Source organism: Rhizobium sp. AN73 (genome assembly GCF_030757975.1).
Classification (GTDB): domain Bacteria; phylum Pseudomonadota; class Alphaproteobacteria; order Rhizobiales; family Rhizobiaceae; genus Agrobacterium; species Agrobacterium arsenijevicii.
The window spans coordinates 2,763,186-2,819,607 of sequence record NZ_JARWME010000002.1 but is presented as its reverse complement, the minus strand read 5'-3'; the positions used below and the strand labels follow the sequence as shown (position 1 = coordinate 2,819,607).

Annotated in this window: 55 protein-coding genes and 4 pseudogenes (2 of these 59 only partly in view); 20 read left to right on the top strand and 39 right to left on the bottom strand. The window is 59.1% G+C overall.

Annotated elements, in window-relative coordinates; all coding sequences use genetic code 11:
• Nucleotides 1-393, bottom strand: a pseudogene (locus RBH10_RS23685) (primosomal protein N') (it extends 1,823 nt beyond the left edge of the window).
• 132 nt (nt 394-525) lie between these two features.
• Between RBH10_RS23685 and RBH10_RS23680 the strand changes: the two are divergent.
• Together RBH10_RS23680 and RBH10_RS23675 are read left to right on the top strand one after the other, a co-directional pair.
• Entirely contained in the window at nt 526-1,473 is a 948-nt protein-coding gene (locus RBH10_RS23680) for a tyrosine recombinase XerC (RefSeq protein ID WP_281038216.1), read from the top strand.
• An 80-nt stretch (nt 1,474-1,553) separates the two neighbouring features.
• The gene (locus tag RBH10_RS23675; protein ID WP_281038217.1) at nt 1,554-2,648 is read left to right on the top strand and encodes a TraB/GumN family protein; all 1,095 of its coding nucleotides are present in this window, start codon (nt 1,554-1,556) and stop codon (nt 2,646-2,648) included.
• Here the strand turns inward: RBH10_RS23675 and RBH10_RS23670 are convergent.
• The 16 genes and pseudogenes from RBH10_RS23670 to sdhC all read right to left on the bottom strand — a co-directional run bounded on the left by RBH10_RS23670 (nt 2,626) and on the right by sdhC (nt 19,675).
• The gene (locus RBH10_RS23670) at nt 2,626-3,120 is read right to left on the bottom strand and encodes a DUF2867 domain-containing protein (RefSeq protein ID WP_281038218.1); all 495 of its coding nucleotides are present in this window, start codon (nt 3,118-3,120) and stop codon (nt 2,626-2,628) included. The two genes, RBH10_RS23675 and RBH10_RS23670, sit on opposite strands and share 23 nt — an antisense overlap.
• A 110-nt stretch (nt 3,121-3,230) precedes the next feature.
• Entirely contained in the window at nt 3,231-3,731 is a 501-nt protein-coding gene (locus RBH10_RS23665) for a cytochrome b (RefSeq protein ID WP_281038219.1), read from the bottom strand.
• A 111-nt stretch (nt 3,732-3,842) separates the two neighbouring features.
• Nucleotides 3,843-5,249 carry a dihydrolipoyl dehydrogenase gene (gene lpdA, locus RBH10_RS23660; protein ID WP_281038220.1) on the bottom strand — a complete coding sequence of 469 codons (1,407 nt, stop codon included), beginning with the start codon at nt 5,247-5,249 and terminating at the stop codon, nt 3,843-3,845.
• A 64-nt stretch (nt 5,250-5,313) separates the two neighbouring features.
• Nucleotides 5,314-5,958 (bottom strand): LysE family translocator, encoded by a 645-nt coding sequence (locus tag RBH10_RS23655; RefSeq protein WP_281038221.1) that lies wholly within the window; start codon nt 5,956-5,958, stop codon nt 5,314-5,316.
• Between the two features lie 10 nt (nt 5,959-5,968).
• The gene (locus RBH10_RS23650; RefSeq protein ID WP_281038222.1) at nt 5,969-6,379 is read right to left on the bottom strand and encodes an MAPEG family protein; all 411 of its coding nucleotides are present in this window, start codon (nt 6,377-6,379) and stop codon (nt 5,969-5,971) included.
• 22 nt (nt 6,380-6,401) lie between these two features.
• Entirely contained in the window at nt 6,402-7,628 is a 1,227-nt protein-coding gene (gene odhB, locus RBH10_RS23645; protein WP_281038223.1) for a 2-oxoglutarate dehydrogenase complex dihydrolipoyllysine-residue succinyltransferase, read from the bottom strand.
• A gap of 53 nt (nt 7,629-7,681) precedes the next feature.
• Nucleotides 7,682-10,678 carry a 2-oxoglutarate dehydrogenase E1 component gene (locus RBH10_RS23640; RefSeq protein ID WP_281038224.1) on the bottom strand — a complete coding sequence of 999 codons (2,997 nt, stop codon included), beginning with the start codon at nt 10,676-10,678 and terminating at the stop codon, nt 7,682-7,684.
• A 176-nt stretch (nt 10,679-10,854) separates the two neighbouring features.
• Nucleotides 10,855-11,757 (bottom strand): succinate--CoA ligase subunit alpha, encoded by a 903-nt coding sequence (gene sucD / locus RBH10_RS23635; RefSeq protein ID WP_281038225.1) that lies wholly within the window; start codon nt 11,755-11,757, stop codon nt 10,855-10,857.
• Between the two features lie 17 nt (nt 11,758-11,774).
• Nucleotides 11,775-12,968, bottom strand: a complete 1,194-nt coding sequence (sucC, locus tag RBH10_RS23630; RefSeq protein ID WP_045021210.1) for an ADP-forming succinate--CoA ligase subunit beta — start codon at nt 12,966-12,968, stop codon at nt 11,775-11,777.
• Between the two features lie 132 nt (nt 12,969-13,100).
• Complete coding sequence (mdh, locus tag RBH10_RS23625; RefSeq protein ID WP_045021211.1) at nt 13,101-14,063, bottom strand: malate dehydrogenase; 963 nt, start codon at nt 14,061-14,063, stop codon at nt 13,101-13,103.
• A gap of 176 nt (nt 14,064-14,239) precedes the next feature.
• Nucleotides 14,240-15,402: pseudogene (zapE, locus tag RBH10_RS23620) on the bottom strand (cell division protein ZapE).
• Between the two features lie 93 nt (nt 15,403-15,495).
• Nucleotides 15,496-16,038, bottom strand: a complete 543-nt coding sequence (locus RBH10_RS23615) for a protease inhibitor Inh/omp19 family protein (RefSeq protein ID WP_045021215.1) — start codon at nt 16,036-16,038, stop codon at nt 15,496-15,498.
• A gap of 205 nt (nt 16,039-16,243) precedes the next feature.
• Nucleotides 16,244-17,023, bottom strand: coding sequence for a succinate dehydrogenase iron-sulfur subunit (locus tag RBH10_RS23610; RefSeq protein WP_281038227.1), 780 nt, complete (start codon nt 17,021-17,023; stop codon nt 16,244-16,246).
• A gap of 15 nt (nt 17,024-17,038) precedes the next feature.
• Nucleotides 17,039-18,880, bottom strand: coding sequence for a succinate dehydrogenase flavoprotein subunit (gene sdhA, locus RBH10_RS23605; RefSeq protein WP_281038228.1), 1,842 nt, complete (start codon nt 18,878-18,880; stop codon nt 17,039-17,041).
• A gap of 7 nt (nt 18,881-18,887) precedes the next feature.
• Entirely contained in the window at nt 18,888-19,268 is a 381-nt protein-coding gene (gene sdhD, locus RBH10_RS23600) for a succinate dehydrogenase, hydrophobic membrane anchor protein (RefSeq protein WP_281038229.1), read from the bottom strand.
• Between the two features lie 14 nt (nt 19,269-19,282).
• A complete protein-coding gene (gene sdhC, locus RBH10_RS23595) occupies nt 19,283-19,675 on the bottom strand; it encodes a succinate dehydrogenase, cytochrome b556 subunit (protein ID WP_045021222.1) in 393 nt (130 codons plus the stop codon).
• A gap of 305 nt (nt 19,676-19,980) precedes the next feature.
• Between sdhC and RBH10_RS23590 the strand changes: the two genes are divergently transcribed.
• The gene (locus RBH10_RS23590) at nt 19,981-20,349 is read left to right on the top strand and encodes a hypothetical protein (RefSeq protein WP_281038230.1); all 369 of its coding nucleotides are present in this window, start codon (nt 19,981-19,983) and stop codon (nt 20,347-20,349) included.
• Between the two features lie 11 nt (nt 20,350-20,360).
• On the opposite strand, the gene RBH10_RS23585 is transcribed toward RBH10_RS23590, so the two are convergent.
• The 5 genes from RBH10_RS23585 to tsaD all read right to left on the bottom strand — a co-directional run bounded on the left by RBH10_RS23585 (nt 20,361) and on the right by tsaD (nt 23,925).
• The gene (locus tag RBH10_RS23585; RefSeq protein WP_281038231.1) at nt 20,361-21,005 is read right to left on the bottom strand and encodes a methyltransferase; all 645 of its coding nucleotides are present in this window, start codon (nt 21,003-21,005) and stop codon (nt 20,361-20,363) included.
• A 7-nt stretch (nt 21,006-21,012) separates the two neighbouring features.
• Entirely contained in the window at nt 21,013-21,456 is a 444-nt protein-coding gene (locus RBH10_RS23580; protein ID WP_003492407.1) for an EVE domain-containing protein, read from the bottom strand.
• 6 nt (nt 21,457-21,462) lie between these two features.
• Nucleotides 21,463-21,756 carry a YciI-like protein gene (locus RBH10_RS23575; RefSeq protein ID WP_281038232.1) on the bottom strand — a complete coding sequence of 98 codons (294 nt, stop codon included), beginning with the start codon at nt 21,754-21,756 and terminating at the stop codon, nt 21,463-21,465.
• Nucleotides 21,757-21,844: 88 nt separating this feature from the next.
• On the bottom strand, nt 21,845-22,828 hold the full coding sequence (locus RBH10_RS23570) for an NAD(P)H-dependent glycerol-3-phosphate dehydrogenase (RefSeq protein ID WP_281038233.1): 984 nt from the start codon (nt 22,826-22,828) through the stop codon (nt 21,845-21,847).
• The gene (tsaD, locus tag RBH10_RS23565) at nt 22,828-23,925 is read right to left on the bottom strand and encodes a tRNA (adenosine(37)-N6)-threonylcarbamoyltransferase complex transferase subunit TsaD (RefSeq protein WP_281038234.1); all 1,098 of its coding nucleotides are present in this window, start codon (nt 23,923-23,925) and stop codon (nt 22,828-22,830) included. Before tsaD ends, RBH10_RS23570 begins: the two co-directional genes overlap by 1 nt.
• Before the next feature lie 73 nt (nt 23,926-23,998).
• Between tsaD and hemC the strand changes: the two genes are divergently transcribed.
• The 6 genes from hemC to RBH10_RS23535 all read left to right on the top strand — a co-directional run bounded on the left by hemC (nt 23,999) and on the right by RBH10_RS23535 (nt 30,057).
• Nucleotides 23,999-24,928 carry a hydroxymethylbilane synthase gene (gene hemC / locus RBH10_RS23560; protein ID WP_281038235.1) on the top strand — a complete coding sequence of 310 codons (930 nt, stop codon included), beginning with the start codon at nt 23,999-24,001 and terminating at the stop codon, nt 24,926-24,928.
• A gap of 4 nt (nt 24,929-24,932) precedes the next feature.
• Nucleotides 24,933-25,673: a uroporphyrinogen-III synthase gene (locus RBH10_RS23555; protein WP_281038236.1), complete on the top strand. Its 741-nt coding sequence runs from the start codon at nt 24,933-24,935 to the stop codon at nt 25,671-25,673.
• Nucleotides 25,674-25,746: 73 nt separating this feature from the next.
• Complete coding sequence (locus tag RBH10_RS23550; protein WP_281038237.1) at nt 25,747-27,216, top strand: COG4223 family protein; 1,470 nt, start codon at nt 25,747-25,749, stop codon at nt 27,214-27,216.
• 4 nt (nt 27,217-27,220) lie between these two features.
• A complete protein-coding gene (locus RBH10_RS23545; RefSeq protein WP_281038238.1) occupies nt 27,221-28,837 on the top strand; it encodes a heme biosynthesis protein HemY in 1,617 nt (538 codons plus the stop codon).
• A gap of 10 nt (nt 28,838-28,847) precedes the next feature.
• Nucleotides 28,848-29,336 (top strand): TerB family tellurite resistance protein, encoded by a 489-nt coding sequence (locus tag RBH10_RS23540; protein WP_281038239.1) that lies wholly within the window; start codon nt 28,848-28,850, stop codon nt 29,334-29,336.
• Entirely contained in the window at nt 29,326-30,057 is a 732-nt protein-coding gene (locus RBH10_RS23535; RefSeq protein ID WP_281038240.1) for a glutamine amidotransferase, read from the top strand. The genes RBH10_RS23540 and RBH10_RS23535 overlap by 11 nt, the downstream gene beginning before the upstream one ends.
• Nucleotides 30,058-30,069: 12 nt before the next feature.
• Here RBH10_RS23535 and RBH10_RS23530 read toward each other — a convergent pair whose 3' ends face one another.
• A complete protein-coding gene (locus tag RBH10_RS23530; RefSeq protein WP_281038241.1) occupies nt 30,070-31,302 on the bottom strand; it encodes an MFS transporter in 1,233 nt (410 codons plus the stop codon).
• A 244-nt stretch (nt 31,303-31,546) separates the two neighbouring features.
• Between RBH10_RS23530 and RBH10_RS23525 the strand changes: the two genes are divergently transcribed.
• Nucleotides 31,547-31,837 (top strand): YggT family protein, encoded by a 291-nt coding sequence (locus tag RBH10_RS23525; protein WP_045021246.1) that lies wholly within the window; start codon nt 31,547-31,549, stop codon nt 31,835-31,837.
• Nucleotides 31,834-32,145, top strand: coding sequence for a DUF167 domain-containing protein (locus tag RBH10_RS23520; RefSeq protein ID WP_045021249.1), 312 nt, complete (start codon nt 31,834-31,836; stop codon nt 32,143-32,145). Before RBH10_RS23525 ends, RBH10_RS23520 begins: the two co-directional genes overlap by 4 nt.
• Nucleotides 32,146-32,160: 15 nt before the next feature.
• On the opposite strand, the gene ppa is transcribed toward RBH10_RS23520, so the two are convergent.
• The 4 genes and pseudogenes from ppa to RBH10_RS23500 all read right to left on the bottom strand — a co-directional run bounded on the left by ppa (nt 32,161) and on the right by RBH10_RS23500 (nt 37,615).
• Nucleotides 32,161-32,694 carry an inorganic diphosphatase gene (ppa, locus tag RBH10_RS23515; protein WP_045019588.1) on the bottom strand — a complete coding sequence of 178 codons (534 nt, stop codon included), beginning with the start codon at nt 32,692-32,694 and terminating at the stop codon, nt 32,161-32,163.
• Between the two features lie 167 nt (nt 32,695-32,861).
• The gene (locus RBH10_RS23510) at nt 32,862-33,368 is read right to left on the bottom strand and encodes a GNAT family N-acetyltransferase (protein WP_045021252.1); all 507 of its coding nucleotides are present in this window, start codon (nt 33,366-33,368) and stop codon (nt 32,862-32,864) included.
• A gap of 215 nt (nt 33,369-33,583) precedes the next feature.
• A pseudogene (gene typA / locus RBH10_RS23505) lies at nt 33,584-35,405 on the bottom strand (translational GTPase TypA).
• 149 nt (nt 35,406-35,554) lie between these two features.
• The gene (locus tag RBH10_RS23500) at nt 35,555-37,615 is read right to left on the bottom strand and encodes a M3 family metallopeptidase (protein WP_281038242.1); all 2,061 of its coding nucleotides are present in this window, start codon (nt 37,613-37,615) and stop codon (nt 35,555-35,557) included.
• Nucleotides 37,616-37,860: 245 nt separating this feature from the next.
• On the opposite strand from RBH10_RS23500, the gene RBH10_RS23495 reads away from it, so the two are divergent.
• The 3 genes from RBH10_RS23495 (at nt 37,861) to RBH10_RS23485 (ending at nt 40,009) form a co-directional block, all read left to right on the top strand.
• Nucleotides 37,861-38,217, top strand: a complete 357-nt coding sequence (locus RBH10_RS23495) for a hypothetical protein (protein ID WP_281038243.1) — start codon at nt 37,861-37,863, stop codon at nt 38,215-38,217.
• 133 nt (nt 38,218-38,350) lie between these two features.
• Entirely contained in the window at nt 38,351-38,809 is a 459-nt protein-coding gene (locus RBH10_RS23490; protein ID WP_045021261.1) for a MarR family winged helix-turn-helix transcriptional regulator, read from the top strand.
• Nucleotides 38,810-38,830: 21 nt separating this feature from the next.
• Complete coding sequence (locus RBH10_RS23485) at nt 38,831-40,009, top strand: multidrug effflux MFS transporter (RefSeq protein WP_281038244.1); 1,179 nt, start codon at nt 38,831-38,833, stop codon at nt 40,007-40,009.
• 55 nt (nt 40,010-40,064) lie between these two features.
• Here RBH10_RS23485 and RBH10_RS23480 read toward each other — a convergent pair whose 3' ends face one another.
• Nucleotides 40,065-41,288 (bottom strand): argininosuccinate synthase, encoded by a 1,224-nt coding sequence (locus tag RBH10_RS23480; protein ID WP_045021318.1) that lies wholly within the window; start codon nt 41,286-41,288, stop codon nt 40,065-40,067.
• 339 nt (nt 41,289-41,627) lie between these two features.
• Here RBH10_RS23480 and RBH10_RS23475 point away from each other — a divergent pair, with 339 nt between their 5' ends.
• The gene (locus RBH10_RS23475; protein ID WP_281038245.1) at nt 41,628-42,482 is read left to right on the top strand and encodes an SDR family NAD(P)-dependent oxidoreductase; all 855 of its coding nucleotides are present in this window, start codon (nt 41,628-41,630) and stop codon (nt 42,480-42,482) included.
• A gap of 155 nt (nt 42,483-42,637) precedes the next feature.
• Nucleotides 42,638-43,285 (top strand): LysE family translocator, encoded by a 648-nt coding sequence (locus RBH10_RS23470; protein WP_045021267.1) that lies wholly within the window; start codon nt 42,638-42,640, stop codon nt 43,283-43,285.
• Between the two features lie 42 nt (nt 43,286-43,327).
• Here the strand turns inward: RBH10_RS23470 and RBH10_RS23465 are convergent, their stop codons facing one another.
• The 7 genes from RBH10_RS23465 to RBH10_RS23435 form a co-directional block, all read right to left on the bottom strand.
• Nucleotides 43,328-44,122 (bottom strand): ABC transporter ATP-binding protein, encoded by a 795-nt coding sequence (locus RBH10_RS23465; protein ID WP_281038246.1) that lies wholly within the window; start codon nt 44,120-44,122, stop codon nt 43,328-43,330.
• Complete coding sequence (locus RBH10_RS23460; RefSeq protein WP_281038247.1) at nt 44,119-45,000, bottom strand: ABC transporter permease; 882 nt, start codon at nt 44,998-45,000, stop codon at nt 44,119-44,121. The genes RBH10_RS23465 and RBH10_RS23460 overlap by 4 nt, the downstream gene beginning before the upstream one ends.
• A 101-nt stretch (nt 45,001-45,101) precedes the next feature.
• Nucleotides 45,102-46,055, bottom strand: coding sequence for an ABC transporter substrate-binding protein (locus RBH10_RS23455; RefSeq protein WP_045021272.1), 954 nt, complete (start codon nt 46,053-46,055; stop codon nt 45,102-45,104).
• Between the two features lie 108 nt (nt 46,056-46,163).
• Nucleotides 46,164-47,336: a 23S rRNA (adenine(2503)-C(2))-methyltransferase RlmN gene (rlmN, locus tag RBH10_RS23450; protein WP_139020871.1), complete on the bottom strand. Its 1,173-nt coding sequence runs from the start codon at nt 47,334-47,336 to the stop codon at nt 46,164-46,166.
• A gap of 265 nt (nt 47,337-47,601) precedes the next feature.
• Nucleotides 47,602-48,105: an invasion associated locus B family protein gene (locus RBH10_RS23445; RefSeq protein WP_045021276.1), complete on the bottom strand. Its 504-nt coding sequence runs from the start codon at nt 48,103-48,105 to the stop codon at nt 47,602-47,604.
• A 297-nt stretch (nt 48,106-48,402) separates the two neighbouring features.
• Nucleotides 48,403-48,783 (bottom strand): YkvA family protein, encoded by a 381-nt coding sequence (locus tag RBH10_RS23440; RefSeq protein WP_045021278.1) that lies wholly within the window; start codon nt 48,781-48,783, stop codon nt 48,403-48,405.
• Between the two features lie 51 nt (nt 48,784-48,834).
• Nucleotides 48,835-49,140 (bottom strand): 4a-hydroxytetrahydrobiopterin dehydratase, encoded by a 306-nt coding sequence (locus tag RBH10_RS23435; RefSeq protein ID WP_045021280.1) that lies wholly within the window; start codon nt 49,138-49,140, stop codon nt 48,835-48,837.
• Nucleotides 49,141-49,220: 80 nt separating this feature from the next.
• Here RBH10_RS23435 and RBH10_RS23430 point away from each other — a divergent pair, with 80 nt between their 5' ends.
• The gene (locus RBH10_RS23430) at nt 49,221-49,700 is read left to right on the top strand and encodes a low molecular weight protein-tyrosine-phosphatase (RefSeq protein WP_281038248.1); all 480 of its coding nucleotides are present in this window, start codon (nt 49,221-49,223) and stop codon (nt 49,698-49,700) included.
• Here the strand turns inward: RBH10_RS23430 and thpR are convergent.
• Nucleotides 49,634-50,227, bottom strand: a complete 594-nt coding sequence (gene thpR, locus RBH10_RS23425; protein ID WP_281038249.1) for an RNA 2',3'-cyclic phosphodiesterase — start codon at nt 50,225-50,227, stop codon at nt 49,634-49,636. The two genes, RBH10_RS23430 and thpR, sit on opposite strands and share 67 nt — an antisense overlap.
• 73 nt (nt 50,228-50,300) lie before the next feature.
• Nucleotides 50,301-50,945 (bottom strand): annotated as a pseudogene (locus RBH10_RS23420) (arylesterase); the annotation flags it as partial.
• Nucleotides 50,946-51,035: 90 nt separating this feature from the next.
• Between RBH10_RS23420 and RBH10_RS23415 the strand changes: the two are divergent.
• From RBH10_RS23415 to RBH10_RS23405, 3 genes are all read left to right on the top strand, one after another.
• A complete protein-coding gene (locus RBH10_RS23415) occupies nt 51,036-51,746 on the top strand; it encodes an ABC transporter ATP-binding protein (protein WP_281038251.1) in 711 nt (236 codons plus the stop codon).
• Nucleotides 51,743-54,304, top strand: a complete 2,562-nt coding sequence (locus RBH10_RS23410) for an ABC transporter permease (RefSeq protein ID WP_281038252.1) — start codon at nt 51,743-51,745, stop codon at nt 54,302-54,304. Before RBH10_RS23415 ends, RBH10_RS23410 begins: the two co-directional genes overlap by 4 nt.
• Before the next feature lie 218 nt (nt 54,305-54,522).
• Complete coding sequence (locus tag RBH10_RS23405; RefSeq protein WP_045021292.1) at nt 54,523-55,260, top strand: Bax inhibitor-1/YccA family protein; 738 nt, start codon at nt 54,523-54,525, stop codon at nt 55,258-55,260.
• Nucleotides 55,261-55,397: 137 nt separating this feature from the next.
• Here RBH10_RS23405 and RBH10_RS23400 read toward each other — a convergent pair whose 3' ends face one another.
• Both RBH10_RS23400 and RBH10_RS23395 read right to left on the bottom strand, forming a co-directional pair.
• Nucleotides 55,398-55,790, bottom strand: a complete 393-nt coding sequence (locus tag RBH10_RS23400; protein WP_045021293.1) for a DUF2794 domain-containing protein — start codon at nt 55,788-55,790, stop codon at nt 55,398-55,400.
• 387 nt (nt 55,791-56,177) lie between these two features.
• On the bottom strand, nt 56,178-56,422 hold the end of the coding sequence (locus RBH10_RS23395) for a thioredoxin family protein (RefSeq protein ID WP_281038253.1). The gene runs 496 nt beyond the window's last position; only the last 245 of its 741 coding nucleotides appear in the window; the start codon falls outside the window, past its right edge; the stop codon is at nt 56,178-56,180.

The following is a 56,422-nucleotide window of genomic DNA, read 5'->3' as shown; positions in this document are numbered from 1 at the left end:
GCAGCCCCTCGATCATCGGCTCAGGATCAAAGGCGGCGGGCGCGCGCAGCGCCATGCGTGCCACAAGGCCGGGGGAGAAAGCGTATAGGCGGCGACCCAGTCGATGAAGCGCCGCATTTCCACTTTCATCGGCGGGCATTCGAAACTTTTGGTAATGGGCCGCAACTTCTTCGGATCGACGCTCTTTTCTCCGGCATCGTCCCACACCACGCCGAAGACCTGCCGCGGGCCGAGCGGCACCTGAACGACGGAGCCGGTCTCCACGACCATATCTTCAGGCACGGCATAGCTGTAGGGTCCCGGCGCCGGCATGGGCACGAGAACGGGCACCGTGCGCGTGAGCGACGGTGGGTCGAACAGAGCCCCAAACAGATCGGACGAATCTTTTGCCATGATGTGGCGAACATGCCCCGATAGAGTGAAAAAGGAAACCGCCCGGATGTAATGGCCCGTCCTTGCAAAGTCCACGCCCGGGGATCAGCCTTAACCAAATGCTGACCATGGCGGGATAGCCTAGGTACAGGAATGGAGCGCCCCGTGACCGAAATCCTGACTTTTGCCACACCCGATCTCTTGAACGAGCGCCTGTCCTGGCTCGCCGCGATTGCCGGCGAGCGCCGCCTTGCGGACAACACCGTCGAGGCCTATGAGCGCGACACTCGCCAGTTCCTGACGTTCCTGACCGGTTACATCGGCAAGCCAGCTTCCATCACCGACATTGCCGATCTGCGTCCGGTCGATCTTCGCGCTTTTCTGGCCAGCCGGCGCAGGGAAGGCGCCGGTGCGCGCTCGCTGGGACGGCATCTGGCGGGGCTGCGCTCCTTTCTTCATTATCTGCAAAAAAAAGGCCTGGTGAATGCGGCCGGCGCCACCGCCATGCGCTCACCAAAACAGCCAAAGTCTCTGCCGAAGCCGCTGACCGACCGGCAAGCGCTGAAAATCACCACCGCCGAGGCACAATTGAACGAAGAGCCATGGATTGCTGCCCGCAACGCCGCGGTCCTCTCACTTCTGTACGGCTGCGGTCTTCGCATTTCCGAGGCGCTCGGGCTGGCTCCGGCCGATTTCACGCCCGGCGCCCGCAGCCTGCGCATCACCGGCAAAGGCAACAAGACCCGGATCGTGCCCCTGTTGGCAGTTGTGACGGAAGCGGTCGATGCCTACAAAAAGCTCTGCCCCTATCATCTGGCAGCGGACCAGCCGCTATTTCTCGGCGCGCGCGGCGGCAAGCTGCAACCCGCCATCATCCAGCGCGAGATGCAGAAATTGCGCGGCGCTTTCGGCCTCCCGGAAAACGCGACGCCGCATGCGCTCCGCCACTCCTTCGCCACCCATCTTCTGGCCGGCGGCGGTGACCTGCGCACCATTCAGGAACTGCTCGGCCACGCCAGCCTTTCCACCACGCAGATCTATACCGGCGTCGATACCGCAAGATTGCTGGAAATCTACGACAACGCCCACCCGCGCGCCTGAAGCAGGAATTGCTTAACCATAGTCGTTAACCAGACGTCCAAGCCGCCGTTCTATAAACGAGCAAGAACCGGATGGTACCTATGCACAGCCTGATAAAGCCACAAAATCTCACCGCCACCCTGATGGGCAAGACCGGCGACGCCCTGCTCTGGCTGCTCGCCGCGATGCATATCGTCGCAATCGCAATACTGTTCGCGACTTTGCTGTCGCTGGGTGAGGCGCAAGCCGCCGAACAGGAGATAAGCTGCACGGGCAGCGACATTCTCGTGGAGATGCGCAAGAGCGACCCGCAGGGCCTAGCGAAGATCGAACAGGAAGCTGCCGCGATCCCGAATGGCAAGGGTAATTTCTGGCGTATCGAAAAAGCCGGAACGCCCTCCTCCTTTCTTCTCGGCACCATGCATGTCACCGATCCGCGTGTTCTCGGCATGCCCGCCGCCGCCACACCCGCCTTCGAAAAAGCCGCGACGGTCATCGTGGAATCGGACGAAATCGTCGACGACAAGAAGATTGCCGCATCGCTGCTGACGAGACCGGACCTCACCATGTTTCTGGACGGCAAGTCGATCACCGACATCCTGTCGCCCGAAAATGTCGCACGCCTTGAAAAAGGTCTTAAAGAGCGCGGCATTCCGCTGAGTGCCGTTTCACGCATGAAGCCGTGGATGCTGTCGAGCTTTGTCGCCCTTCCCGCGTGCGAATTTGCCCGCAAGGCCACCGGCCTGTCTTTTCTGGATAAGAAGCTGGCCGAAGACGCCGTCGCGGACGGAAAGCATCTTGTCGGGCTGGAGACCATGGTCGAGCAGCTGACGGCCATGTCCGAACTGCCGATGGAGTTTCATCTGCAGGCGCTGATCGAAACGCTCGAACTGGGTGACCGCATGGATGACGTCATGACGACCATGACCGATCTCTATGTCAGCGGCGATATCGGCATGACCATGCCCATGCTGAAAAGCCTCGACCCCAAGAAGGCGGCTGAGAGCGACCAAGGTTATGCCTCCTTCGAGCAACGCATCATCACCGACCGCAATCACGTCATGGCGGAGCGGGCTGCCCCCGAACTTGGTAAGGGCAATGTCTTCATGGCCGTCGGCGCGCTACACCTGCCGGGCGAGGAAGGCGTTGTCGAACTGCTGCGTGCACAGGGCTTCACGCTGACACGGGTCGATTGATCCGCTCGTCTGCGATCCCGACAGAACGGATATTGGTGCAAAACGGCCGCATCGTCGCCGGCACGATGCGGCGGTGAAACGGACCGACGACGAAAAGATAAAGGCGTCCGAACAGATTCTTGCGCCTGACGATGGTGGTGACCTTTACGACCTGCCGGTCCACTCCCTGTTCCAGATCGACGACGATGCGGAAATCGAGATGGTTGTCGTCGAAGCCGAGCACGGTTCGCGCCGGGGTGGATGACAGTACGGGAAATCCGCCCGCCGATGCTCCCGCCACCAACTCTACCGTTCTGAGACCAAAAAGCGATACGACGCGGTTTCGAAGCGCCATCAGGCTGCGGATCCATTCGGGAGGGTGATCGAGAAGAAGCCTGCTGACATCGAGCGAACTCGATCCGTCTGCCACCATCTCTCCCTCGAAACAATCCCGCCAGTCGGCGCCCGGCAATATGTCTTCGCTATCCCGCATTCCAGAACCCCCTGCCGCCTTTGCGACAAGACCTACCATCCTCGATTTTCGACAGGCCGGGAACGTGACAAACCGCCGCTTGGAGCATTTCCAGTAAAAGTGCGAATGCTCTAGCCGTGTGTCATGCGCTTCAGAACATTGGTGCGCCAATAAAACTGGTGGACCAGAACAGCAATGAGATGGCCGGCAATCAGCGCCCACATCAACACCTTGAACGGCCCGGAATGCAATTGCCCGGCAGCCCGGACGCCGAAGTAATAGGCGGCGATACCGGACAAGGGCAGGATGAAGAACAGCGCATAGAAGGTGAAATGCGCCACCTTCGCGGCGATTTGGAACGCACGCGGTTCCTTTTCTGGGTGCGGCGGCACGCCCTGGACGAAGCGCAGACAGAGGCGCAGAACCGCAAGCAACAGAATGGCGAAGCCGACATAGGCGTGGATATTGGCCGAAGAAACCTGGTCCGGCGTCAGCGTTTCGCCCCGCCGTATCAACCGGTAGGCATGGGCCATGCCGTCGGGAAACAGCAGATTGAAGAAGATCAGAAGCGCCATCGCCCAGTGAACGACACGCTGCAAAACGGAAAATGAAACTTGAGTGGAAGACGCCATTTTATTGCCTTTTATCAAAAGGTTAGACAGGCCATGGCGCAAGTATGAAAAACCCCGGCCTGCATGGCAAGCCGGGGTTCAGCAGATGACTGAAATTTAATATTGAAGCGATCACATGTGGATCGGCTTGAAGAAGGTCGCGAGCGCCGCTTCCTTCACCGCTTCCGACATGGTCGGGTGCGCATGGCAGGTGCGGCCGAGATCTTCCGAGGAGCCACCGAATTCCATCAGCACGGTGATCTCATGGATCATTTCGCCAGCGCCAAAGCCGACGATATGGCCGCCGAGAACCCGGTCGGTTTCCTTGTCCGCAAGGATCTTCACGAAACCGTCCGTCACCTGCATGGCGCGGGCGCGGCCATTGGCCGTGAACGGGAACTTGCCAACCTTGTAGGCGACGCCAGCAGCCTTCAGTTCTTCCTCGGTCTTGCCGACGGAAGCGATTTCCGGCTGCGTGTAGACGACCGCCGGAATGACGTCGTAATTCACATGACCGCGCTGACCGGCGAGGATTTCCGCGAGAGCAACGCCCTCGTCTTCCGCCTTGTGCGCCAGCATCGGACCCTTCACCACGTCGCCAATCGCATAGATGCCATCGACATTGGTCTTGTAGTGGCCGTCGATTTCGACGCGACCACGGCTGTCGAGCACGACGCCCGCTTCCGCAAGGCCGAGACCTTCGGTGTAGGGTTTGCGGCCGGTGGAGATCAGCACGACGTTCGCTTCCAGTGTTTCGGCAGCACCGCCCTTGACCGGCTCGAACACAACCTTTGCACCGGCAGCAGTCTTTTCAACAGCCGTCACCTTGGCGCCTAGTTTGAAATCAAGACCCTGCTTGGCCAGCAGACGCTGCGACTGCTTGGAAACCTCGCCGTCCATGCCACCGAGAATATTGTCGAGATATTCGACGACGGTCACCTTCGCGCCGAGACGCGACCAGACCGAACCGAGCTCGAGGCCGATCACGCCGCCGCCGACAACGATGAGCTTTTCCGGAACCTTGGAAAGAGCGATCGCGCCAGTGGAAGAAACGATGACGGTTTCATCGATATCGACCTGAACACCGGGGATGCCCGCAACGTCCGAACCGGTAGCGATGACGATGTTCTTCGCTTCGATTTCCTGTGTCTCGCCCTTGTCGTTGGTGACGGCAACCTTGCCGGCTGCAACCACCTTGCCGGTGCCCTGGAAGGCATCGATCTTGTTCTTCTTGAACAGGAAGGAAACGCCGTCGACATTGGCTTTCACCACGCCATCCTTGTGCGCCATCATCTTGCCGAGGTTCAGCTTAGGGGCGGCAACTTCGATACCGAGCGTATCGACGCCATGGGCAACATGCGCGAAGGTTTCGGAGGCGTGCAGCAGGGCCTTGGAAGGGATGCAGCCGACATTGAGGCAGGTGCCGCCATAGGTCGCGCGCTTTTCGATGACAGCGACCTTCAGGCCAAGCTGTGCCGCCTTGACCGCGCAAACATAACCGCCGGGACCCGTTCCGATTACAACTACATCATATGCCATGTTTCTGTTCCTGATTGATTGCGGGCAGGATTTTGAACCGCCCTGCTTCCGTTTGACCTGAAACTCAGGCCGCTTTTTCCGTTGCGAGTTTTATACCGAGAGCAATGAACACCACACCGCTGGTGCGGTCGATCCATTGGCTGGCGCGCTGAAATGCGGCGCGCATGCGTGGCGTCGTCATGAACAGGCTGACGCCGACGAACCATAGGATAAGGCAGCTTGCCATGACGAGCCCGTATCCGAACTTGATGGTAACCGGCGTATGCGCGTGAACCACCGTCGAAAAGATCGACAGGAAGAAAAACACCGGTTTTGGATTGAGCGCATTGGCAGCAAAACCGAGCGTGAAGGCCTTGAGCGCAGTCTGGGCGCTCTTGGCCCGAACGCCGTCCTCACCTTCCGCGGCCGGCAATTCGGTCTTGCCGGCGCGCAGCGCCTTGATGCCGATATAGATCAGATAGGCGACGCCGAGCCATTTGACGATGTTGAAGAGATAGATCGACTGGGAAATGATGAGGCCAAGTCCGAGGATCGTATAGGTGACATGGAACATCAGCGACGTTCCGACACCGAAACTGGTGATGATGGCCTGCTTGCGCCCGTGCACCATGGCCTGACGCATGACCATCGCCAGATCGGCACCGGGGGAAACGATCGCGAAAAAGAAGATCGCCATCAGGGATGCAAGTTCGATGAGATATTGATGCATAGGCTCGACCTCAGATCAGCGCGACAAGCATGAGGACCAGACCGGCGAGGGAAACGACCCACGCGATCGACCGCACATAGGGAACGCCTGCAAGATAAAGCGGGATGTAGACGACGCGCGCAACGGTCCATATCCAGCCGCCCGCCAGCCCCCAGCCGGAGGCGTCACCGACGATCGCAAGAGCGAGAACCAGACCGACGAAAGCGGGATAGGTCTCGCGAAAATTATCCGAGGCGCGCTGCGCGCGTCCCGCAAAGACCCCTTTGAGGTCCGGGCGCGCATCACGCGCGCCCGCATTCCAGGCAAGACCAACTTCCCGCGTAACGGACATGGCCTGAAGGCAGATATGCAGGAGAAGAAGAATAACGCTGAGCGCCAGCAGGAACACAAAAGGTCCATTCCCGTCGGCCAGGTTTTCCATCCCTCTTCTCCCCTATCTGGTCTTAAAGATCGAGAACCAGACGTTCCGGATCTTCCAGGCTTTCCTTGACGCGAACGAGGAAGGTCACTGCTTCCTTGCCGTCAACGATACGGTGATCGTAGGAGAGCGCAAGATACATCATCGGACGGATGACGACCTGACCGCCGATGGCGACCGGACGCTCCTGGATTTTGTGCATGCCGAGGATACCCGACTGTGGTGCATTGAGGATCGGCGAGGACATCAGCGAGCCGTAGACGCCACCATTGGTGATGGTGAAGGTGCCGCCCTGCATGTCGGCCATGCCGAGCGAACCGTCGCGTGCTGCCTTGGCAAGACGACCGAGTTCCTTTTCAACGCCCGCGATGGAGAGCTGGTCGGCATCGCGGATGACCGGAACGACAAGACCCTTGTCGGTGCCGACAGCCATGCCGACGTGACAATAGTTCTTGTAGATGATGTCCGTGCCGTCGATTTCAGCGTTGACGGCCGGCAGTTCCTTCAGCGCGTGGGTCACGGCCTTGGTGAAGAAGCCCATGAAGCCGAGCTTGACGCCATGCTTCTTCTCGAACACGTCTTTGTAGCGGTTACGCAGGTCCATAACCGCGCTCATGTCCACCTCGTTATAGGTGGTCAGCATGGCGGCCGTGTTCTGCGCATCCTTCAGACGACGTGCGATCGTCTGGCGCAGGCGGGTCATCTTCACGCGCTCTTCGCGAACCTGATCCTGCTCGGCCGAAACCGGACGGGGAGCAGCAACGGGAGCCGGAGCGGCGGCAGGTGCCGAAACGCCCTTGGCAACAGCGGCGAGAACGTCGCCCTTCAGAACCTGGCCACGCTTGCCCGAACCGTCGACCTGATCGGCGGAAAGGTTGTTTTCAGCAAGCAGCTTGCCGGCAGCAGGTGCCGGCGGCATGGCGCTGCCAGCCGGAGCGGCTACTGCGGCAGGTGCCGGTGCGGCTGCGGCCGCAGCAGGCTTTGCCGCGGGTGCGGAAGTCGCAGCGCCGGCGGCACCTTCGGCGATCTGGCCGAGAAGGGCGTCGAGACCGACGGTTTCGCCGTTCTGCGCAACGATTTCGGTCAGCACGCCAGAGGCGGGCGCCGGGACTTCGACGGTAACCTTGTCGGTTTCCAGTTCAACGAGAGGTTCGTCGGCCTTGACGATATCGCCGACCTTCTTGAACCAGGTGCCGACGGTCGCTTCGCTGACGGATTCGCCGAGGGTTGGTACGCGGATTTCAGTGGCCATGATCTAGTTCCGTTATTCGGGTGTCTTTTTTGCGGGGCGATGCGGGAGAGTTGTCACTCTCCCAGCGCGTCTTCCAGGAACGCAGCAAGCTGCGCCAGGTGCTTGGACATCAGGCCGGTCGCCGGAGAGGCGGCAGCCGGACGGCCCGTGTAACGGACCTTCTGGTACTTGGCGTCGATATGCGCCAGAACCCATTCGAGGTACGGATCGATAAACGACCAGCCGCCCATGTTCTTCGGCTCTTCCTGGCACCAGACCATTTCCGCATGGCGGAAGCGCGACAATTCGTTGATCAGCGCCTTGGCAGGGAACGGATAGAGCTGTTCGATGCGCAGCAGATAGACGTCGTCGATACCACGCTTTTCACGCTCTTCGAGCAGATCGTAATAAACCTTGCCGGAACACATTACCACGCGACGGATCTTGGCATCCTTCTGCAGCTTGATCGGGCCGTCCTTGATGACCTCCGCATCGTCCCACAGGAGACGGTGGAAGGAGGATTCACCGGCAAGCTCTGCCAGCGACGAGGTGGCGCGCTTGTGACGCAGCAGCGACTTCGGCGTCATCAGGATCAGCGGCTTGCGGAAATCGCGGCGCATCTGACGGCGCAGGATGTGGAAGTAGTTAGCCGGCGTCGTGACGTTGGCGACCTGCATGTTGTCTTCGGCGCACATCTGCAGCCAGCGCTCCAGACGGGCGGACGAATGTTCCGGACCCTGACCTTCATAACCGTGCGGCAGAAGGCAGACGAGACCGGACATGCGCAGCCACTTGCGTTCACCCGAAGAGATGAACTGGTCAAACACCACCTGCGCGCCGTTGGCGAAGTCGCCGAACTGGGCTTCCCAGAGCGTCAGTGCGTTCGGGCGGGCAAGCGAATAGCCGTATTCGAAACCGAGAACGGCTTCTTCCGAAAGCATCGAGTTGATGACTTCGTAACGGGCCTGCGTCGGCGAAAGATTGGCAAGTGGGATGTAACGCTCTTCGGTTTCCTGATCGTAGAGAACCGAGTGACGCTGCGAGAAGGTGCCGCGTTCGCAATCCTGACCGGACAGACGGATCTTGTGGCCGTCGACGACCAACGAACCGAAGGCCAGAGCCTCGGCCATCGCCCAATCCAGCCCCTCACCGGTCTCGACCATCTGGGCGCGGTTTTCCATGAAGCGCTGGATCGTGCGGTGTGCGCTGAAACCTTCCGGAATGGTCGACAGCTTCTTGCCGATTTCCTTCAGCTGCTTCATCGGCACGCCGGTCTTGCCGCGACGCTGCTCATCGGCATTGTCGGCGGCGCGCAGGCCGGACCATTGGCCATCCAGCCAGTCGGCCTTGTTAGGCTTGTAGGACTGGCCTGCTTCGAACTCCTGCTCGAGATGAGCGCGCCAGTCGGCCTTGATCTTTTCGAAATCGCCTTCGGTGATCAGACCTTCCGCGATCAGACGGTCGGCATAGATGCGCGCGACAGTCTTGTGGCCACGGATGACCTTGTACATCTTCGGCTGCGTGAACGCGGGCTCATCGCCTTCGTTATGTCCGAAGCGGCGGTAACAGAACATGTCGATGACGACAGGCTTGTGGAACTTCATGCGGTATTCGGTTGCAACCTTGGCCGCATAGGTCACCGCTTCCGGATCATCCCCGTTGACGTGGAAGATCGGCGCTTCGATCATCTTGGCGACGTCGGACGGATAGGGCGACGAGCGCGAGAAGGCCGGGTTCGTCGTGAAGCCGATCTGGTTGTTGATGATGAAGTGCATGGTGCCGGCAACGCGGTGACCGCGCAGGCCGGAAAGGCCGAGAATTTCAGCAACCACGCCCTGACCCGCAAAAGCGGCGTCGCCGTGCAACAGCAGCGGCAGCACCTTGGCGCGTTCCGACAGCGGAATGATATCGCCGTCCCATGTCTTGGCGAGCTGGTCCTGCTTGGCGCGGGCCTTGCCCATGACGACAGGGTTGACGATTTCAAGATGCGACGGGTTTGCTGTCAGCGACAGGTGAACCTTGTTGCCGTCGAATTCGCGGTCGGAGGAGGCACCGAGATGGTACTTCACGTCGCCGGAACCTTCGACGTCGTCAGGCTTGAACGAACCGCCCTTGAACTCGTGGAACACGGCGCGGTGCGGCTTGCCCATGACGTTGGTCAGAACGTTCAGACGGCCGCGGTGGGCCATGCCGAGCACGACTTCTTCCAGACCGTCCTGGCCGCCGCGCTTGATGATCTGTTCGAGCGCCGGGATCAGCGATTCACCACCGTCGAGGCCGAAACGCTTGGTGCCCTTGAAACGCACGTCGAGGAACTGCTCGTAACCTTCGGCTTCGACCAGCTTGGAAAGAATGGCCTTCTTGCCTTCCGGCGTGAAGTCCACGCCCTTGTCCGGGCCTTCGATGCGCTCCTGGATCCAGCCCTTTTCTTCCGGGTTGGACATATGCATGAATTCAACGCCGAGCGTCGAGCAATAGGTGCGCTCGAGAATATCGACCATCTCGCGCACGGACGCGTATTCGAGACCGAGAACGTTATCGATGAAAATCTTGCGATCGTAATCGCTTTCCTCGAAGCCATAGGACTTCGGCGAAAGCTCGTTGTAATCTTCGACGGCGCTGGCGATGCCGAGCGGATCGAGCTTGGCGTGCAGGTGGCCGCGCATGCGGTAGGCGCGGATCATCATGATGGCGCGAACGCTGTCACGGGTCGCCTGAAGCACTTCCGCCTCGCTGACGGCCTTGCCGGTATCGGCGCTCTTCGCCTCGGCTTTCGCCTGAACCTTCTTCTCGATGGCCTTCTCGACCGTGGCCCAGTTGCCGTCCAGAGCGGATACCAGGTCGCCATTCGCCGGGATCGGCCAGTTGGCACGCTTCCAGGAGGCGCCCTTGGCTGCCTTCTTCACGTCTTCCGGATTATCGGACAACGCCTTGAAGAAGCTCTGCCACTCCGGCGACACGGAAGAGGGATCCTCTTCGTACCGGGCATAGAGCTGCTCGATATAGGCTGCATTCGCGCCGTCCAGAAACGACGTGATCTGAAACTGCTCGTTCGCTTCTTGCCTTGCCATTGTGTTCTTGCGGACTTGTCCGTCCGCCTCCTCGATGCCGTTAGGGCCGTTTATCGGCCTGCCGCTTGATTATTGCTATCTGCCGCCGGGGCGGTATGCCGTCTGTCTGTCGTTCTTTGCGGCATCGGGCAGCGCGGGTTTAAAGCCGCGCCGCCCGTTACCGGTCTCATGTGGTCTCAGCCCTTGAGGACTTCAACCAGGGTCTTGCCGAGGCGCGCCGGGGAGGGCGAAACCTTGATGCCCGCTGCTTCCATGGCTGCGATCTTGGACTCTGCATCGCCCTTGCCGCCGGAAACGACAGCGCCGGCGTGGCCCATGGTGCGGCCCTTCGGTGCGGTACGGCCCGCGATGAAGCCGGCCATCGGCTTCTTGCGGCCCTTCTTGGCTTCGTCGATGAGGAACTGCGCCGCTTCTTCTTCAGCCGCGCCACCGATTTCGCCGATCATAATGATCGACTGCGTGGCTTCGTCGGCCAGGAACATTTCGAGCACGTCGATGAACTCGGTGCCCTTGACCGGGTCGCCGCCGATGCCGACAGCCGTGGTCTGGCCGAGGCCTTCGTTGGAGGTCTGGAACACAGCTTCATAGGTCAGCGTGCCGGAGCGCGAGACGATACCGACCGAACCCTTGCGGAAGATGGAGCCCGGCATGATGCCGATCTTGCATTCCTCAGGCGTCATGATGCCCGGGCAGTTAGGCCCAAGCAGACGCGACTTCGAGCGGTCGAGGCGAGCCTTGACGCGCACCATGTCCATGACCGGAATACCTTCGGTGATGCAGGTGATGAAGGGGATTTCCGCATCGATGGCTTCGATGATGGCGTCTGCGGCGCCTGCCGGCGGAACGTAGATCACGGATGCGTCTGCACCGGTCTTTTCCTTGGCTTCGGCAACCGTTGCGAAGATAGGCAGGCTTTCACCCTTGGAGCCAGTCCAGGTTTCGCCACCCTTCTTCGGGTGAATACCGCCGACCATCTGCGTGCCGTAATAAGCAAGCGCCTGTTCGGTGTGGAAGGTGCCGGTCTTGCCGGTCAGACCCTGAACAAGGATCTTCGTGTCTTTATTAACAAGAATAGACATTATTTCCGGTCCCTCAATTAGCCGTTGATCGCCGCAACGATCTTCTTGGCCGCGTCGTCCAGGTCGTCAGCAGCGGTAATCGCAAGGCCCGATTCGTTCAGGAGCTTCTTGCCAAGTTCGACGTTGGTGCCTTCGAGGCGAACAACGAGCGGAACCTGCAAACCGACTTCCTTCACCGCAGCGATCACGCCTTCGGCGATGACGTCGCACTTCATGATGCCACCGAAGATGTTGACGAGGATGCCCTCGACCTTCGGGTCGGCAGTGATGATCTTGAAGGCTGCAGCAACCTTCTCCTTGCCAGCGCCACCGCCGACGTCACAGAAGTTTGCCGGCTCTTTGCCGTAAAGCTTGATGATGTCCATCGTCGCCATGGCGAGACCGGCACCGTTGACCATGCAGCCGATGTTGCCGTCGAGAGCCACGTAAGCGAGGTCCCACTTGGAGGCTTCGATTTCCTTGGCGTCTTCTTCGGTCTCGTCGCGCAGCGCCTTGACGTCGTCATGGCGGAACAGCGCGTTGCCATCGAAGGACATCTTGGCGTCGAGAACGCGCAGATGGCCATTTTCCATGACGATCAGCGGGTTAACCTCGAGGAGAGCCATGTCCTTCTCGTTGAAGGCCTTGTAGAGGATCGGGAACAGCGCCTTGGCGTCTTCCGCTGCAACACCCTCAAGCTCGAGAGCCTTGGAGATCGCGGCAACGTCGGCGTCGCTCACACCCTTTTCCGGATTGATGGCGATGGTGTGGATCTTCTCGGGCGTGTCGTGGGCGACAGCCTCGATATCCATGCCGCCTTCGGTGGAAACCACGAAAGCAACCTGACCGACCGAGCGGTCAACCAGCAGCGAGCAATAAAGCTCGCGGGAGATGTCTGCGCCGTCTTCGATGTAGAGACGGTTGACCTGCTTGCCGGCATCGCCCGTCTGCGCCGTTACCAGCGTGTTGCCGAGCATGTCCTTGGAATGGGAAACGACTTCTTCGATCGTCTTTGCGAGACGAACGCCGCCCTTGGCATCGGGGCCGAGTTCCTTGAACTTGCCCTTGCCGCGGCCGCCAGCATGGATCTGGCTCTTGACGACGTAGAGCGGGCCCGGAAGCTGCTTTGCAGCCGCTTCGGCTTCTTCGACCTTGAGGATGGCGACGCCTTCAGCAACCGGCGCACCGTAGCCCTTCAGAAGAGCCTTGGCCTGATATTCGTGAATATTCATGGAATAATCCCTGTTTGGAGCCGCCTGAAGCGCCCTGCGTTCATTCAGACGCAGGGCGCTCCAGACTATTGAATCTACGCATCCTGCCTTGCAAAAATCGATTTCGATTTTTTGCGCCGGTGCGTCAGGTTATTACTTCAGCGACGGAGCAATGTTGATGCAGGCTTCACAAAGACCAGCGACAGCGCCGACGGACTTGCGGAACGCTGCTTCTTCTTCCTTGTTCAGTTCGATCTCGATGATGCGCTCGATACCGCCGGCACCGATGATGGTGGGCACGCCGACATACATGTCGTCCACGCCGTACTGGCCCGACAGATGGGCAGCGGCAGGCAGAACACGCTTCTTGTCCTTGAGGTAGGATTCAGCCATTTCGATCGCGGAAGCGGCCGGTGCATAATAGGCCGAGCCGGTCTTCAGCAGGCCGACGATTTCCGCACCGCCGTCGCGTGTGCGCTGGACGATCTCTTCAAGACGCTCGGCGGTGAGCCAGCCCATCTTGACGAGATCGGTCAGCGGAATACCGCCAACGGTGGAATAACGTGCCAGCGGCACCATCGTATCGCCGTGGCCACCGAGAACGAAGGCGGTGACGTCCTGAACCGAAACGTTGAACTCTTCGGAAAGGAAAAGACGGAAGCGGGCGCTGTCGAGAACGCCGGCCATGCCGACGACCTTGTTCTTCGGCAGGCCGGAGAACTTCTGAAGCGCCCAGACCATGGCGTCCAGCGGGTTGGTGATGCAGATGACGAAAGCGTTCGGGGCATATTTCTTGATGCCGGCGCCAACCTGTTCCATGACCTTGAGGTTGATGCCGAGAAGATCGTCGCGGCTCATGCCCGGCTTGCGGGCAACGCCTGCGGTGACGATGCAGACATCCGCGCCTTCGATGGCAGCGTAGTCGGACGCGCCGGTGAGCTTGGCATTGAAACCTTCAACCGGGCCGGACTGGGCAATATCCAGACCCTTGCCCTGCGGGATGCCGTCAGCAATATCGAAGAGGACGATATCGCCCAGTTCCTTCAGGCTGGCGAGATGCGCCAGCGTGCCGCCGATCATGCCAGAACCAATAAGTGCAATCTTTTTGCGAGCCATCGAATGCTTCCTCTAGAGCTTCAATTCAATTTCACCGCGCCACCGGCAGCCAAATTGTCGCATTTCGATTAGCCCCATTGGCCAAAATTGGCAACAGATTCTTTTGGCATGAATATTTTCAATCGTTTAGATCATTATTTTCTTACGTAAACGTAAGAAAATGCGTCATGAAAGTGTCAAACTTTCTCGCGTTTTTCGTGATGAAGCACGAGATAATCGGCACTGCGCATCTCAAACAGGCGCGAGGCGGTGCGATCGAACTCGAAACCTTCGGTACCCTTGCGCTTGCCGAGCAGGTCTTCGGGCATGGCCGCGGCGGAGGCGAAAAGCCTGACGCTGTGGTCGTAAAGCGCGTCGATAAGAATGATGAAGCGCTTGGTCTCGTTCCGCTTGTCGGCATTGAGGAACGGGATGTGGTCGATGAAGACCGTATCGAAACGATTGGCGATAGCCAAAAAGTCGGACGCGCCGAGCGGCTTTTCGCAAAGGTCGAAGAAGGAAAAGCGGGCCACGCGGCCGCTGGCGCGTGGCACCAGAATGGAGCGGCCCTTCATCGGTATCTCCGTCGGCGCCACCAGATGTCCGCCGGTCATGCGCCGCCAGGCCATATCCATCGCCTGATCTGCAGAACCGTCGAGCGGTGTGACGTAGACAGGCAGGCTTTCCAGCTTTTCCATGCGGTAATCGGTGGGGCTGTCCAGCGTCACCACCTCCACATGCTTCTTCAGCAAATCGACGAAAGGCAGGAACAGGCCACGATTGAGCCCGTCCTTATAAAGATTGTCGGGCACGACGTTAGACGTCGTCACCAATGTGCAGCCATTGGCGAAAAGCTCGCTGAACAGCCGGGCGAGGATCATCGCATCGGCAATGTCCGTGACCGTGAACTCATCGAAGCACAGAAGCTCCGCCTCCGCCAGAAGCTGTGCCGCGACGGGCGGAATGGGATCGGCCTGCTTGGTTTCGCCATTCTTCAACTTCTGCCGATGCGCATGCACACGATTATGCACGTCCGCCATGAATTCGTGAAAATGGCAGCGCCGTTTCGAAGAGACGGGCGCCATCTCGTAGAACATGTCCATCAACATCGTCTTGCCGCGGCCGACGCTGCCATGAACATACAGTCCCTTTACGAAGGCTTCCGGGCCAGCCTTGCGCGCGAACATCCAGCCGAGAGCGCTTTTTTCCTGGCGGGCTTGCGTGCCTTCAGATCGGCAAGGATACGGTCGAGATGAGCCGCCACGCCAAGCTGCGCGGCATCCGCCTGCAAAGTGCCAGCTGCCGTCAATGCGTTGAGCTGTTCAACGACACTATGATTGTAGTCTGGCAATGGCTTCATGGAAAAGCGCCCCGGACGCGGGCGCGCACAAGCGCCCGCGACGAATGGAATGGCTTAGAACAAACGAGGCGATCCGGATGCACCGGAAATGCTCTATCGGCTGAGGCTGAGCGGCTGGCCGCTATTGGTCGTGCCGTCAAAACGCGCATCGGCGCTCTTGTAGACACGGCCGATCGTATCGCCCGAACGATTCTTGAACAGGACCATCTTGCCAGACACTTCCCAGGACCCCATCGCCGTCAGATCGCCGGCGCAGCCACGCGTGCCGCCGCGCGAACCGCTGCCGAGATTGGTGAGCGTCAGGAACATGTCGCAATTGGCGCCGCCATTGGAAACGCGCCAGTTGCCGACCATGGATTCCTTGGTGACGTCGAGCGCAGTCGCCGGCGGAGCCGCAGAGGCGACGTTCACGCCACCGGGTGCCGCCGAAGCGGGAGCCGAAGGGAACTGACCGCCAGGAGCGCCACCGGGTGGCGGCAGAGCGCCAGACTGAACGGAGGGAACCGGCTGCGCCTGCAAGGGCGGCGTATAACCGGGATTGTTGCTGGTGTTGTTGTTGTAATCGTAGGAGGTACGTTGGCAACCGGCGAGGCTCATTACAACCGCAAGACCCGTCACCACATATCTGAATTGCATATCAAGCTCCCGATTCTCTCGCTTCCGGAAAGACCATGATCAAACAAGAAGGCTGAATTATTACTAAAGCCTTATCTTGCACAAGCGATGGCTGGAATAATTACTATTTCGGTCAATTTTTACCGAATTTTCCCGCGTCCGGTTGTAAAAAGGGCCGCAGTCGAGACTGCGGCCGGATAGATTTTTGGGTCCAGACGAATCGTCTTCAGACGCGACGCTCGACCATCATCTTCTTGATTTCCGCGATCGCCTTGGCCGGGTTCAAGCCCTTCGGGCAGGCCTGCGCGCAGTTCATGATGGTGTGGCAGCGATAAAGACGGAACGGATCTTCGAGATCGTCGAGACGCTCGCCGGTTGCCTCATCGCGGCTGTCGATCAGCCAGCGATAGGCCTGCAGCAGAACAGCGGGACCGAGGTAGCGGTCGCCATTCCACCAGTAGCTGGGACAGGAGGTGGAGCAGCAGGCGCACAGAATGCACTCGTAGAGACCGTCCAGCTTCAGGCGATCCTCATGGCTCTGCTTCCATTCCTTGGCGGGCGTCGGCGAGACCGTCTTCAGCCACGGCTCGATGGAGCGGTGCTGCGCGTAGAAGTTCGACAGATCGGGAACGAGGTCCTTCACCACAGGCATGTGCGGCAGCGGATAGACCTTAACCGTACCCTTGATCTCTTCCATGCCCTTGGTGCAGGCGAGCGTATTGGTGCCGTCGATGTTCATCGCGCAGGAGCCACAGATGCCTTCGCGGCAGGAGCGGCGCAGCGTCAGCGTCGGGTCGACGTTGTTCTTGATGTAGAGAAGCGCATCAAGAACCATCGGGCCACAATCGTCGACATCGATATAATAGGTATCGATGCGCGGGTTCTGACCGTCATCCGGGTTCCAGCGATAGATCCGGTACTCGCGAACGTTCTTGGCACCATCCGGCTTCGGCCAGACTTTGCCTTCGCTGATCTGGGAATTCTTGGGGAGAGCTAGTTCAACCATATCCAGTTCCTCAAATCAGTAGACGCGAGCCTTCGGCTCGATCTTTTTCGGATCGATGCCGTCGGCGATCAGGTCGGTGTGGACAGGGCGGTAATCAAGCTTGACGTCGCCTTCGGGGCTGACCCAGGCAAGCGTGTGCTTGCGCCAGTTCACATCGTCGCGACCACCGAACGGACCATCAACGAAATCCTCTCGGGCATGCGAACCGCGGCTTTCCTTGCGCGCTTCCGCGCCGTAGACCGTCGTGATCGCGTTGGCCATCAGATTGTGCAGCTCGAGCGTTTCGACCAGATCGGAGTTCCAGACCATCGAACGGTCGGTAACCTTGACATCAGGCAGTTCCTTCCAGATGGCGGAAATGCGCTTGCAACCGCTTTCCAGCGATTCCTGCGTGCGGAACACGGCCGCATCGTCCTGCATGGCGCGCTGCATCTTGTCGCGCAGCACCGCCGTCGGCGTGGAGCCACTGGCATAACGCAGGCTATCGAAGCGCTCCATGATCTTGTCGCAGGCAGCAATGTTGAGCGCGGGAACCGGCGTATCGCGGTCGATGACCTGGGCTGCCCGGATGGCGGCAGCACGGCCGAAGACCACGAGGTCGATCAGTGAGTTGGAACCGAGGCGGTTGGCACCGTGAACCGAGGCGCAGCCCGCTTCGCCAACAGCCATCAGGCCGGGTGCGACGCGTTCCGGGTTATCGGCGTTGGCGTTCAGGACTTCACCCCAATAGTTGGTCGGAATGCCGCCCATATTGTAGTGAACGGTCGGCAGGACCGGGATCGGCTCGCGCGTCACGTCGACGCCGGCGAAAATCTTGGCGCTTTCGGAAATGCCCGGAAGACGCTCGTGCAGGATTGCCGGATCGAGGTGATCGAGATGCAGGAAGATGTGGTCCTTGTTCTTGCCGACGCCACGACCCTCGCGGATTTCCATGGTCATGCAGCGCGATACCACGTCACGTGAGGCAAGGTCCTTGGCCGAAGGAGCATAACGCTCCATGAAGCGCTCGCCTTCGGAGTTGACGAGATAACCGCCCTCGCCGCGCGCGCCTTCGGTAATCAGGCAGCCTGCGCCATAAATGCCGGTCGGGTGGAACTGAACGAATTCCATATCCTGAAGCGGCAGGCCGGCGCGTGCGATCATACCGCCGCCGTCACCCGTGCAGGTATGCGCAGAGGTCGCCGAGAAATAGGCGCGGCCGTAACCGCCCGTCGCCAACACCACCATCTTAGCGGAGAAACGATGGATCGTACCGTCATCGAGGTTCCATGCCACGACGCCGGTGCAGCGACCGTCTTCCGACATGATGAGATCGAGCGCGAAATATTCGATGAAGAATTCCGCATTGTTGCGCAGCGACTGGCCATAAAGCGTGTGCAGAATGGCGTGGCCGGTACGGTCGGCAGCGGCGCAGGTGCGCTGCACCGGCGGGCCTTCGCCGTAATTCTGCATGTGGCCGCCGAACGGGCGCTGGTAGATCTTGCCTTCGGCGTTACGCGAGAACGGCACACCGTAATGCTCCAGCTCATAGACCGCCTTCGGCGCTTCCATGGCGAGATATTGCATCGCGTCGACGTCGCCCAGCCAGTCGGAGCCCTTTACGGTGTCGTAAAGGTGCCACTGCCAACAGTCGGGCGTCATGTTGGTGAGCGATGCGGCGATGCCACCCTGCGCCGCGACCGTGTGGGAGCGCGTCGGGAAAACCTTGGTGATGCAAGCGGTACGGAAACCCTGTTCCGCCATGCCGAGCGTCGCACGGAGACCCGCGCCGCCGGCGCCCACCACGATCACGTCGTAGGAGTGATCGACGTAGGTGTAGGCCTTGCCATTCTGAGAAGGTGAACTGATCGATGCCATGGCCGAATTATCCTGCGAATGCGATTTTCAGAATGGCGAAGATGCAAAGACCGCCAATGAGAACCGCGAAAAACGTGTTGAGCATCAGAAGAACGAGCTTCAAAACCTCGCCGTGAATGTAGTCTTCAATGATGACCTGCATGCCGAGCTTCATATGGATGAGGCCGGAAACCAGCACCAGACCCATGATAACAGCGACCAGCGGGTTGGAGAGCGCGGCTGCAACTTCCGGATAGGGAGCGCCGGCATATTTGATGAGGAAGACCACGAAGAAGATCAGCAGCGGTACGTTGGCGACCGCAGTCAGGCGCTGACGCCAGAAATGGTCGGTGCCTTCCTTGGCGGAGCCGAGGCCGCGAACCTTTCCGAGAGGTGTACGCATATCCATGACAGGCTATCTCCTTAGCGCACGATCAGGGCGATGACCCAGATCAGCGCGGTCAGACAGATCGACGCTGCGAAGGTCGCCTTGGCGAGTTTCGTGTTGAAGTTCTTCTCGAAGCCATGGCCGAGATCCCACATGAAGTGGCGCAGACCGCCCAGCATGTGGTGAACGAGGGCCCAGGTATATCCGATCAGGATGAGCCTGCCGATGATCGTACCCATCGCCCAGTTGACCCAGTCGTAATAGGCAGGACCGGAAGCAAGCGCGATCAGCCACCAGGCAACCAGAAGCGTTCCGAAATAAAGTGCAGCGCCCGTGATGCGGTGCACGATGGATGCAACCATCGTCGGAATCGGCTTGTAAATTTGAAGATGCGGCGACAGAGGCCGGTTATTTGTCACGTTCGCCATCAGAACCTCGCGGCGTTTTCCCGTGCACCCGTCAGATCGGGCGCCCCCAAGCAACAGCACATGACGAAAGAATGTGCATTGCACCAACCGCGACGTTTAATCACATGGGAGCATCCCGACAAGCACATTTCATGACCGATTCCAATTTAATCGATTGGTTCACGAATTTTTTTGGAATTTTTTTGCGCGAAAATAAAAAATCGAGCGTTTCCAAGATTTACACCTCCGGAATATTTACCTTTACGTAATTTAAAAATCATGTAATTTACTATTCGTTAACCGAAAAAATCCGGAGAATGAGGCTCATGTTACAGCGTCGAATCGCAGCTCTGGCCGTGATGACCGCGGGCATGATTTTTACCGCAATGCCTCCTGCAGCGGCAGATGACTTTTACGGTCGCCACCATTATCAGCATCGCCAGTCGCAGGTGAGCTTCTCCACGGACGGGCTGCCATCCACTCTTTCCGGTGGCACTTATGTCGGTGGAATATCGGCGTTGCGGGTCCGCGGGAATGGTAACTATTTCGCGCTCAGTGGCGGGCTTTCGCGGAAAGGCGCAACCGCCAATATGGGCGCGCAGCTGGCCCCCGTGGCAAAGATCATCAACGTCCATGCGGAAACCGCAGGCGACGCCTGCGCCTACGAGCACGGCGTCTGCATCATCCGGCCCTAAATCAAATATAATCAGACGAAACGCCAGACGGTGGTCTTTTTGACTTCGCTGTCTTCCAGCGCCCGCGTCACCGGCACCTGATAGGTCGCCTCTGCGCGCAGGCGCTCTCTGGGCAGATAGGCACGTCCGGGATCGCCGACGAGTACGCTCACCCCTTTGTCCGCCAGTTCGAGAAACCAGGGCACGAGAAGATCGGCAAAGGCGCGGTCGTAAAACACATCGCCCGCCAGCAGAACATCCGCCTCAACCGGCTTTCCAACCAGGTTGAGCCCGGTAAACTTGATATCCACGCCATTAAGAACTGCATTGAGCCGAATGGCCGTTTCCGTCCAGGGATCGATATCGGCGGCCAGCACGGCAGTAGCACCTGCTTTTGCGGCAGCAATGGCGACCAGCCCGGAACCGCTGGCAAAATCCAGCACACGCTTGCCGGAGACGCTTTCAGGGTGATCGAGAACATAGCGGGCAAGACCCTGCCCGCCGGCCCAGGCGAAGGCCCAGAACGGCGGCGGCAGGCCGATCTCTTCCAGCTCCTCCTCCGTCTTCAGCCACAACTCATGGGCTTCGCTTGCCAGATGGAGGCGCAATTCCGGCACGTGCGGTGGATGCATGATGCCGGTATTGTCAAGAATGAAGCGTTCGGGATCGGTCCTCACCGAAAGCTCAATCCGGTGATTTCGGCGGATTGGCAAGGCCGCCCATACGGCAGACCTCGAGATATTCCTCTTCCGTCACCGGCTGCACGGAAAGCCGCATGGAGGTGACGAGCGACATCTTCTCCAGTTTCGGATTGGCTTTCACGTCCTTCAGCGAAACCGGCTGCGGCATGTCGCACACGGCACGGATATCCACGCAATCCCATTTCAGATCGCCTTCCGCAGTCGAATCCGGATGCGAAAGCGCACAGACTTCGACGATGCCGACAACGTCCAGCCCCTCATTGGAGTGGTAGAAGAAGCCCTTATCGCCGATTTTCATAGCGCGCATGTTGTTGCGGGCCTGATAATTGCGCACGCCGGTCCATTCTTCGCCGGCCTCGCCCTTGGCCTTCTGCATTTCCCAGGACCATTTGAACGGCTCAGACTTGTAAAGCCAGTAATTCGCCATATCCGGTCACGCTCCCGGATTGTTGAAGACCCAGTTATAGGGCTTCACGTCAACGCTTTCGAACAGGCCTGCCTTGGCATAGGGATCGGCATCGGCCAGAGCCCTGGCGGCATCGATATCAGCGGCTTCCACGATGACCAGGCTGCCATTCGGCTTGCCTTCGGCATCGAGGAACGGGCCGGCAATCTTCAGCGTGCCTTCGGCGTTCAGCCTGTTCAGGTGCTCCAGATGGGCCGGACGCGTTTCCATGCGCACGTTCAGGTGACCGGGCTTGTCCTTGCAGATAAAGGCAAACAGCATTTTTCTCTCCTCGCTAGCGCATGTCTCCCAAAAGTGTCAGCGGTTTTGGGACCAAGACATGCGTAAAAACTATTCAAAGACCGTACCCTCATTCCGTGGTGATGGGCCGTGTCATCAATTGTTGCATGGCGCTCGCCACGTCCAGATTGCCGTCGATGATGGCCGCCACCGCCTCGGTGACGGGCATGTCGACAGCGTAATGCTCGCCGAGCCGGGCAGCGACGGCCGCCGCAAAAGCGCCCTCCACCAGCCCGCCGGACATGTCCTTACCCTCGCCCCGGCCAAGCGCGATGCCGAAACGCAGGTTTCGCGACTGGTGGCTGGTCGCTGTCAACACCAGATCGCCAAGGCCGGAAAGACCGCGCACCGTATCGGCCTTGCCGCCCATGGCGACGACCAGACGCGACATTTCGGCAAGACCGCGCGAAATCAGCGCCGCCCGGGCGGAATCGCCAAGGCCTGCGCCTTCGACAATGCCCGCGGCAATGGCGAGAACATTCTTCAGCGCACCGCCAAGCTGCACGCCAATTCGGTCGGTCGAGGCATAAAGCCTGAAGGTTCTGCCGGAAATCGTGGTCGCAAGCCGCTCGGCAATCGCCACGTCTTCCGCCGCAATCGCCATCGCCGTCGGCAATCCGCTCGCGATATCCGCAGCGAAACCCGGGCCAGAGAGAACCGCAATCGGATGATGCGGCAGTTCCGCTTCCAGCAGTTCCGTCAGCAGACGCCCGGAAACCCGGTCGATACCCTTGGCACAGGTGACGACCACGCAATCATTAGCCAGATAAGGACGGTAATGGCGAGCCGCATCCGCATGGGACTGCGAGGGCATGGCGAATAAAACGATACCGGCACCGGCCAGCACATCCGGTTCGGCGGAAAATTCAAGTGCATCCGGCAGGTCGATACCCGGCAGCGCCGCCTCGTGGAAGCGATCATTCTTGAGATCGGCCATCAGGGATGCATCGCGGCCAAGCAAGGTCACATCGTGCCGGTTCTCCAGCGCGATGACGACGGCGAGCGCGGTTCCAAAGGCGCCAGCGCCGATAACGACGATTTTCTCCCGCTGCATCAGGCCTTGGCTCCCCTTTTGCCGAAACCGATCAATGTCTCCGCGCTGCCATCAAGCGGCCAGCGCGAACGCGGCGCAATCTCCAGCGCATCGGGTTCCCTGCCGCAAGCCATGCGCTCCAGCCCAGCCCAGGCGATCATCGCGGCATTATCGGTGCAGAGCCGGTGCGGCGGTGCGACAAAGCGGAACCCGTGCGCATCACAAAGTGCGTGCAAGGTCTGCCGGATTTCCTGATTGGCGGCGACACCACCAGCCACGACCAAAGCCCGCTCCGTCTCGATATGCGGAAATTCTTCCTTAAAGCGGGCAAGGCCACGGCCGATGCGGTCTTTCAGGGTGCGCGACACGGCCTTCTGGAAGGAGGCACAAATGTCGGCAATATCCTGCTCCGAAAGTGGCGCGATGGCAGTTGCGGCCTGCCGAACTGCCGTTTTCAGACCGGAGAAGGAAAAATCGAGCCTGACCTCACCAACCATCGGGCGCGGCAGCGCAAATCGGTCCGGATTGCCATTCGCTGCCGCCTTTTCAACGGCAGGCCCACCGGGATAGGGCAACCCCAGAAGCTTCGCGGTCTTGTCGAAAGCTTCCCCCAGCGCGTCATCGATGGTGGTGCCCCAGCGCTCGTATTCACCCACGCCACGCACCAGCACCAGCTGTGTGTGGCCGCCGGACACCAGCAGCATGAGATATGGGAAAGAAAGACCGTCGGTCAGCCGCGCCGTCAGCGCATGGCCTTCCAGATGATTGATGGCGTAAAGCGGCTTGTCTGCCGCCATTGCAATCGCCTTACCCGTCATCAGGCCCACCAGCAGACCGCCGATGAGACCGGGGCCGGATGTGGCCGCGATGGCATCGACATCCGCAAGGGTGACACCCGCCTGCTCCAGCGCTTCTTCCACCAGCGTGTCCAACGCTTCGACATGGGCGCGGGCAGCGATTTCGGGCACCACGCCGCCATAGGCGCTGTGTTCTTCAAGCTGCGACAAAACGACGTCGGACACGATCTCGCCATGGCCGTCCGCATGCCGAACCACAATGGATGCAGCGGTTTCGTCACAGCTTGTCTCTATGCCGAGGATACGAAGAAAGGGGGTCATCAATTCTGTTCGTTCATTGCGATCATGCGCACAGTTGGTCTAAGACAACTCCGGTAACAATGGATAGACGCGGATGCAAACAAAACCTTTCCGAATCGGCACACGCGGCAGCCCTCTGGCGCTCGCACAGGCTTACGAGACGCGTAACCGGCTGATGGCGGCACATGGTCTGCCGGAAGAAATGTTCGAAATCGTCGTCCTGTCCACCAAGGGTGACCGGATAACCGATCGCGCTTTATCGGAGATCGGCGGCAAGGGCCTGTTCACGGAGGAACTGGAGAGCCAGCTGCTTTCCGGCGAACTCGATATTGCCGTGCATTCCTCCAAGGACATGCCGACCGTTCTGCCCGAGGGCCTGCATCTTTCCGCCTTCCTGCCACGCGAGGATGCGCGCGACGCCTTCATCGGCCGCACAGCACCCAAGCTTCTGGAACTGCCACACGGCGCCGTGGTCGGCTCCGCATCTCTACGTCGTCAGGCACTGATCCGCCGCCTGCGGCCGGATCTGAGCGTCATCGTTTTCCGCGGTCTGGTCGACACCCGTCTGCGCAAGCTCGAGGAAGGTCACGCGGATGCAACGCTTCTCGCCTTCGCCGGCCTGAAGAGGCTCGGCAAGGAAAATGTGCCGACGGAAATTCTCGATCCGAAGGAATTCCCGCCTGCCCCGGCGCAGGGCGCCATCTGCGTGGAAAGCCGCATCGGCGACACACGCATGGACGAGCTGCTGGCCCCCATAAACGACAGGCCCACCTATGATGCCGTTACCTGCGAGCGCGCCTTTCTGGCAGTGCTAGACGGCTCCTGTCGTACCCCGATTGCCGGCTACGCCACCTGCCACGGAGAGGAACTGCATTTTTCCGGCCTGATCCTCACGCCCGATGGCCAGACGAGCCACGGCGTCGAGATATCCGGCCTCCGCAGAGACGCCGAAGCGTTGGGCCGCAAGGCCGGTGAAGAGGTGCGCGCCAAAGCGGGCAGCAACTTCTTCGATGGCTGGAGCTGAGCCGATGCGGATCGTCGTCACCCGGCCGCTTCGATCGGGCGAAAAGACGGCCGCAAAGCTAAAGGCCCTCGGCCACGAGCCGGTGTTTCTTCCCCTGTTTCATCCCGTCCACCACGGCGAGCGCGCCATCTCGGCGCTATCGGAGCCACTATCGGCCATCGCCGTGACAAGCGCCGAAGCGCTACGGGCGCTGGAAACCTTCCGCGACCGGCTTGCATCCCATCTGTCAAAACCGCTCTTCGCCGTTGGCGAGGCAACGGCGGAGGCGGCAGAAACAATCGGCTTCGAGAACATCTTCACCGCCGCCGGCGATGCCGAATCCCTGTCCGGGCTGGTCGCGGAGCATCGCTCTTTCGTGACGAACGAAGAACCCCTGCTCTATCTCGCCGGCACGCCGCGCGGTGTCGTGTTCGAGGACGGACTTGCCGCTGCAGGGATCCCCTTCCGAACAGTCGATTGCTACGAAATGCAACCGTCAGATCTTTCGGAAAATATGGTCGCAACAGCGCTAGTGGAGAAGACCGCCGAAGTGGTGCTGCTCTATTCGTCGGAAGCGGCGCGGGCATTTTTCCGCCGTGCATCGGGGGAAAAATATGCTGCGGTGCTGGCCTCCACGCAATTCGTCTGTATCAGCCGCAACGTGCTTTCGCTGGTTCCGGAAATCTTCCGCGCAAACGCAGTGGCCGCCGAAGAGCCCAGCGAAGCTGCGATGTTTGAACTTCTTCACCGCAGGTCTGGAACCTAATTCAGGCTCGCCTCTTTCCTTTGCCGCCGTCACTGACTAGGTTTAGACTATTGCAGGCAGAAATGAGGTTGTCATGGTATCGGAAAAGCCGCCACGCCACTCCAAGTCCAAAGCCGAACCGGTCACCATCGACCTGGACGCAAAAGACGTGAAAGCAATTTCCGCCGACGTGGATGCTGCCAAGACTGACGACAAGCCAAGCGAAACGCCGCTGGCAGCAGCGGCTCAGCCGGACACAGATCACAAACCCGCAGCCGCCGAAACAGGAAATCCCGCCCCTGTCTGGGATCAGCCGCGCAAGACGCCCATGGAGCCTGAACCAAACGTTCACAAGGTGGAGCCCGCAGCCGACAAGACGCAGGCGGAAAAGCCTGCGGGCAAGCAGCCAGAGGCCGCTTCACCAACCCCCGTTTCGCCAAAAGCCGATGCAAAGCCTACGACAGGCACCATCGGTACCAGCGCCGCTTCTGCAACCGCAGCAGGCGCAAAGCCCGCGACTTTTGCTTCCACATCATCATCATCGTCTTCTTCCGCGTCCGGAAGCGCTACCGCCAGTGCGAGGCCCTCGACCGGCGCTTCGCCATCGGGACCGGTCAAGCCATCCACACCGCAGGAGGCCGAACGCAAACAGGCTGCAACCTCCGGCCTGATCGCAGCGGGCATCGTCGGCGGCCTCGTGGCGCTGGCTGCCGCCGGCAGCATGCAATATGCCGGTATCCTGCCGTCATTTAATGTGGGCAAGACCGGAAGCGATGAGATCGCGGCACTGAAAACCGATCTCGGCAGCCTGCGCCAGCAACTGGCCAACCTGCCGACGCCAGGTGGAGACACGTCGGCGCTGGAACAGCGCATCGCGACCCTTGAGGGCACAAAGGGTGAGGCCCCGCAGGTGGATGCGCTTGCGGAAAAAATAACTGCGCTGGAATCCGCTCTCAAGTCGGAGCGATCTGCACAGGCTTCAGCCACGGCGGATCTGACGCGTCGCCTTACCGACGCGGAAACCAAGATCAACGAACCGCGTGACGATATCGAAGTCGCCCGCGCCATCGCATCCGCTGCGCTCAAGGCGGCGATCGATCGCGGCGGACCGTTCCTGACCGAACTCGATACGCTCTCGAAAGTCACTTCCGACGATCCGGCCATCGCGTCGTTGCAATCCTTCGCCGCAACCGGTGTGCCTTCGCGTTCGGAGCTGATGCAGAAATTCCCTGATGTCGCCAATGCGATGTTATCGGCTGTCAACCAGCCCGATCCCAATCAGGGCATCATGGAGCGCCTGACGGAAAGCGCCTTTTCGCTGGTGAAGGTTCGCCCGGTCGGAAATATCGAAGGCGAGACCCCCGACGCCATGATCGCGCGCATGGAAAACAAGCTGCGCAATGGTGATCTGCAGGGTGCGGCGCTTGAATGGAATGGGCTTCCCGAGGCCGCCAAGACAGCATCCGCCGACTATAAAAAATCTCTGGATGCACGCATCGAGGTCGAAAACCTGGTGGGAGGCACGTTGACCCGCGCTATCACCAGCACCGGCAAGCAGGGGTAAGGGCATGACCAGAATTCTGACTTTCGCCGTTATCGTTCTGGCGCTCGGTTTCGGTTTTTCCTGGCTGGCGGACAGGCCCGGCGTACTTTCCATCGTCTGGCAAGGCCAGCTGATCGAAATGAGCCTGATGGTCGCCGCCTCCATCGTTGCGGCACTGGTTGCCGCCGTCATGCTGGTCTGGTGGATCGTCAATGCCATATGGACATCGCCCAACGCTGCCCGGCGTTATTTTCGCGCCCGCAAGCGCGACCGTGGTTATCAGGCGCTCTCCACTGGCCTCATCGCCGCCGGCGCGGGCAACGCCATTCTCGCCCGCAAGATGACAGCCCGCACGCAAGGATTGCTCAGCGCCGATCAGGAGCCGCTGATCCATCTTCTCGATGCGCAGGCGGATCTCATCGAAGGCAAATATGACGAGGCTCGGCGCAAGTTCGAAGCGATGGCCCGCGACCCTGAAACCCGCGAGCTTGGCCTTCGTGGCCTTTACATTGAGGCCCGTCGTCAGGGCGCCTATGAAGCGGCCCAGCAATATGCCGAGGACGCTGCCGAAAAAGCCCCTTATTTGCCCTGGGCGGCGCAGGCAACGCTGGAAACCCGCTGCCGCAACGGTGAATGGGACGACGCCATCCGCCTGCTCGACCAGCAGAAGGCAGCAGGCGTCATCCAGCGCGGTGAGGCGGAGCGGCTGAAAGCGGTACTTCTCACCGCAAAGGCCGGCGAAAAGCTGGAAAGCGACCCGGTGGGTGCGCGAGAGGATGCCAAACACGCCCTCAAGCTTGCGAAAAACCTGGTGCCCGCAGCACTGATCGCAGCAAAATCCTATCTGCGCGAAGACAATCTGCGCAAGGCCGCATCGGTTCTGGAACCGGTCTGGAAGAACGATCCCCATCCGCAGATCGCCGACCTTTATGTGCGGGCGCGCAGTGGCGATACGGCAATCGATCGACTGAAACGCGCCGAACGGCTTGAAAGCCTGAAGCCCAACAACATCGAATCCCTGTTTGCCGTGGCGCATGCCGCACTCGACGCCAAGGAATTCGCCAAGGCGCGGACCAAGGCGGAAGCCGCCGCCCGGATCGAGCCGCGCGAAAGCATCTTCCTGCTGATGGCCGATATCGAACAAGCCGAAACCGGTGATCAGGGACGGGTGCGCTACTGGATGGCGCAGGCGCTGCGCGCACCGCGCGATCCCGTCTGGGTGGCCGATGGCATCGCTTCGGAAAAATGGCTTCCGGTTTCGCCCATTACCGGCCGTCTCGATGCCTTCGAATGGAAAGCGCCATTCGGGCAGCTGGAAGGCCCCGTCGAGGATCTGACGATCGAGAACGCGATTGCCGCGGCACCCGCAAGGGCCGAACCGGCTCCGGCCCCGATTGTTGTCGAAGCAGCACCTGAGCCAATTGTAGTCGTGAAATCCGCACCGCCCGCGCCAATCGAGGTCAAGCCGGTCGTATCCGCACCGAAGGAGAAAAAACCGGTCACGATCGAAGTACCGGTGGAAGCCGACCCAGCGGATGTGAAGACGGAACCCGTGCCGTTTTTCGGCGGTGCGCCGGATGATCCCGGCGTCAAGAAACCCGGCGCGGAAGCAGAACCCAAAACCCGGCTTAAACTCTTCTGACAGGCGATAGATGTTCAACCAAATACAGTCGTTTATTCAGAATCTCGTCGGCCAGCATACGGATGAATTCAGCTCTGATGATCTGAGGGTGGCGGTGGCCGCCCTCTGCTTTCAGGTGATGGAAGCGGACGGTACGGTCTCCAAAAGCGAGCGTGACCGCCTTCGCGAAATCCTCCACGATTACTACCATCTAGACGCCGGCAAGCTGGAGGCGCTTCTTGCCGCCGGCCAGGAGGCTGGCAAGGAAGCTGTCGATTATTACCGCTTCACCACCGATATCCGCCGCCATCTCGATGAAGAGCAGCGCGTGGAGCTTATTGGCATATTATGGGATATTGTTTACGCTGACGGCGAACGAAGCGAGATGGAAGACCATGTGATTTGGCGTATCGCCGATCTTCTGGGTGTTTCCGTGCGCGACAGGGTTCTGCAACGTCAGCGGGCCGCCACAAGGTCCGGACCCGCTGAAGAAAGCGAAAACGAAGACGATGCTGTTTGACCCTTCCAGGCAACAGAGAAAACAACCCTCACTGCTCGTCGTCCTGCATCAGGAACGTTCCACACCCGGCCGCGTCGGCCAGATGCTGGTGGAAAAAGGTTATCGTCTGGATATAAGGCGCCCGGCACTTGGCGACGACCTGCCGCAAACACTGGAAAAACATGCCGGTGCCATCATCTTCGGCGGGCCGATGAGCGCCAATGACCCCCATGATTACGTCAAAGCTGAAATTGACTGGCTGAAAGTGCCGCTAAAGGAAAACAAGCCCTTTCTCGGCATCTGTCTCGGCGCACAAATGCTGTCCAAACATCTGGGTGGCAAAGTCGAGGCCGACAGGGAAGGCAAGGTGGAGATCGGCTGGTACCCGCTGCATGCGACCGAACACGGGCGGCTTTTGATGCCGCATTGGCCGAAGATGGTCTATCATTTCCACCGCGAGGGCTTCGAGCTGCCGCGAGGTGCCGAGCTTTTGGCGGCGGGCGAGACCTATCCCAATCAGGCATATCGCTACGGAAAAAATGCCTGGGGTCTGCAGTTTCACGCCGAGTTGACCCGCGCCATGATGCACAGCTGGGTGGTGCGTGGCGCGCAGCGTTTCGGCATGCCCAATGCGCAGGTGGGCAGCCAGCATCTGGAGGGGCGCATGTTGTTCGACACGCCGCTCCGATCATGGCTTGGCAATTTTCTCGATCTGGTTTTCGAAGGCAAAGCGCAGCGCTGACGCCCGCAACCTTCAGCGCGGCGCGTCGAGATTGTCGATCTTGCGCAACTTTGAAAAACCCAGCGCCCAGATGACGGCGACCGCAAGTGTGCCCGCCCCGCCAATGACGACTGCCGGCACAGCGCCCACGACATGGGCCATGGTGCCGGCACGGAACTCACCCAGCTCGTTGGAAGCTCCGACAAACACCATGTTGACCGCATTCACGCGCCCGCGCACCTCATCCGGCGTCCAGAGCGCAATCAGCGTTTCGCGCACATAAACGGACACCATGTCCGATGCACCCATGACCACCAGTGCGGCAATGGACACCCAAGCGGTTTGAGAAAGCCCGAACACCACGGTGGAAATGCCGAAAATTCCAACACCGACGAACATCAGCAGGCCCGCATGGTGGCGGATGGGTTTGAACGCCAGAATGATCGCAACGGTGATGGCCCCAATACCGGGTGCCGCGCGCAGAAGCCCTAGACCCCATGGCCCAAGCGTCAGCACTTCCTTGGCAAAAATCGGCATCAGAGCGACAGCGCCGCCCAGCAACACGGCAAAAAGATCGAGCGAAATGGCACCGAGAACGACTTTTTCCTGCGAGATGAATTTGAACCCGGCCAGCATGGTCTCGAGACTGATCGCTTTCGCCGGGCCACGCTGCTCCGGCTTGCGGATCGTCACTGCCAGCATCGCTGAAACGATGAACAGCACGAGCGCCACGCTATAGGCCACGGAAGCGCCGATACCGTAAAGCAGGCCGCCACCCACGGGGCCGAGAATGGACGCCATTTGCCAGGAAGAGGAATTCCAGGCAATCGCGTTCGGCAAATCCTCGACGGGCACGAGATTGGGTGCAAGCGACTGAACCGCCGGCCCCATGAATGCCCGCTCAATGCCAAAGACGACGAGAATGGCAAAGACCGGCCAGGGAGAAAAGCTGTGTGCCAGCGTCAAGCCAAGCAGGGCTGCGGCGCAGCCGGCGGCGATCAGAAGGCATATGGACATGATACGCCGGCGATTGTGCCTGTCCGCGACAGTTCCGGTGACGAGGATCAAAAGCAGCGACGGCAGAAACTGGAAAAGACCGATCAAGCCGAGATAAAAGGCATTGCCGGTGACCTCGTACATCTGCCAGCCGACGGAAACGCTGACGATCTGGATGGCGAAGGCCGAAAAAAACCGGGCGCTGAAAAAACGGCGATAGGAACTATGCCGGAATGCACCGAAGCGGTTTTCGGCGGAAGGCAGGGACATCGGCTGGGTACTCTCGAGACATATGAGAACTTTGCAATAGAGGGATATGACGGGAATCGCCAGCCCTCCTTAGCGGGATGGCGAAAACAGTGAGCGGTTTTCGTTTGAAATCCCGCCGCAACCTATGCTCCAGATCGTGATGATCTGATGTCGATCAGCCCAAAGATCATTACGATCCGGCGCGACACTTGCCGGTTCACCAGCGAATGTCTAAATGTCTTGCAATCAAGATACGGAGATATTGATGCTTGCCCTGTTTCAGACCATCGATCTGGCTTTGAACCTCTATACGTGGGTGCTGATTGCCAGCGCTATTTTTTCCTGGCTTTATGCCTTCAACGTCATCAACTCCCGCAACCAGTTCGTGAACGCCATCGGCAGCTTTCTGGTCAATGTCACAGAACCGGCTCTGCGCCCCATCCGTCGCATTCTGCCCAATCTCGGCGGCATCGACATTTCGCCGATCATCCTGCTGCTGATCATCTTCTTCATCCGCTCGTTCATGTGGAATACGCTCTATCCCATGTTCGCTTGAGCGGCGTCTGGCAAAAACACGGCGATCACATACGCCTGTCCGTTCGCCTTACGCCGAATGGCGGGCGGGATGCGATTGACGGCGTGGAGCAGGATGCGGACGGAAATGCCCATTTGAAAGCCCGCGTCAGCGCGGTGCCCGAAGGCGGCAAGGCGAACAAGGCGCTGATTGTTTTGCTGGCGAAAAAACTCGGCCTGCCCAAATCTTCCATCACCTTTGTTTCAGGCGAAACGGCACGTAAAAAAATCCTCCGGATCGATACCGACCCGGAGGATTTCAAAGAGCTTTTTCAAAAGCTGGAAGTCTGAAGCACCGGGCTGAAATCAGCCCTGCGTCTTGTAGCGCTCGATGGCTTCGACGATCAGCTTCTTGGCGACGTCGACATTCTGCCAGCCGCCCATCTTCACCCACTTGCCGGGTTCCAGATCCTTGTAGTGCTCGAAGAAGTGCTCGATCTGCTTCAGCGTGATTTCCGGCAGGTCCGTGTAGTTGTGAACCTTGTCGTAACGGCGCGTCAGCTTCGGAACCGGCACGGCGAGGATCTTCTCGTCCTTGCCGCCATCGTCTTCCATGATCATCACGCCGATGGGACGAACGTTGATCACGCAGCCGGGAACCAGCGGACGGGTGTTGCAGATGAGAACGTCGATCGGGTCGCCATCATCGGACAGCGTGTGCGGCACGAAGCCATAGTTACCCGGATAGGTCATCGGCGTGTAGAGGAAGCGATCGACGATCAGCGCACCGGCGTCCTTGTCCATCTCGTACTTGATCGGCTGGCCGCCAACCGGCACTTCAACGATAACATTTACGTCTTCCGGCGGATTCTTGCCTATGGAAATTGCATCAATACGCATTCGCTTCCCTCATTCGGCGGGTTGGATTTGGTTTTCGATACTGGGAAAGTCGCCGCATTGCAACATGGCTTTAGGCGGATAAGGCAGAATGCCGGATTTGAGGGTATTGCAATTGCGCATGGCCGGCCGAAAAAATGAAACCGGCGTGGAATCACCCGGCTCCCTGGTCAGTTCCAGACGAAACCGATCTTGCGCAATGACTTGCCGCCGAAATCTTCCATGCCCTCGGCGATATCCCGGCCGCCATGTGAACGGAAAAACCGATTGGCGACGTCACTGTCCTCGAGGCACCAGACGACGATACCGTTGCAGCCGAGCGAGGTCAGCAGCCGACGGGCTTCCGTGAACAGCACAGAGCCAAGCCCGATGCCCTGATATTCCGGACGGAGATAAAGCTCGTAAATCTCGCCATCATGCGGCAGCCCGCGCGCCCGGCTTAAGCCAAGGGTCGCATATCCGGCAACCACGCCTTTCACCTCCACCACCAACATGGTCGCGGAACCCCGGGTCGCCTTCTTCCACCAGATCTCGCCACGACGCTCCAGCATCTGCGTCAACGGGCGATGCGGGATCAGCCCGGCATAGGCCTGTTGCCACGACAGACGGTGCGCCTCGGATATGGCGCGCGCGTCTTGTGGTTCGGCTCGGCGAACATCTATGGATAACGTTTTCATAACGCGATTCTGGCCCCGACCGTGAAAACTTGCCAGCCATAAAGGTTAACGTCAGCAAGCTTACCCACAGCCTATTCATGTGGACGACCAGGAAAAATTAACGCATCCTTAACCTTTGACACAAGAGTCTTTCGACTCACGCGCAAATAAAAACATGCGCATAAAAAACCCGGCTCGAGGCCGGGTTCTTTAAAATTCTTGACAGGAAGCAGCAATCAGACTGCGAGCTTCGACTTTTCGAAACGCTTGCGATCGTTGGCGTCGAGGAACATCTTGCGCAAACGGATGGACTTCGGCGTGACTTCCATCAGCTCGTCTTCCTGGATCCAGGAAAGAGCGCGATCGAGCGTCATGCGGATCGGCGGCGTCAGCTTGACGGCTTCGTCCTTGCCGGCGGCGCGGATGTTGGTCAGCTGCTTACCCTTCAGCACGTTCACTTCGAGATCGTTGTCGCGAGTGTGAATGCCGATGATCATGCCTGCATAGACCTTTTCACCCGGCTCGATGATCATCGGGCCGCGATCTTCAAGGTTGAACATGGCGTAGGCGACGGCTTCGCCCGAACCGTTCGACAGCAGGACGCCGTTGACGCGACCGGCGATCTGGCCCTTGAAGGGCTGATAATCATGGAACAGACGGTTCATGATCGCCGTACCGCGCGTGTCGGTCAGCAGTTCCGACTGGTAGCCGATCAGGCCGCGGGTCGGTGCGTAGAACTTCAGACGAACGCGATTGCCACCGGAAGGGCGAAGCTCGGCCATTTCAGCCTTGCGCTCGGACATCTTCTGAACGACGACACCGGAATGCTCGTCATCGACGTCGATCACGACTTCTTCGATCGGCTCCAGCAGGGTGCCGTTGTCATCCTTGTGCATAACAACGCGCGGACGCGAAACGGCAAGTTCGAAGCCTTCACGACGCATGGTTTCGATCAGAACTGCCAGCTGCAATTCGCCACGGCCGGAAACAAAGAACGAGATCCTTGCCTTCAGCCTCTTCGATCTTCAGCGCGACGTTGCCTTCGGCTTCCTTGAACAGACGGTCGCGGATGACGCGGCTCGTGACCTTGTCGCCTTCGGTGCCAGCAAGCGGGCTGTCGTTAACGATGAACGACATGGTAACGGTCGGCGGGTCGATCGGCTGCGCGGTCATCGCTTCGGTGACGGAAGGATCACAGAAGGTGTCGGCAACAGTGCCCTTGGAAAGACCGGCGATGGCGACGATGTCACCCGCATGGGCCTCATCGATCGCGGTGCGCTCGATGCCGCGGAAGGCGAGAATCTTGGAAATACGACCGGTTTCGATCGTCTTGCCGTCCTGGCCAAGCACCTTCACCGCCTGGTTCGGCTTGATCGAACCGGAGGCGATGCGGCCGGTGATGATACGGCCCAGGAAAGGGTTGGCTTCGAGGATCGTGCCGATCAGACGGAACGGACCTTCTTCGACCGTGGGCTCCGGAACATGTTCGAGAACCAAATCGAGCAACGGCGCAAGACCCTGATCCTTCGGACCTTCCGGGTTGACATTCATCCAGCCGTCACGGCCGGAACCGTAAAGGATCGGGAAGTCGAGCTGCTCGTCGGTGGCGTCGAGGTTCGCGAAAAGGTCGAAGACTTCGTTGATGACTTCTTCATGGCGGCCATCCGGACGGTCGATCTTGTTGATCGCAACGATCGGGCGAAGACCAACCTTCAGCGCCTTGCTGACGACGAACTTCGTCTGCGGCATCGGGCCTTCGGAACTATCGACCAGAACGATCGCGCCATCCACCATCGACAGGATACGCTCAACTTCACCGCCGAAGTCGGCGTGGCCGGGGGTGTCGACGATGTTGATACGAACACCCTTCCACTCCACCGAGGTCGCCTTGGCGAGAATGGTGATGCCGCGTTCCTTTTCGAGGTCGTTGCTATCCATCACACGTTCTGCAACGCGCTGGTTATCGCGGAACGAACCGGACTGCTTCAGAAGCTCGTCAACGAGCGTCGTTTTTCCATGGTCAACGTGCGCGATGATCGCGATGTTGCGAATTGCCATTGTTCAAAATCTCTGAGGTTGGGCGCTACCGTCGTGAGATGCGCCAATTTAGTTTGGCGCGCTCATAACCTTTTTTTTGCAAATGCGAAAGGGGGGCATTGTCATATGCCCCCTGCGTTGAGGTTCTAGCTCAAGAATATGACAGTCTTTTATACGAGGCCGCGCTTCAAAAGCATGGCCTCCGGACTTGGCATCTTGCCGCGAAAAGCGAGATAGGCCTCCTCCGGATCAATCGAGCCGCCGACGGAGTAGATATTGTCTTTCAGCCTGCGCGCCATCTCGCCATCGAAGGCATTACCGGTTTCCTCGAAGGCAGAAAACGCATCGGCGTCCAGCACCTCCGACCACATGTAGGAATAATAACCGGCCGAATAACCATCACCGGAAAACACATGCTGGAAATGCGGCGTCGCATGCCGCATGACGATGGACTTCGGCATGTTCAGGGCGGAAAGCACCTCGCCTTGCACGACCATGGGATCGCCAACGCTTTCGCGGGTATGGAAGGCCATGTCGACGATGGCAGAAGAGGTGAACTCGACAGTGCTGAAACCGGCATTGAAGGTCTGGGCCGCCAGAACCTTGTCCAGCAGAGCTTTCGGCATCGGCGCGCCGGTTTCATAGTGCAGGGCGTATTTTTCCAGAATTTCCGGCACGGTCAGCCAATGTTCGTAAAGCTGCGACGGCAACTCGACGAAATCGCGCGAGACACCTGTTCCGGAAACGGAAGGATAGGTGACATTGGATAACATGCCGTGCAGGGCGTGGCCGAATTCGTGGAACAGCGTGCGCGCATCATCAAGCGACAGCAGCGCAGGTTTTCCCTCGGCCGGTTTTGCAAAATTGCAGACATTGTAGATGATCGGTATTTCGCCGACTGTGCCGTTCTTTAAAGGCAGCTTGTGCTGCGACTGGAACGAACTCATCCACGCGCCGGAACGCTTGGAGGGACGGGCGAAATAATCGCCGAGGAACATGGCTTTCAGATCACCCTTGTCGTCGCGGATTTCGAAAACCCGCACATCCGGGTGATAGGCGGCAACGCCCTTTGTTTCGACGGCGCGAATTGCAAAGAGCCGGTTGGCCACATCGAAGCAAGCCTCGATGATCTTTTCCAGTTGCAGATAGGGCTTCAATTCAGTCTCGGAGAAGCTGAATTTCCGCGCCCGCAGCTTTTCCGCATAGTGGCGCCAGTCCCAGGGCATGACCTCGTGGTTCTTGCCCTCTTGCGTGATGAGGGCGGCAAGTTCAGCCTCTTCCTCACCTGCGCGGAGCACCGCCTTTTCCCAGACTTGCCCCAGAAGGCCGTTCACAGCATCCGGCGTCTTCGCCATCGTGTCGTCCAGCTTGTAGGCAGCAAAATTCTTGTAGCCGAGAAGCTTCGCCTTTTCCTCACGCAGTTCCAGCGTGCGGTGGACGATTTCGCGATTGTCGGTCTCACCGCCGTTTTCGCCGCGCGCTGCCCATGCCTTAAAGGCCTGTTCACGCAAATCGCGGCGCTCGGAAAAGGTCAGGAAAGGCTCGATGATGGAGCGGGAAAGGGTAACTGCGAATTTGCCGTCTTCGCCATGTTCACGGGCAGCACCCGCCATCGCGTCACGCAGAAAACCGGGAATGCCGGCAAGCTCATCGTCCGAGGAAAGCAGAAGTTTCCAGCTCTTTTCATCCGCCAGCACATTCTGCCCGAAATTGGCGCCGAGACCGGCAAGCTCCTCGTTGATCGCCGCCAGCCGTTCCTGCGGGCCTTTCTGCAACTTAGCGCCGGAGCGCACGAAACCCTTCCAGTGCCGTTCGAGAACGCGCTTTTCCTCGCCTGTCAGGGCAAGCGCCTCGCGCGTTTCCCACAGCGTGTCGATGCGTTTGAACAGCGCCTCGTTCATACCGATCTTTGAATAGTGCCGTGACATTTTCGGCGCTATTTCCCGCTCCAGCGCCTGAATGTTGGCATTGGTGTGTGCGCCAGCCCGGTTCCAGAACAGCGCCGAAATGCGCGAAAGCTCGTCTCCGGCAATTTCGAGTGCGGTCACGGTGTTTTCGAAGGTCGGCGCCTGTGGATTGCCGGCAATCGCATCGATTTCCAGCTCGTGGGACAAAAGGGCGGCTTCGAAGGCCGGGGCAAAATCCTCATCCTTGACCGCATCGAATTTCGGCAGACCGTTCTGACCGTTCCAGTTAACGAGTGCGGGATAGGGCGCGGTCTTGGATGGCATTTCATCTTCCTTGTACAATTCCGGTTTAAGCCCATATGGGCACGCCTCCACCACCAATTCAATATGCCGGAATTTGATGTGGAATACGCAATCACCGCCGCCACCAAGTATTGACCGGCATGATGATGGCATGTTTTGATTTCTCGCAATAATATCCCATGATGGAGATATGTATTATGGAGATTTATTCTTTAAGGTCTGCTAATAGTTTCCTTTTCAGGGACAATCCCAGAAACACCAGATCCGTGGGAAGTACCGATTTCGGCAAGGCAGCCCCGTCCGATGCAGCCACCGGCTTTGAAGAAACCATAGACCGCATCGATTTCACCCGTGTCAGCCCCCGGCAATTACGGGAAATCGCACAGGAATATTATGATACGGGGAAAATCAGCCACGATACCTGGCTTGAGCTTTCATCCGAACTTCCGGCACAAACGTTGAATGCCAATGGCGAGGTGATCGACATTGCCGACGTGACCGACGACACGAATTTCGACTTCGTGACGTATTTTTCCGACCGGATCGAAATTGCCCGTTCCATCGGCACGACGGATGAAGTGGAAAAAATGCAGGACGTCTTGTCTTTTTTTGCCTCGACGTAATGATGACAGGCAAAGTTGCTGGACGTCCCGCAATCAAACTGACAAATACTTTACTCGATTTTCGATAATATGATTTATGCACCATTGCTTATCGCCCGGAAGTTAGTAAGGCTGACTTACGAAAAGGCGAAGCATGGGCACTAAACGCGAAAAAGATTCACTGGCATTTTTGCTGAACAGCGGCGCACGTCTGCTGAACAGTGCATTTGAGCGCCGTATATCCGAAGCAGGGCTGGGCCTTACCCCCGGCGAAGCGAGAGCGTTGCTGACGGTTGCGGTTGTCGATGGCAGCAAGCAGGCGGATATCGCCGCCCGTCTCGGCATCGAACCCATGACGATCTGCGCCTATCTCGACAAGTTGCAGTCGCTCAATCTTATAGAACGCCAGCAGGACCCGCAGGACAGACGCTCCAAACGCATCGTCCTGACGAAAACCTCCGCCGACATGCTGGAAGCCGTCGGGCAGGAAATCGACCAGCTCGTTCTTCAGGCCACACAGGGGCTGAACGAAGAAGAAGTCGCCCTCTTCCGCAGCTTCCTGCAGACGCTTCGCAACAATCTGCAACCGGAACATCCGGTCCAGAACGGCTGATCGCAATTGTCAAAAACCATCATGTCCAAAAAGCGCACGGCACTGCTTGGCGCGTTTCTGACGGCGCTGGCGCCCATTTCCATGTCGATCTACACACCGGCCATGCCGGAACTGACACGGGCTTTCGCAACCACAGAGTCCGCCGTAAAACTCAGCCTCTCGCTCTATTTTGCCGGTTTCGCCATAGCCCAACTGCTTGCGGGGCCAGCCTCCGACGCCTTCGGGCGGCGCAAGGCGAGCCTCTTCTTCCTCTCGATCTTTCTGGGCGGCGGCTTGCTCGCCATCTTCGCCCCGACGATTGAAGTGCTGCTCTTTGCCCGGCTGGTTCAGGGCATCGGGGCATCCGTCGGCATGACCGTGGCGCGCGCCGTGGTGCGCGACCAGTTCACCGGTGCGGAAGCCTCCAGCATCATGAACCTCATCGGCATCATGCTCGCCGTTGGTCCCGCTCTTGGACCGACGATCGGCGGGCTTTCGCTTGCGGCTTTCGGCTGGCAATCGGTGTTTTTCCTCATGGCCGGCCTCGGAGCCATCGCCATTCTGTCCGTGGTGCTTTTCCTGCGTGAAACGACGGTGCCGGATAAAAGCAGGATCCGACCCCGACGCCTTCTGTCTGCCTATGGCACGTTACTAACGCAGCCGCGTTTTCTCCTGGCTGCCCTCGTGCTCGGCGGCTCCATCGGCGCGCTTTATGCGCAAGCCACCATGCTCACCTTCATCCTCATCAATAAGGTCGGCATGTCCCCAACCGCCTTCGGTGTCGGCATGCTGATGCAGACCGGCGCTTATTTCTTCGGCTCGATTGCCCTGCGTTATATCACGCCGAGGCTGGGCGACCGCCGTTCGGTCATGCTTGGCCTCTGTTTTTCCGGCACAGGCGGTCTTCTCATCATGCTGTCAGTGTTCCTGGTACCGCCATCCTTCCTCTCCATCATGGGGCCCGTCGCGGTGGCGACAGTTGGGATCGCGCTGTTGACGCCGTCGATGGTCACGGCAGCACTTGCCCCCTTCCCGCATATCGCCGGCTCGGCATCGGCCATGATGGGCTTCATCCAGATGGGATCGGGTTTTGCGGGCGGGACTGCGGCCTCACTCATTGGTTCGCCGCTAATCGGCTTCGGCATCATCATCCCGGTGATGGAATTCGTGGCTGTTGCCAGTTACATCGGTTTCCGTATCGTCTCCAAAAGAGAGACATGAAAAAACCCGCAGGCGTTGCCACCTGCGGGTTTTTCTAATTCACGCTTCAGCAGAATTACTTGCCGAGATTACGCTTGGCCAGAGTGCGCAGGCGCAGGGCGTTGAGCTTGATGAAGCCCGCAGCATCCTTCTGGTCGTAAGCGCCGTGGTCGTCCTCGAACGTCACCAGTGCGTCGGAATAGAGCGACTTCGCGCTCTCACGGCCGGTTACCATGACATTGCCCTTGTAGAGCTTCAGCGTCACTTCGCCTTCCACATGTTCCTGGCTCTTGTCGATCAGGGCCTGCAGCATCTCGCGCTCGGGCGAGAACCAGAAGCCGTAATAGATGAGTTCCGCGTAACGCGGCATTAAATCGTCCTTCAGATGCGCAGCGCCGCGGTCAAGCGTGATGGACTCGATCGCACGATGTGCGGCGAGCAGGATCGTGCCGCCGGGCGTTTCGTAAACGCCGCGCGACTTCATGCCGACGAAACGGTTCTCGACCAGATCGAGACGGCCGATGCCATTTTCGCGACCGTAATTGTTGAGCGTCGCCAGAAGCGTGGCAGGCGACATTTCGACGCCGTTGATGGAGCACGCATCGCCCTTGCGGAAACCGACCTTGATGACGGTTGCCTTGTCCGGGGCCGCTTCCGGGGAAATGGTGCGCATATGCACATATTCCGGGGCTTCCTTAGCCGGGTCTTCCAGAACCTTGCCCTCGGACGAGGAATGCAGCAGGTTGGCATCAACGGAGAAAGGCGCTTCGCCCTTCTTGTCCTTGGCAACCGGGATCTGGTTCTGTTCGGCAAATTCGAGAAGATCGGTCCGGCTCTTGAACGTCCAGTCGCGCCACGGAGCGATGATCTTGATATCCGGGTTCAGCGCATAGGCCGAAAGCTCGAAACGAACCTGGTCGTTGCCCTTGCCGGTGGCGCCGTGCGCAATGGCGTCGGCGCCGGTCTTCTTGGCGATCTCGATCAGGTGCTTGGAAATCAGCGGGCGCGCGATGGAGGTGCCCAGCAGATAGACACCTTCATAAACGGCGTTGGCACGGAACATCGGGAAAACGAAATCACGCACGAACTCTTCGCGGACGTCCTCGACGAAGATTTCCTTGATGCCCAGCAGCTCGGCCTTCTTGCGCGCCGGCTCAAGCTCTTCGCCCTGGCCGAGATCGGCGGTGAAGGTCACGACCTCAGCGCCGAGTTCCGTCTGAAGCCACTTCAGGATGATCGAGGTGTCGAGGCCGCCGGAATAGGCGAGAACGACTTTCTTAACGTCTTTCGGGAGTGCCATTGTGATGTCCATCTGCATGATGACGGCATCAGAGTACCGCCATTTCCTTGGGATTTCGGCACTTTTACAGTGCAACCCGAAAACTGTGAAGCGATTTTCGGAAAAGATGCCCGACAAAACAACGAATAGGACGAAAGGGCAATAGGCATTTGCGAAAGGTCAAATCCCCGCAACAGCTCGTCATGACCGGAACGAACGGATTGTCACATGCATTATGCGGTTTCGCGCTTTAACATGGAGCGGCGCGATCGACTTGAAGACCGTGAATGAAGCCAATCAGGGTTCAGGCAACGTTGCAAACGGCTGGAAACAGCAAAAAACGACGCGAAGGGAAAACCTATGACGACCATCCACCCCGCATTCAAGGAAGATAATGTCGCTGTCATCACCGGCGCGGCCTCTGGTATCGGACTTGCCGCCGCCCGAAAATTCGCCGGTTTCGGCATGAGCGTCGTGCTCGTCGATCTCGACGGCGACAGGCTCGCCGCGGCGCACGCAGATATTCTGACCATCGCAAAGGACGGCGAGGCACAGATCGTCGCAATACCGACCGACGTATCGAAGCTCGATGAGCTGGAGGCCTTGGAGCGCGCCGTCATCCAGCGTTTCGGGCGGGTTCACGTATTGATGAACAATGCCGGCATCCAGCCGGGCAGCGCCATCTTCGGCGCACAGGCTAATTGGGAAAAAGTCATCAACGTCAACCTGATGGGCGTCGTGAATGGCAGCCGGGTGTTCGGGCAGGGCATGGTCGCCCATGGCGAGGCCTCGCTCATCATCAATACCGGCTCGAAACAGGGCATCACCACTCCGCCGGGCGATCCGGCCTACAATGTCTCCAAGGCCGGCGTCAAAGCCTTCACGGAAGCGCTTCAGCACGAGCTGCGCAATATTCCAGGCTGTGCGGTTTCCGCCCATCTTCTGATCCCCGGTTTCGTCTTCACCGGCCTGACCGCCCACGGCAGAACGGAAAAACCCGCGGGGGCATGGACCGGTGAACAGACCGTCGATTTCATGATCGAGAGCATCGCCAGGGGGGATTTCTACATTCTCTGCCCGGATGGCGAAGTGGATCGTCCGACGGACGAGAAACGCATTCTCTGGGCCGCTCAAGACATCGTCCACAACCGTCCGCCGTTGTCGCGCTGGCACACGGAATATTCCGCCGCCTTCACCACCTTCCTCAAAAACTGAATGCTCTGGGCCGCCGCGATTTGAACGTTGCGGCGGCTCCTCGCTTTTTTTGATCGGTTTCGCCTTCGCCCCGAGATATGCTCACGCGCAAAAACATTGGCAGAAACACGAATTCGCGTTAAGCAACGGCAATCTCCAGTTTTATGGGTGCCGCAATGGATTTCGTTCCGAGCCTGCCAACACTTGCCGCTTTCACCGTCGCCATTCTGCTTCTGGCGGTAACGCCCGGGCCTGACATGACGCTGTGGATCAGCCGGTCGATACGCGAGGGCCGGGCAGCGGGTTTCATGACCCTTGTGGGAACCAATCTCGGCATCACCGTGCATACGATGCTGGTCGCCTTTGGCGTCGCTGCCCTCATCGTCGCATCTCCGACAGCCTTCCTGATCCTGAAGACCGGCGGGGCTGCCTATCTGGTGTGGCTCGCCATTCAGGCGATCCGCAAGGGCTCGGATTTCGTGATGGTCAAGACCACAGGCGAAAAACCGCAATCCTCGCTGAAATCGGCGTTGCTGAACGGCATCTGGGTCAATCTCCTGAACCCGAAGGTCATCATCTTTTTCATGACCTTCCTGCCGCAATTCGTCAGCGCGTCCGATCCGCACGTCACCGGCAAGCTGATTTTCCTTGGGCTCTGGTCCATCATCGTGGCGCTTCCGATCGGCATCGGCATCGTTGTCGCCGCCGATGTCCTATCCGCCTGGCTGCAACGCAACCGAAAGGTTCTGCGCGGGCTGGACTATACGATCGCCGGCGTCTTTTCGCTTTTCGCCGTCAAGATTTTTCTCACGCAGACGCGCTGACGGACAAACAAAAAAGGCGCCCGCAGGCGCCTTTCGAATAAATCAGCCAATCAACAGCTCGTCGTCATCGAGCGTCTGGCCGCGTATCTTGCGGAACATGTCGATCAGGTCTTCGACTTCCAGATCCTTGCGGCTGTCACCGGAGACGTCGAGCACGATTTCGCCGGCATGCAGCATGATCGTGCGAGTGCCATAATCCAGTGCCTGACGCATGGAATGGGTGACCATCAGCGTCGTCAGCTTGCGCTCGGAAACCACCTTGCGGGTCAGCTCCATCACAAATTCCGCCATGCCCGGATCAAGTGCCGCCGTATGCTCGTCAAGCAGCAAGACGTCCGAGCCGGAAAGCGTCGCCATGACAAGCGAGACCGCCTGCCTTTGCCCGCCGGACAACAGGTCCATGCGGTCCTTCAGGCGATTTTCCAGACCGAGATTGAGCGAGGCGATACGTTCCTTGAAGAAATCCCGCCGGCCGCGCCCAAGCGCCGGCAACAACCCGCGTCGCTGCCCGCGAGATGCCGCAAGCGCGAGATTTTCCTCGATGGTGAGCGCGCCGCAGCTGCCTGCCAGCGGGTCCTGAAACACGCGTGCCACGCGTCCCGCCCGGCTGGCGGTCGTTTTGCGTGTGACATCGGCACCGCCAACCATCACCTTTCCGGCCGTCGGCAGGACGTCACCCGCCAGAACGCCGAGCAGCGTGGATTTACCCGCGCCGTTCGAGCCGATAACGGTAACGAAAGAACCATCCTCGATGGTAAGATCGATCTTGGCCAGCGCCTGCTTTTGCAACGGCGTGCCGCGCCCGAAGATGACCTGAATGTCGGAAAGGGAAATCACGATGTTGCTCCCCCGCGGCGCAGTCGAGGCAGGATCAGCGCGATGGCCACCAATACCGCCGTAACGAAATTGAGATCGGACGCCTTGAGACCCAGCACATCGCTCGACAAAGCGAGCTGGATGGCAAGACGATAGGCGATGGAGCCGAAAACGCAGCCGATCAGCGCAATCAGAATGCCCCGCGAGCCAAACAGCGTTTCGCCGATGATGACCGCGGCAAGCCCGACGACGATAGTGCCGACACCGGCCGTCACATCCGCAAAACCATTGGTCTGCGCAAAAAGCGCGCCGCCGAGAGCGACAAGCGCATTCGAAAGCGCCATGCCGAGATAGATCTGGTTACCGGTCTTCACACCCTGCGCCCGCGCCATCCGTGCATTCGCGCCGGTTGCCCGCATGGCAAGGCCGGCATCGCTCTCAAGGAAACGCCAGACGAGAATGACGGCGATCAATACCAGCGCACCTACGAAAAGCGGCCGCACGAGATATTCGGAAAGACCGAGACCGTAGAATGGCGAGATCATCGTATCCTGATTGAGCAATGCCACATTCGGTTTTCCCATCACCCGAAGGTTCACCGAAAACAGTGCGATCATCGTCAGGATCGACGCAAGCAGGTTGAGTATCTTGAACCGGACATTCAGCGTGGCCGTAACGATGCCGGCGCCGGCGCCGGCAACCATCGCAATCGCTGTCGCCACCCAGGCATTGAGACCAGCAATGATCATCACGGCCGCAACGGCCGCGCCGAGCGGAAACGAACCGTCCACGGTCAGATCAGGAAAATCAAGTACCCGGAAAGCGAGATAGACGCCGATCGCCACAAAGGCGAAGACCAGTCCAAGCTCCACGGCACCCCAGAAAGCGATTTGGCTCACGGTAATGTCCTTGTTATTGCCGCCACGTCGGCGGATGCGGGCATCGTTTTCGTGCCGCGCAAAGCGGGCGGCGGGTTTGCCGCCGCCCGAAGTTCGGTTGTTTAGTCGATGACCTTGGTGGCGCGCTTGGTCACGCTTTCCGGGAAGGTGACGCCGGCTTTTTCAGCGGCCTTCTTGTTGATCACCAGGTCCGTACCAACGGCAACGGTTGCCGGAATGTCGCCCGGCTTTTCACCCTTGAGGATGCGGACCACGACAGCGCCAGTCTGTTTGCCAACGTCGAAATAGTTGAAGCCGAGGGCCGCAACCGCACCGCGCGCGACGGAATCCGTATCGGCAGCGTAGAGCGGAATCTTGGCTTCGCTCGCAACACCTGCTGCCGCCTCGAAAGCGGAGACGATGGTGTTGTCGGTCGGCACGTAGATCACGTCAGCCTTGCCGACCAGCGCGCGCGTTGCGCCCTGAACTTCAGCGGACTTGGTAGCGACGGATTCAACGACCTTCAGACCTGCCTTTTCGGCTTCAGCCTTCAGCGCTGCAAGCGTCGAGACGGAGTTGGCTTCGGCGGAGTTGTAGATGAAGCCGACGGACTTGGCGTTCGGCGAGATTTCCTTGATCAGCGCCAGATGTTCGCCGACCGGCAGCATGTCGGAAAGGCCGGTCACGTTGCGGCCGGGCTTTTCCATGCTCTTGACGAGCTGTGCGCCAACCGGATCGGAAACTGCCGTGAAGACGACCGGAATATCACGCGTGGCCGCAACGACGGCCTGAGCTGATGGCGTGGAGATCGGCACGATGACGTTCGGAGCTTCGCCCACGAACTGACGCGCGATCTGTGCTGCGGTACCGGGATTGCCCTGCGCGGACTCGTAGAGGAACTTGAGGTTCTCGCCTTCCTTGTAACCGGCCTCAGCAAGAGCCGCCTTGACGCCATCCCGTGCAGCGTCGAGCGCCGGATGTTCAACAATGGCGGTGACAGCGACGGTAACGGTTTCGGCCTTGGCCGGCAGAACGAGGGCGCTCGCGGCTGCGAGCGCCAGAATGAATGCACGCATAGGTATCCTCCAGTTGGTTTCTTATTGCCGTCTTATTAGAAACAAGACCGCCCGAAATCAATCAAAGAACCGCAACGAAGCAAGCTTTCTGCCGCAATTGGCGTCGATTCAGTCGTCCGCACCGTGGTTGGCGATCATCATCGCCTCGAAAGCCAGCCTTTCGGTCTTGCGCATGCGCTCGGATTCCGACTTCAGCTGACCGCAGGCGGCAAGAATATCGCGGCCGCGCGGGGTGCGGATCGGCGAGGCATAACCCGCCTGATTGATGAAATCTGCGAATTTCTCGATCTGCGCCCATTCGGAGCACTGGTAGTTCGTGCCCGGCCACGGGTTGAACGGAATGAGGTTGATCTTGGCCGGAACGCCCCTCAGAAGCTGCACCAGCATCTTGGCGTCTTCCAGGCTGTCGTTCACATCCTTCAGCATCACATATTCGAAGGTGATGCGGCGGGCGTTGGAGACACCAGGATAATTACGGCAGGCCTCGATCAGCTCCTTCAGCGGATATTTCTTGTTGATCGGCACCAGCATGTCGCGCAGATCGTCACGCACCGCATGCAGCGAAATCGCCAGCATGACGCCGATCTCATCGCCCGTGCGGAAGATTTCCGGTACGACGCCGGAGGTGGACAGGGTCACGCGGCGCTTGGAGAGCGATAGGCCATCGCCATCGGTGGCGATCAGAAGTGCCGTCTTCACATGCTCGAAATTGTAGAGCGGTTCGCCCATACCCATCATCACGATGTTGGAAACCTTGCGGCCTTCGTTCGGCACGTAAGCACCAACCGGCGTCGAACCATCGGGAAAATCGCCGAGCCGGTCGCGGGCAAGCAGAAGCTGGGCGAGAATTTCCTCGGCCGTCAGGTTGCGCACCAGACGCTGGGTGCCGGTGTGACAGAAGGAACAGGTCAGCGAACAGCCGACCTGGCTCGAGATGCACAACGTGCCGCGCCCCTCTTCGGGAATATAGACCGTCTCGATCTCGACGGGACGCCCCGCTCCGCGCGGCGGAAAACGCATCAGCCATTTGCGGGTACCGTCATTGGAGATCTGCTCCTCGACGATTTCCGGGCGGGCGATGGTGAAGGCGGCCTTCAGCTTTTCCCGAAGCTCCTTGGCAACATTGTTCATGTTGTCAAAATCCGAGACGCCGCGCACATAAAGCCAGTTCCACAACTGGCTGACGCGCATCTTCAGCTGCTTCTGCGGCACGCCGATCTCGGCCAGCGCCTCGCCCATTTCCTCACGCGTCAAACCAATCAGCGATGGCTTGCCGGACATGAGATCGCTATTGGCGATCAGGGAGTTTTGACTGCCAGACCGGCAGGGGCATGCAATACGGACATCACGCTATCCCATCATCCAATGCATCGCACGACCAGCCCTTCGGAAAGGCGGAAAATCGTCTGCATGTCGAGAAAATCAAAGGCGGAGCACTTTTCGCGCGTCCGCCTGTCAATGTTGCCGCGCCTTTAGCATCAAACAAGCAAAAATGCAAATGGCCGGTCGATGACCGGCCATTCACAAAGCTGACAAAGCGTCAGGATTACTTGCAGCTCTCGATCTGCTTGAAAGCAGCCGAAATACCCGACAGCGAATAGGAATAGGAGGTCGCGGTGCCGCGACCGGAAACCGCCTTGACCGTCATCGACTTGCCGCCCTTCATCGCGGCCACGAGAGCGGGTTCCTCAGCGGCATTTTCAACCCAGGCAGCCTTGTCCTTGGTGAACATCACGAAGTTCTTGTTGTCGATCGTGACGTTGACCTTGGAGCCCTGCTTCAGCGTGTAACCAACCATGGCCTGCGGCTCGTAGGAAATATTCTGGCCGGGGCGCTGCGACACGATGAAGAAGATATCGCCGTGATCGACGCTCGCCGGTTCCTTGGAGGTCGGAATGGAAAGAACGTAGCAGACGGTGCTGTTACCCGATTTGTACGAATAGGCGCCCCATGCATTGAACTGCTGGATACGCGTGGGCGACTGTGCAGATGCTACGCCGACGCTGGTCAGCAAAATGGCCACTGCGGTTGCTACACTTCTTACAAACATAGAATTTCCTGCCGGGTTATTGTCTTCCATTAGCCCGAAGCAGCGGCGGGCTCCATTTTCTGGATCGGCCACGTTCAGGTGCGGATCGTCTTTTCTCATTGTGGTCAGGAAGCGGTTACCAAACCGTCAACAACACGCATAAAATGCCGAAAACGTCTTGCAGTGTTACAGATCGGCTACGCCCGCACCCTGAGAAGAAAGGCGTGGCACGCCCTTCCCGTCATGTCTATGACACACAAATTCAGGCAACAATTTGTCGCCTGCCCGGCTCCGAAGAGCCTCCTCATCACAGACGTGTTATTCGGCCTCCTGCTGCCGTTTCAGCATGGCATCCGCCGCATCGTAATGTTCCATCTTGATATGGGCGCGGATCATTGCAAACGCCGCCGTCATGACAGCGATATCGTCGGTGAAGCCGACGACCGCCAGCATGTCCGGTATGGCATCCAGCGGCATAATGAAGTAGGCGAGCGCGGCCAGAATGATGCCCTTGGCACGCAGCGGCGTATCCCGGTCGATCGCGCAATAATAGGCCGCTGCCGCATCGCGCGCGAAGGGCACCTTGGTCATCACACGCTTCAGCTTTGGCCAGAATTTGGCGCGCACGACGCGTTCGCGTTCACCCTGGCTCCCGGTTTCCCCGGGCAAAAGAATTTCACCGATTTTCACATCATCCATGATCGACGGTCCTCCGGTCACGGCTATTATATGGGACTTAAAGCCCGCTGTTCAATTCCCACGGCCCGTCGCCGCCTTCTGCATGGCCTCGGCCAGAAGAAAATCCCGCTCGGTCACGCCCTGCGAATCGTGGGTCGTAAGGCAGACCCTGACCCGCGAATAGACGTTGGACCATTCGGGATGATGATTGAGCCTTTCCGCCACGAGAGCGGACTCGGCCATGAAACCGAAAGCCTCCGCAAAACTCGCAAACTTGAAGGACCGGACGATTGCCGCCCCGTCCTCGCGCAGGGACCAGCCTTCGAGTTTTAAAAGCGCCTGCCGGACGGCTTCCGGTTCAAGTCTGGGATATTTCATGCATCTTGCCTCCGCTTGACATGCGATCCGCTGTTTCGGACAAACATTAACGCCTCAACGACCGGATCGACGCATATTTCATGAAACATACAGCCGTTCTTTTTGTCTGCATGGGCAATATCTGCCGCTCACCGCTTGCCGAAGGCATTTTGACAAACCTTGCCGAAAGCGAAGGCCTATCCCGCCAACTCACCGTCGATTCCGCCGGCACCGGCGGCTGGCACACCGGCACCGCCCCGGACCGCAGATCCATCGCGATAGCCCACAAACACGGCATCGATATTTCCCGGCAGCGCGCGCGGCAGGTCAGCCAGGCCGATTTCGAAACCTTCGATCTCATCTTTGCCATGGACGGCAGCAATCTGGCGAAGCTGCTTCAAAAGGCACCCGAAAACCAGAGGCACAAAATCCACCTGTTTCTGGACTATGCTTCGGGACGCCATGAAAGCGTCCCCGATCCCTATTTCGGTGGCGAGGACGGCTTTGTGGCCGTCTACAACATGCTTTTGGCGGGATGCAGCTCGTTGCTCGAAAAGATGGAGCTGGACCGCGCCTCGTGAAGCGGAAACACCTCTTCCACGATGTAAGGCCCACCGCCCACCGATTCCTTCGACGACATCAGCACAAAACGACCGACCGTGAAGGGCGAAGTGCGGAAATTGCCGCGTCCGGAGAGATAGTGCACCACATCGTCCAGACGAGAGGAGCGCAGCCGCGCCAACGTCACATGCGGCATGAATTTGCGCGGATCCGGCGGGAGACCGATCCTCTGGCAAATTCTTTCGACCTCCGCCTGAAGCGCATGCATTTCCGGCGAGGGGGAAACCCCTGCCCAGATGGAATGCGGTTTCTTGGAGCCGAAGGAACCCATACCGTTGAGATTGAGCTGGAATTCCGGCCTCTCGATCCGGTCCAGCCTATCAACGACCTCATCGGCGGTTCTCCCGTCGATATCGCCGATAAAACGCAGGGTTATGTGATAATTCTCCACATCGATCCACCGGGCTCCCGGCAGACCACCGCGCAACAATGAAAGGCTCATAGCCGCATTGCGCGGAATTTCGAGGGCGATAAACAGTCTCGGCATGGCGAGCTCCCCGAATCTCTTGGCAGAACAAGCATAGCGAATCACGCAATGCAGACGGGCGCAAGTGCTTATTTTTTTGCGCACCGATTGTCTTGATGAAGCTTTCAACAGCCGGCAAAGATTTCTCCACCATCATGGCAACTCCCTGCGTATTGGGGTGCATCTTGTCGTCCAGCTTCAGCTTATCATCCGTCACCACGCCATCCAGAAAGAACGGATAAAGCGCCAGGTTGTACTTTTCCGCAAGCTGCGGATAGATCGGATTGAAGCGCTTGGCATAATCTTCGCCCATATTCGGCGGCGCCATAATGCCGACCAGCAAGACGGCTATGTTGCGTTTCTGAAAACCGGAAATGATGGCATCGAGGTTCTTTTCCGTCTGTTCCGGCGCGATACCACGCAGCGCATCATTGGCGCCGAGTTCCAGAATGACCCCGTCGGTACCATCAGGAACCGACCATTCCGCCCGCGCCAGACCGCCGGAGGAGGTATCGCCGGACACGCCGGCATTGGTGACGACAACATTGATGCCTTTCGCCTTTAATGCAGCTTCAAGCTGTGCAGTGTAGCTGTCATTGGGGGGCAGCTGGTACCCGGCCATGAGGCTGTCGCCGAGGCCGACCAGTTGCAATGTCCGCTCCTGAGCCACGGCCACCGAGGCGGAAAAGGCAGCGGCGAAAATGACGATGAAGTGAAACAGGGCAGCTTTAAATCTCATCTCGGCTTTCCTAACTTGGTTCGCATTGTCTGAAATACCGACCGCATCGACACCGCCAGACTGTTTTCATCATATATAGGAACGAGAATTGTGACGAAAAGCATCATAGAGCTGAAGAAAGCCGACCTCACGCTCGGCAACGCCGCCGCCTCCGTTCACGTTCTCAAGAACATCGATCTTGCCATCGGCGAAAGCGAGGCGGTCGGCATTGTCGGCCCTTCCGGCTCGGGAAAATCGACGCTTCTGATGGTGCTTGCCGGCCTCGAGAGGCTCGATAGCGGCGAGATCGTCATAGCGGGAACGGAATTGCACAAGCTCGGAGAGGATGCTCTCGCGGATTTTCGCGGCAAGAATATCGGCATCGTTTTCCAGTCCTTCCACCTGATCGCCAATATGACGGCGCTGGAAAACGTCGCCGTTCCGCTGGAACTGGCCAACGTACCGAACCCCTTCGAGATCGCCACCCGCGAACTCGTCGCCGTCGGTCTTGGCGAACGCCTCAATCATTATCCCGGCCAGCTCTCCGGCGGTGAACAGCAACGTGTCGCGATCGCCCGTGCGCTTGCACCCTCACCCGCCGTGCTGATCGCCGATGAACCAACCGGCAATCTCGATACCGACACCGGCAGGCAGATCGCTGATCTTCTTTTTGCGAAACAGGCCGAACGCGGCATGACGATGATCCTCGTCACCCATGATCCGTCACTGGCCGCCCGCTGCTCGCGGCAGATCAAGGTCCGCTCCGGTGAAATTGAGGGGGACAGCGCCACTGCCCATATAGCCCGGGCGGTATCGGCATGATCGGCTCCATTCTTCCGTCTCTTGCCAATATCAGGAATGCATCGAGGCTCGCGCGGCGCGAAATTCGCGGCGGGCTGCGGGGCTTTTACATTTTCCTCGCCTGCATCGCGCTTGGAACCGGCGCCATCGCTGCCGTCAATTCCGTGTCCCGCGCTGTCACCAGCGCCATTGCTACGGAAGGCCAGTCCATTCTGGCGGGCGATGTACGTTTCGAACTGCGCAACAGGGAGGCGACGCAAGAAGAGCGAGCCTATCTCGACGGCCTCGGCAAGATCGCGGTTTCCACCGGGCTGCGCTCCATGGCCCGCCTCGCCGACGGCTCCGAACAGACCCTGACGGAAGTGAAAGCCGTCGACGGCTTCTATCCGCTCTATGGCACCTTCTTGGCAGATCCCAACCGGCCGCTGACCGAACTGCTGACTGGATCCGGCGACACCTACGGCGCCATTGCAGCACCGCTGTTGCTGGAACGGCTCGGCGTCAAGGTCGGCGATGAAATCCTGCTCGGCAATGTGAAGCTGAAACTGACCGGCACCGTGGTTGACGAACCGGATGCGCTGTCCGACGGTTTCGGTTTTGCCCCAAGGCTGATGGTCAGCCGCGACGCTCTATTCGCCTCGGGTCTCGTTCAGAACGGAAGTCTGGTCGAACACGCCTACAAGATCAGGCTGAACGATCCTTCGGCACGGGCAACGATGACCGATGCGGCCAACAAGGCATTTCCCGATGCCGGCTGGTCCATCCGCACCAGTGACCGAGCGGCTCCCTCGCTCACCGAAAACGTCAACCGCTTCTCGCAATTCTTAACGCTGGTAGGCCTGACCGCCCTCATCGTTGGCGGCGTTGGTGTTGCGAACGCCGTTCGCGCCTTTCTCGATTCCAAGCGCACCACGATCGCCTCGCTGAAATGCCTGGGCGCACCGGCTTCCGTGGTCACCATGACCTATCTGTTCCAGATCGCCTTCATCGCCGTCGTCGGCATCGTCATCGGCCTTGCGGTTGGCGCCATCGCCCCGCTGATCGCCATGCGGTTTCTGGAGGGCGTGCTTCCGGTGCCGAAAGAGCTTGCCTTCTACCCCGCAGCGCTTGGTCTTGCCGCGCTGTTCGGCCTTTTGACGACGCTTGCCTTCGCCATCGTGCCTCTCGGTCAGGCGCGTGAGGTTCCGGCAACCGCGCTATTCCGCGAGCAGGGCTTCGAAGAAGGCAGCTGGCCCTCCTGGCCCTATCTCGCTGCAACAGCTTTGCTTTTGGCTGCACTGGCCGTTCTCGCCATCTTTTCGGCAGAAGACCGTTTCATCGCCTCGGTTTTCCTTGCCGCCATCGCTTTTGCCTTCGTGGTACTGCGGCTCGTCGCATCGGGCGTCAAGGCCATCGCCAAACGTAGTCCGCGCGTTCATTCCGCCGCACTTCGGCTGGCGATCGGCAATATTCACCGGCCGGGCGCGCTCACACCTTCGGTCGTTCTTTCGCTCGGCCTTGGCCTGACCCTGCTCGTGACGCTGACGCTGATCGACGGCAATCTACGTCGCGAACTGACCGACAGCCTGCCTGAACGAGCACCGAATTTCTTTTTCGTGGATATTCAGGGCAGTGAGCTGCAGGGCTTCCGTGATCTTCTCAAACAGGAAGCACCTGGGGGCACGCTGACCGAGGTGCCGATGCTGCGCGGGCGCATTCTGGCGCTCAACGGTGAGGACGTGGCGAAGAAGGAGGTGCCACCATCCGGGCGCTGGCTGCTGCGCGGCGACCGGGGCATAACCTATTCGCAGGATGTTCCCGAAAACGCGACGCTGACGGAAGGAGCATGGTGGGGACAGGATTACAGCGGCGAGCCGCTGGTATCCTTCGCCGCGAAAGAGGCACAGGATCTGGGCCTGAAGATCGGCGACACCGTCACCGTCAACGTGCTCGGCCGCAGCATCACGGCGAAGATCGCCAATCTGCGCAATGTCGAATGGGAATCGCTGTCGATCAATTTCGTCATGGTGTTTTCGCCAAATACCTTCCGCGGAGCACCGCACGCCTGGCTGGCCACACTCGCCGATCCTTCCGCATCCGCAAGCGAGGAAGGCCAGATATTGCGCGCCGTCACCAACGCCTACCCGACGATAACAAGCGTGCGCGTGAAAGATGCGCTCGATGTCGTCAACCGGCTGGTCGGCCAGCTTGCCACCGCCATCCGCGCTGCCGCCGCCGTTGCCCTGATAGCCTCCGTCCTCGTTCTCGCCGGCGCGCTTGCCGCTGGAAACCGCGCCCGCACCCACGACGCGGTCATCCTGAAAACGCTGGGCGGCACGCGAAGCCTGCTCATCCGCGCCTTTTCCTACGAGTATATGATGCTTGGTCTCGCCACCGCCGTTTTCGCACTTTTCGCCGGCGGCGTTTCCGCATGGTTCGTGATTTCCCGCATCATGAAGCTGCCCTCCAGTTTCCTGCCGGATGTGGCGATTGGCACGGTCATCGTCGCCCTCGTCATGACGGTGAGTATCGGCCTCATCGGCACCTGGCGTATTCTAGGCCAGAAGGCCGCTCCGGTTTTGCGGCAGGCGGGTGAATAATCTTCGGTTGTGCGCTGCTTAACTTTAACGATTAATTCTTTGTAATGATCGCCGAAACGTGAGCGCTTTTCGCGCATATGGTGTCTTTTCAGCAGCAAAAGGCCTTGTATCGGACACGTTCTGCCATCATATTCTTGGGCAGGCTTGCTGAAGCTCCGCAGCGGCGCCCGGGAGGTATCCCGACACCGTAGCAATTACGGAGCTCAAAAGAGGAAACAATGGCTGACTTCAATAACTACCAGAACCGCATGGCGCAGACCCGTGCACAGACTGGTGCGATGATCGATGAAGGTCTTCGCGCCTACATGCTCAAGGTTTACAACCTGATGGCGCTGGCTCTGGTCATCACCGGCGTTGCTGCGTTTGCGACCTTTACGCTCGCGACCACCAACCCGGCTTTCGCCCAGTTGCTCTATGCGTCGCCGCTGCGCTGGGTCGTCATGCTCGCACCGCTCGGACTGGTGTTCTTTCTTAGCTTCCGTATCCAGAACATGAGCGTTTCCGCCGCCCAGATGACCTTCTGGGTCTATGCGGCGCTGATGGGTGTGTCTCTGTCCTCGATCTTTCTGGTCTATACCGGCCAGAGCGTCGTACAGACCTTCTTCGTGACCGCTGCCTCGTTCGGCGCGCTCTCGCTTTACGGTTACACGACGAAGAAGAACCTCTCCGGTCTTGGCTCGTTCCTGATCATGGGTCTGTTCGGCCTCATCATCGCGTCCATCGTCAACATTTTCCTCGCCTCTTCCGCGCTGCAGTTCGCAATCTCCGCAATCGGCGTGCTGATCTTCGCAGGCCTGACCGCCTACGACACGCAGAAGATCAAGGAAATGTATTTCGATGGCGACGAAGTTGCCGTGGCCGGCCGCAAGGCGATCATGGGTGCGCTGACGCTCTATCTCGACTTCATCAACCTGTTCATGTTCCTCCTGCAGTTCATGGGTAACCGTGACAAGTAAGGGCAGGAGCCCGACAGGCAAATACGCAAAAGGCGGCCCTTCGGCCGCCTTTTTTATTGACCAACATTCGAAACCTGATCGCCTCTCGGCCCGCTCGCCCACATCCCACGGCAACGGGTAACCCGCCCCTCTGAAGCTCACTCGATCAGCTTCAGGACCTTGTCGAAGACCTTCAGAACCTGCGGCAGTTCGTGGCCGCGCTTGAGAATGCGGCCATCCGTATTCACCACGCAAAAGGCGCCCTGTTTCGCAGCCAGCTTGGGGTTCTTCTCGATCCTGTAGAGCGGCATTTCGCCCGAGCGTTTAAAGACTGAAAATACCGCCTTTTCCCTCAGGTGGTCGATGGCGTAATCGCGCCACTCGCCCTCTCCCACCATGCGGCCATAGATGCGCAAAATCGCATCCAGCTCGCGCCGGTGAAAGGTGATTGGCAGAGGGTCTTTGTCTTTTTTGTATTCGCGGAGATCGACAACGGTGGAACTGTCGCGTGAAGCGGTCTGCACCTGCTGCACATCCGGTTGATCGGTCATCCAATACCTCCGATTCCACCCAAGTCTTCCAATTAATGTGAGCCGGAGAAGACAAAATTGCAAGCCTCGCAAGGCCCTTGAGCGCGAGATCTGGATTTTGGCGGAGGGTTTGGCGGCCTTTAAACCTGGCGGCTGCGGCGCAGAATAACACCCGTCAACGCCCCTGCAGACGCTGCCTGCGATAAAAGCAGGGGTAAAAAATGGTAACCATTTAGGCAGCCGTTTTAGCATGGCCTGCCGTATTTCGGTCAAACCATGGCCCGAATTGGGTGGAATAGTCCTATTGTCAATTGATGCCTAGGCACCAAGATGACCCGGTCCGGTGCATTGACCCTTTACCCCCAGCCCCCAATGCCCGGATCGGATCTTCCATCGCCAGTGAGGCGATTAGGGCGTGTCATTCCCCAGTAAAATACTTGCGCCGACGATTGCCGCCGGATCGCCGCTGGCATTGGCCGTCTGCAACAGCACGGCGCAGCCGCCCTTTTTCACCTTTGCCACCACGCTCGCCGGAAGCTTCACGGTCATCGGTGAACCATCCCACATGCCGACAGTCTGCACGTCATAGACGCTGTGCCAGTAGGACATTTTTTTCCCCTGGTTATCGCCCTTCTGCACATCCACCGTCTGTT

Bases quoted from the DNA above. Each gene is read 5' to 3' on its own strand.
- RBH10_RS23680 (WP_281038216.1), top strand. From the start codon at position 526: ATGGAGCGCCCCGTGACCGAAATCCTGACTTTTGCCACACCCGATCTC.
- RBH10_RS23675 (WP_281038217.1), top strand. From the start codon at position 1,554: ATGCACAGCCTGATAAAGCCACAAAATCTCACCGCCACCCTGATGGGC.
- RBH10_RS23670 (WP_281038218.1), bottom strand. From the start codon at position 3,120: ATGCGGGATAGCGAAGACATATTGCCGGGCGCCGACTGGCGGGATTGT.
- RBH10_RS23665 (WP_281038219.1), bottom strand. From the start codon at position 3,731: ATGGCGTCTTCCACTCAAGTTTCATTTTCCGTTTTGCAGCGTGTCGTT.
- lpdA (WP_281038220.1), bottom strand. From the start codon at position 5,249: ATGGCATATGATGTAGTTGTAATCGGAACGGGTCCCGGCGGTTATGTT.
- RBH10_RS23655 (WP_281038221.1), bottom strand. From the start codon at position 5,958: ATGCATCAATATCTCATCGAACTTGCATCCCTGATGGCGATCTTCTTT.
- RBH10_RS23650 (WP_281038222.1), bottom strand. From the start codon at position 6,379: ATGGAAAACCTGGCCGACGGGAATGGACCTTTTGTGTTCCTGCTGGCG.
- odhB (WP_281038223.1), bottom strand. From the start codon at position 7,628: ATGGCCACTGAAATCCGCGTACCAACCCTCGGCGAATCCGTCAGCGAA.
- RBH10_RS23640 (WP_281038224.1), bottom strand. From the start codon at position 10,678: ATGGCAAGGCAAGAAGCGAACGAGCAGTTTCAGATCACGTCGTTTCTG.
- sucD (WP_281038225.1), bottom strand. From the start codon at position 11,757: ATGTCTATTCTTGTTAATAAAGACACGAAGATCCTTGTTCAGGGTCTG.
- sucC (WP_045021210.1), bottom strand. From the start codon at position 12,968: ATGAATATTCACGAATATCAGGCCAAGGCTCTTCTGAAGGGCTACGGT.
- mdh (WP_045021211.1), bottom strand. From the start codon at position 14,063: ATGGCTCGCAAAAAGATTGCACTTATTGGTTCTGGCATGATCGGCGGC.
- RBH10_RS23615 (WP_045021215.1), bottom strand. From the start codon at position 16,038: ATGCAATTCAGATATGTGGTGACGGGTCTTGCGGTTGTAATGAGCCTC.
- RBH10_RS23610 (WP_281038227.1), bottom strand. From the start codon at position 17,023: ATGGTTGAACTAGCTCTCCCCAAGAATTCCCAGATCAGCGAAGGCAAA.
- sdhA (WP_281038228.1), bottom strand. From the start codon at position 18,880: ATGGCATCGATCAGTTCACCTTCTCAGAATGGCAAGGCCTACACCTAC.
- sdhD (WP_281038229.1), bottom strand. From the start codon at position 19,268: ATGGATATGCGTACACCTCTCGGAAAGGTTCGCGGCCTCGGCTCCGCC.
- sdhC (WP_045021222.1), bottom strand. From the start codon at position 19,675: ATGGCGAACGTGACAAATAACCGGCCTCTGTCGCCGCATCTTCAAATT.
- RBH10_RS23590 (WP_281038230.1), top strand. From the start codon at position 19,981: ATGTTACAGCGTCGAATCGCAGCTCTGGCCGTGATGACCGCGGGCATG.
- RBH10_RS23580 (WP_003492407.1), bottom strand. From the start codon at position 21,456: ATGGCGAATTACTGGCTTTACAAGTCTGAGCCGTTCAAATGGTCCTGG.
- RBH10_RS23575 (WP_281038232.1), bottom strand. From the start codon at position 21,756: ATGCTGTTTGCCTTTATCTGCAAGGACAAGCCCGGTCACCTGAACGTG.
- RBH10_RS23570 (WP_281038233.1), bottom strand. From the start codon at position 22,828: ATGCAGCGGGAGAAAATCGTCGTTATCGGCGCTGGCGCCTTTGGAACC.
- tsaD (WP_281038234.1), bottom strand. From the start codon at position 23,925: ATGACCCCCTTTCTTCGTATCCTCGGCATAGAGACAAGCTGTGACGAA.
- hemC (WP_281038235.1), top strand. From the start codon at position 23,999: ATGCAAACAAAACCTTTCCGAATCGGCACACGCGGCAGCCCTCTGGCG.
- RBH10_RS23555 (WP_281038236.1), top strand. From the start codon at position 24,933: ATGCGGATCGTCGTCACCCGGCCGCTTCGATCGGGCGAAAAGACGGCC.
- RBH10_RS23550 (WP_281038237.1), top strand. From the start codon at position 25,747: ATGGTATCGGAAAAGCCGCCACGCCACTCCAAGTCCAAAGCCGAACCG.
- RBH10_RS23545 (WP_281038238.1), top strand. From the start codon at position 27,221: ATGACCAGAATTCTGACTTTCGCCGTTATCGTTCTGGCGCTCGGTTTC.
- RBH10_RS23540 (WP_281038239.1), top strand. From the start codon at position 28,848: ATGTTCAACCAAATACAGTCGTTTATTCAGAATCTCGTCGGCCAGCAT.
- RBH10_RS23535 (WP_281038240.1), top strand. From the start codon at position 29,326: ATGCTGTTTGACCCTTCCAGGCAACAGAGAAAACAACCCTCACTGCTC.
- RBH10_RS23530 (WP_281038241.1), bottom strand. From the start codon at position 31,302: ATGTCCCTGCCTTCCGCCGAAAACCGCTTCGGTGCATTCCGGCATAGT.
- RBH10_RS23525 (WP_045021246.1), top strand. From the start codon at position 31,547: ATGCTTGCCCTGTTTCAGACCATCGATCTGGCTTTGAACCTCTATACG.
- ppa (WP_045019588.1), bottom strand. From the start codon at position 32,694: ATGCGTATTGATGCAATTTCCATAGGCAAGAATCCGCCGGAAGACGTA.
- RBH10_RS23510 (WP_045021252.1), bottom strand. From the start codon at position 33,368: ATGAAAACGTTATCCATAGATGTTCGCCGAGCCGAACCACAAGACGCG.
- RBH10_RS23500 (WP_281038242.1), bottom strand. From the start codon at position 37,615: ATGCCATCCAAGACCGCGCCCTATCCCGCACTCGTTAACTGGAACGGT.
- RBH10_RS23490 (WP_045021261.1), top strand. From the start codon at position 38,351: ATGGGCACTAAACGCGAAAAAGATTCACTGGCATTTTTGCTGAACAGC.
- RBH10_RS23485 (WP_281038244.1), top strand. From the start codon at position 38,831: ATGTCCAAAAAGCGCACGGCACTGCTTGGCGCGTTTCTGACGGCGCTG.
- RBH10_RS23480 (WP_045021318.1), bottom strand. From the start codon at position 41,288: ATGGCACTCCCGAAAGACGTTAAGAAAGTCGTTCTCGCCTATTCCGGC.
- RBH10_RS23475 (WP_281038245.1), top strand. From the start codon at position 41,628: ATGACGACCATCCACCCCGCATTCAAGGAAGATAATGTCGCTGTCATC.
- RBH10_RS23470 (WP_045021267.1), top strand. From the start codon at position 42,638: ATGGATTTCGTTCCGAGCCTGCCAACACTTGCCGCTTTCACCGTCGCC.
- RBH10_RS23455 (WP_045021272.1), bottom strand. From the start codon at position 46,055: ATGCGTGCATTCATTCTGGCGCTCGCAGCCGCGAGCGCCCTCGTTCTG.
- rlmN (WP_139020871.1), bottom strand. From the start codon at position 47,336: ATGTCCGGCAAGCCATCGCTGATTGGTTTGACGCGTGAGGAAATGGGC.
- RBH10_RS23445 (WP_045021276.1), bottom strand. From the start codon at position 48,105: ATGTTTGTAAGAAGTGTAGCAACCGCAGTGGCCATTTTGCTGACCAGC.
- RBH10_RS23440 (WP_045021278.1), bottom strand. From the start codon at position 48,783: ATGGATGATGTGAAAATCGGTGAAATTCTTTTGCCCGGGGAAACCGGG.
- RBH10_RS23435 (WP_045021280.1), bottom strand. From the start codon at position 49,140: ATGAAATATCCCAGACTTGAACCGGAAGCCGTCCGGCAGGCGCTTTTA.
- RBH10_RS23430 (WP_281038248.1), top strand. From the start codon at position 49,221: ATGAAACATACAGCCGTTCTTTTTGTCTGCATGGGCAATATCTGCCGC.
- thpR (WP_281038249.1), bottom strand. From the start codon at position 50,227: ATGCCGAGACTGTTTATCGCCCTCGAAATTCCGCGCAATGCGGCTATG.
- RBH10_RS23410 (WP_281038252.1), top strand. From the start codon at position 51,743: ATGATCGGCTCCATTCTTCCGTCTCTTGCCAATATCAGGAATGCATCG.
- RBH10_RS23405 (WP_045021292.1), top strand. From the start codon at position 54,523: ATGGCTGACTTCAATAACTACCAGAACCGCATGGCGCAGACCCGTGCA.
- RBH10_RS23400 (WP_045021293.1), bottom strand. From the start codon at position 55,790: ATGACCGATCAACCGGATGTGCAGCAGGTGCAGACCGCTTCACGCGAC.